Source organism: Streptomyces sp. NPDC004111 (genome assembly GCF_042874215.1).
In the GTDB taxonomy this organism is placed as follows: Bacteria; Actinomycetota; Actinomycetes; order Streptomycetales; family Streptomycetaceae; genus Streptomyces.
This window is the reverse complement of sequence record NZ_JBIAMU010000021.1, coordinates 111307-167063: the sequence shown is the minus strand read 5'-3', so window position 1 is coordinate 167063 and position 55757 is coordinate 111307. Positions and strand designations below refer to the sequence as shown.

At 72.4% G+C, this 55757-nt stretch carries 51 protein-coding genes (2 of these 51 only partly in view); 19 read left to right on the top strand and 32 right to left on the bottom strand.

Going from position 1 to position 55757, the window contains the following annotated elements; all coding sequences use genetic code 11:
- Together ACFYVL_RS34710 and ACFYVL_RS34705 are read left to right on the top strand one after the other, a co-directional pair.
- On the top strand, window positions 1-453 hold the 3' portion of the coding sequence (locus ACFYVL_RS34710) for an HAD family hydrolase (protein ID WP_389252122.1). 306 nt of this gene lie to the left of the window's left edge; only the last 453 of its 759 coding nucleotides appear in the window; the start codon falls outside the window, past its left edge; its stop codon occupies window positions 451-453.
- A gap of 46 nt (window positions 454-499) precedes the next feature.
- On the top strand, window positions 500-3046 hold the full coding sequence (locus ACFYVL_RS34705; RefSeq protein WP_389252120.1) for a glycoside hydrolase family 65 protein: 2547 nt from the start codon (window positions 500-502) through the stop codon (window positions 3044-3046).
- 30 nt (window positions 3047-3076) lie between these two features.
- On the opposite strand, the gene ACFYVL_RS34700 is transcribed toward ACFYVL_RS34705, so the two are convergent.
- On the bottom strand, window positions 3077-3361 hold the full coding sequence (locus ACFYVL_RS34700) for an SHOCT domain-containing protein (protein ID WP_389252118.1): 285 nt from the start codon (window positions 3359-3361) through the stop codon (window positions 3077-3079).
- A 170-nt stretch (window positions 3362-3531) separates the two neighbouring features.
- Between ACFYVL_RS34700 and ACFYVL_RS34695 the strand changes: the two genes are divergently transcribed.
- Window positions 3532-3807 (top strand): hypothetical protein, encoded by a 276-nt coding sequence (locus ACFYVL_RS34695; protein WP_389252116.1) that lies wholly within the window; start codon window positions 3532-3534, stop codon window positions 3805-3807.
- Window positions 3808-3881: 74 nt separating this feature from the next.
- Here ACFYVL_RS34695 and ACFYVL_RS34690 read toward each other — a convergent pair whose 3' ends face one another.
- A complete protein-coding gene (locus ACFYVL_RS34690) occupies window positions 3882-5579 on the bottom strand; it encodes a PAS domain-containing protein (RefSeq protein WP_389252114.1) in 1698 nt (565 codons plus the stop codon).
- 410 nt (window positions 5580-5989) lie between these two features.
- Between ACFYVL_RS34690 and tatA the strand changes: the two genes are divergently transcribed.
- Window positions 5990-6238, top strand: a complete 249-nt coding sequence (tatA, locus tag ACFYVL_RS34685; protein WP_389252112.1) for a Sec-independent protein translocase subunit TatA — start codon at window positions 5990-5992, stop codon at window positions 6236-6238.
- 106 nt (window positions 6239-6344) lie between these two features.
- Here tatA and ACFYVL_RS34680 read toward each other — a convergent pair whose 3' ends face one another.
- From ACFYVL_RS34680 to ACFYVL_RS34670, 3 genes are all read right to left on the bottom strand, one after another.
- The gene (locus ACFYVL_RS34680) at window positions 6345-6806 is read right to left on the bottom strand and encodes a hypothetical protein (RefSeq protein ID WP_389252110.1); all 462 of its coding nucleotides are present in this window, start codon (window positions 6804-6806) and stop codon (window positions 6345-6347) included.
- Between the two features lie 81 nt (window positions 6807-6887).
- Entirely contained in the window at window positions 6888-8714 is a 1827-nt protein-coding gene (locus tag ACFYVL_RS34675) for an alpha/beta hydrolase (protein ID WP_389252108.1), read from the bottom strand.
- Between the two features lie 6 nt (window positions 8715-8720).
- Window positions 8721-9164 carry a hypothetical protein gene (locus ACFYVL_RS34670; RefSeq protein ID WP_389252106.1) on the bottom strand — a complete coding sequence of 148 codons (444 nt, stop codon included), beginning with the start codon at window positions 9162-9164 and terminating at the stop codon, window positions 8721-8723.
- Window positions 9165-9404: 240 nt separating this feature from the next.
- On the opposite strand from ACFYVL_RS34670, the gene ACFYVL_RS34665 reads away from it, so the two are divergent.
- Window positions 9405-10274, top strand: coding sequence for an MBL fold metallo-hydrolase (locus tag ACFYVL_RS34665; protein WP_389252104.1), 870 nt, complete (start codon window positions 9405-9407; stop codon window positions 10272-10274).
- 193 nt (window positions 10275-10467) lie between these two features.
- Here ACFYVL_RS34665 and ACFYVL_RS34660 read toward each other — a convergent pair whose 3' ends face one another.
- Entirely contained in the window at window positions 10468-10815 is a 348-nt protein-coding gene (locus ACFYVL_RS34660; RefSeq protein WP_389252102.1) for a hypothetical protein, read from the bottom strand.
- A 374-nt stretch (window positions 10816-11189) separates the two neighbouring features.
- On the opposite strand from ACFYVL_RS34660, the gene ACFYVL_RS34655 reads away from it, so the two are divergent.
- Window positions 11190-12359: a glycosyltransferase gene (locus ACFYVL_RS34655; protein ID WP_389252100.1), complete on the top strand. Its 1170-nt coding sequence runs from the start codon at window positions 11190-11192 to the stop codon at window positions 12357-12359.
- Window positions 12360-12368: 9 nt separating this feature from the next.
- Here ACFYVL_RS34655 and ACFYVL_RS34650 read toward each other — a convergent pair whose 3' ends face one another.
- Window positions 12369-13214 (bottom strand): heparin lyase I family protein, encoded by an 846-nt coding sequence (locus ACFYVL_RS34650; RefSeq protein ID WP_389252098.1) that lies wholly within the window; start codon window positions 13212-13214, stop codon window positions 12369-12371.
- Between the two features lie 55 nt (window positions 13215-13269).
- Window positions 13270-15279, bottom strand: coding sequence for a PQQ-binding-like beta-propeller repeat protein (locus ACFYVL_RS34645; protein WP_389252096.1), 2010 nt, complete (start codon window positions 15277-15279; stop codon window positions 13270-13272).
- Between the two features lie 334 nt (window positions 15280-15613).
- On the opposite strand from ACFYVL_RS34645, the gene ACFYVL_RS34640 reads away from it, so the two are divergent.
- Entirely contained in the window at window positions 15614-16732 is a 1119-nt protein-coding gene (locus ACFYVL_RS34640) for a substrate-binding domain-containing protein (RefSeq protein WP_389252094.1), read from the top strand.
- 39 nt (window positions 16733-16771) lie between these two features.
- On the opposite strand, the gene ACFYVL_RS34635 is transcribed toward ACFYVL_RS34640, so the two are convergent.
- From ACFYVL_RS34635 to ACFYVL_RS34625, 3 genes are all read right to left on the bottom strand, one after another.
- The gene (locus tag ACFYVL_RS34635) at window positions 16772-17869 is read right to left on the bottom strand and encodes a MerR family DNA-binding transcriptional regulator (protein WP_389252169.1); all 1098 of its coding nucleotides are present in this window, start codon (window positions 17867-17869) and stop codon (window positions 16772-16774) included.
- A gap of 74 nt (window positions 17870-17943) precedes the next feature.
- Window positions 17944-18168: a hypothetical protein gene (locus tag ACFYVL_RS34630; RefSeq protein WP_389252092.1), complete on the bottom strand. Its 225-nt coding sequence runs from the start codon at window positions 18166-18168 to the stop codon at window positions 17944-17946.
- 165 nt (window positions 18169-18333) lie between these two features.
- The gene (locus ACFYVL_RS34625) at window positions 18334-19251 is read right to left on the bottom strand and encodes an LLM class flavin-dependent oxidoreductase (RefSeq protein WP_389252090.1); all 918 of its coding nucleotides are present in this window, start codon (window positions 19249-19251) and stop codon (window positions 18334-18336) included.
- Window positions 19252-19341: 90 nt separating this feature from the next.
- Between ACFYVL_RS34625 and ACFYVL_RS34620 the strand changes: the two genes are divergently transcribed.
- Complete coding sequence (locus tag ACFYVL_RS34620; RefSeq protein WP_389252088.1) at window positions 19342-19755, top strand: MerR family transcriptional regulator; 414 nt, start codon at window positions 19342-19344, stop codon at window positions 19753-19755.
- Window positions 19756-19779: 24 nt separating this feature from the next.
- On the opposite strand, the gene ACFYVL_RS34615 is transcribed toward ACFYVL_RS34620, so the two are convergent.
- The 3 genes from ACFYVL_RS34615 to ACFYVL_RS34605 form a co-directional block, all read right to left on the bottom strand.
- Complete coding sequence (locus ACFYVL_RS34615) at window positions 19780-21552, bottom strand: sensor histidine kinase (protein ID WP_389252086.1); 1773 nt, start codon at window positions 21550-21552, stop codon at window positions 19780-19782.
- Window positions 21553-21718: 166 nt separating this feature from the next.
- On the bottom strand, window positions 21719-22507 hold the full coding sequence (locus ACFYVL_RS34610; protein WP_389252083.1) for an ABC transporter permease: 789 nt from the start codon (window positions 22505-22507) through the stop codon (window positions 21719-21721).
- Entirely contained in the window at window positions 22504-23469 is a 966-nt protein-coding gene (locus tag ACFYVL_RS34605; RefSeq protein WP_389252081.1) for an ATP-binding cassette domain-containing protein, read from the bottom strand. Before ACFYVL_RS34605 ends, ACFYVL_RS34610 begins: the two co-directional genes overlap by 4 nt.
- Before the next feature lie 245 nt (window positions 23470-23714).
- Here ACFYVL_RS34605 and ACFYVL_RS34600 point away from each other — a divergent pair, with 245 nt between their 5' ends.
- Complete coding sequence (locus ACFYVL_RS34600; RefSeq protein WP_389252079.1) at window positions 23715-24395, top strand: response regulator; 681 nt, start codon at window positions 23715-23717, stop codon at window positions 24393-24395.
- A gap of 423 nt (window positions 24396-24818) precedes the next feature.
- On the opposite strand, the gene ACFYVL_RS34595 is transcribed toward ACFYVL_RS34600, so the two are convergent.
- Genes ACFYVL_RS34595 through ACFYVL_RS34585 form a run of 3 tightly spaced genes read right to left on the bottom strand, consistent with a single transcriptional unit; the run spans window position 24819 to window position 27642 of the window.
- Window positions 24819-25016 carry a hypothetical protein gene (locus tag ACFYVL_RS34595; RefSeq protein ID WP_389252077.1) on the bottom strand — a complete coding sequence of 66 codons (198 nt, stop codon included), beginning with the start codon at window positions 25014-25016 and terminating at the stop codon, window positions 24819-24821.
- The gene (locus tag ACFYVL_RS34590) at window positions 25013-26251 is read right to left on the bottom strand and encodes an FAD-dependent monooxygenase (protein ID WP_389252075.1); all 1239 of its coding nucleotides are present in this window, start codon (window positions 26249-26251) and stop codon (window positions 25013-25015) included. The genes ACFYVL_RS34595 and ACFYVL_RS34590 overlap by 4 nt, the downstream gene beginning before the upstream one ends.
- Window positions 26248-27642 (bottom strand): MFS transporter, encoded by a 1395-nt coding sequence (locus ACFYVL_RS34585; RefSeq protein WP_389252073.1) that lies wholly within the window; start codon window positions 27640-27642, stop codon window positions 26248-26250. Before ACFYVL_RS34585 ends, ACFYVL_RS34590 begins: the two co-directional genes overlap by 4 nt.
- Window positions 27643-27759: 117 nt before the next feature.
- Between ACFYVL_RS34585 and ACFYVL_RS34580 the strand changes: the two genes are divergently transcribed.
- Both ACFYVL_RS34580 and ACFYVL_RS34575 read left to right on the top strand, forming a co-directional pair.
- Window positions 27760-28419 (top strand): TetR/AcrR family transcriptional regulator, encoded by a 660-nt coding sequence (locus ACFYVL_RS34580; protein WP_389252071.1) that lies wholly within the window; start codon window positions 27760-27762, stop codon window positions 28417-28419.
- 247 nt (window positions 28420-28666) lie between these two features.
- The gene (locus tag ACFYVL_RS34575; protein WP_389252069.1) at window positions 28667-30685 is read left to right on the top strand and encodes a fructose-specific PTS transporter subunit EIIC; all 2019 of its coding nucleotides are present in this window, start codon (window positions 28667-28669) and stop codon (window positions 30683-30685) included.
- A 115-nt stretch (window positions 30686-30800) separates the two neighbouring features.
- Here ACFYVL_RS34575 and ACFYVL_RS34570 read toward each other — a convergent pair whose 3' ends face one another.
- Complete coding sequence (locus ACFYVL_RS34570; RefSeq protein WP_389252067.1) at window positions 30801-31142, bottom strand: hypothetical protein; 342 nt, start codon at window positions 31140-31142, stop codon at window positions 30801-30803.
- 334 nt (window positions 31143-31476) lie between these two features.
- Here ACFYVL_RS34570 and ACFYVL_RS34565 point away from each other — a divergent pair, with 334 nt between their 5' ends.
- Window positions 31477-32670, top strand: coding sequence for a serine hydrolase domain-containing protein (locus tag ACFYVL_RS34565; protein WP_389252065.1), 1194 nt, complete (start codon window positions 31477-31479; stop codon window positions 32668-32670).
- 44 nt (window positions 32671-32714) lie between these two features.
- On the opposite strand, the gene ACFYVL_RS34560 is transcribed toward ACFYVL_RS34565, so the two are convergent.
- From ACFYVL_RS34560 to ACFYVL_RS34540, 5 genes are read right to left on the bottom strand one after another with little or no spacing between them, the layout of a single operon-like run.
- The gene (locus ACFYVL_RS34560; RefSeq protein WP_389252063.1) at window positions 32715-33713 is read right to left on the bottom strand and encodes an Acg family FMN-binding oxidoreductase; all 999 of its coding nucleotides are present in this window, start codon (window positions 33711-33713) and stop codon (window positions 32715-32717) included.
- Window positions 33713-34510, bottom strand: coding sequence for a respiratory nitrate reductase subunit gamma (gene narI, locus ACFYVL_RS34555; protein ID WP_389252061.1), 798 nt, complete (start codon window positions 34508-34510; stop codon window positions 33713-33715). The genes ACFYVL_RS34560 and narI overlap by 1 nt, the downstream gene beginning before the upstream one ends.
- Window positions 34507-35136 (bottom strand): nitrate reductase molybdenum cofactor assembly chaperone, encoded by a 630-nt coding sequence (gene narJ, locus ACFYVL_RS34550; protein ID WP_389252059.1) that lies wholly within the window; start codon window positions 35134-35136, stop codon window positions 34507-34509. The genes narI and narJ overlap by 4 nt, the downstream gene beginning before the upstream one ends.
- Window positions 35133-36830, bottom strand: coding sequence for a nitrate reductase subunit beta (gene narH, locus ACFYVL_RS34545; protein ID WP_389252057.1), 1698 nt, complete (start codon window positions 36828-36830; stop codon window positions 35133-35135). Before narH ends, narJ begins: the two co-directional genes overlap by 4 nt.
- Before the next feature lies 1 nt (window position 36831).
- Window positions 36832-40479 (bottom strand): nitrate reductase subunit alpha, encoded by a 3648-nt coding sequence (locus ACFYVL_RS34540; RefSeq protein WP_389252167.1) that lies wholly within the window; start codon window positions 40477-40479, stop codon window positions 36832-36834.
- A gap of 369 nt (window positions 40480-40848) precedes the next feature.
- On the opposite strand from ACFYVL_RS34540, the gene ACFYVL_RS34535 reads away from it, so the two are divergent.
- From ACFYVL_RS34535 to ACFYVL_RS34525, 3 genes are all read left to right on the top strand, one after another.
- The gene (locus tag ACFYVL_RS34535; RefSeq protein WP_389252055.1) at window positions 40849-42054 is read left to right on the top strand and encodes a nitrate/nitrite transporter; all 1206 of its coding nucleotides are present in this window, start codon (window positions 40849-40851) and stop codon (window positions 42052-42054) included.
- Between the two features lie 188 nt (window positions 42055-42242).
- Window positions 42243-42740, top strand: a complete 498-nt coding sequence (locus ACFYVL_RS34530) for a peptidase inhibitor family I36 protein (RefSeq protein ID WP_389252053.1) — start codon at window positions 42243-42245, stop codon at window positions 42738-42740.
- 129 nt (window positions 42741-42869) lie between these two features.
- Entirely contained in the window at window positions 42870-43559 is a 690-nt protein-coding gene (locus ACFYVL_RS34525) for a VOC family protein (RefSeq protein ID WP_389252051.1), read from the top strand.
- A 122-nt stretch (window positions 43560-43681) separates the two neighbouring features.
- Here ACFYVL_RS34525 and ACFYVL_RS34520 read toward each other — a convergent pair whose 3' ends face one another.
- On the bottom strand, window positions 43682-44620 hold the full coding sequence (locus tag ACFYVL_RS34520; protein ID WP_389252049.1) for a serine protein kinase RIO: 939 nt from the start codon (window positions 44618-44620) through the stop codon (window positions 43682-43684).
- Window positions 44621-45128: 508 nt separating this feature from the next.
- Here ACFYVL_RS34520 and ACFYVL_RS34515 point away from each other — a divergent pair.
- The 3 genes from ACFYVL_RS34515 (at window position 45129) to ACFYVL_RS34505 (ending at window position 47140) form a co-directional block, all read left to right on the top strand.
- On the top strand, window positions 45129-45713 hold the full coding sequence (locus tag ACFYVL_RS34515) for a hypothetical protein (RefSeq protein WP_389252047.1): 585 nt from the start codon (window positions 45129-45131) through the stop codon (window positions 45711-45713).
- 63 nt (window positions 45714-45776) lie between these two features.
- On the top strand, window positions 45777-46451 hold the full coding sequence (locus ACFYVL_RS34510; RefSeq protein ID WP_389252045.1) for a hypothetical protein: 675 nt from the start codon (window positions 45777-45779) through the stop codon (window positions 46449-46451).
- Window positions 46448-47140 (top strand): Fic family protein, encoded by a 693-nt coding sequence (locus ACFYVL_RS34505; RefSeq protein WP_389252043.1) that lies wholly within the window; start codon window positions 46448-46450, stop codon window positions 47138-47140. The genes ACFYVL_RS34510 and ACFYVL_RS34505 overlap by 4 nt, the downstream gene beginning before the upstream one ends.
- A gap of 8 nt (window positions 47141-47148) precedes the next feature.
- Here ACFYVL_RS34505 and ACFYVL_RS34500 read toward each other — a convergent pair whose 3' ends face one another.
- The 3 genes from ACFYVL_RS34500 to ACFYVL_RS34490 form a co-directional block, all read right to left on the bottom strand.
- Complete coding sequence (locus ACFYVL_RS34500) at window positions 47149-47871, bottom strand: GNAT family N-acetyltransferase (protein WP_389252041.1); 723 nt, start codon at window positions 47869-47871, stop codon at window positions 47149-47151.
- A 40-nt stretch (window positions 47872-47911) separates the two neighbouring features.
- Complete coding sequence (locus ACFYVL_RS34495; protein ID WP_389252039.1) at window positions 47912-48364, bottom strand: hypothetical protein; 453 nt, start codon at window positions 48362-48364, stop codon at window positions 47912-47914.
- Window positions 48365-48494: 130 nt separating this feature from the next.
- Window positions 48495-49505, bottom strand: a complete 1011-nt coding sequence (locus ACFYVL_RS34490) for an ArsR/SmtB family transcription factor (protein WP_389252037.1) — start codon at window positions 49503-49505, stop codon at window positions 48495-48497.
- A gap of 519 nt (window positions 49506-50024) precedes the next feature.
- Between ACFYVL_RS34490 and ACFYVL_RS34485 the strand changes: the two genes are divergently transcribed.
- Window positions 50025-50366, top strand: coding sequence for a hypothetical protein (locus tag ACFYVL_RS34485; RefSeq protein ID WP_389252035.1), 342 nt, complete (start codon window positions 50025-50027; stop codon window positions 50364-50366).
- Window positions 50367-50432: 66 nt separating this feature from the next.
- Here the strand turns inward: ACFYVL_RS34485 and ACFYVL_RS34480 are convergent, their stop codons facing one another.
- The 5 genes in view from ACFYVL_RS34480 to ACFYVL_RS34460 are tightly spaced (at most 21 nt apart) and all read right to left on the bottom strand, a layout consistent with a single transcriptional unit that may run on beyond the window.
- Window positions 50433-50990, bottom strand: coding sequence for an EF-hand domain-containing protein (locus tag ACFYVL_RS34480; protein ID WP_389252033.1), 558 nt, complete (start codon window positions 50988-50990; stop codon window positions 50433-50435).
- Window positions 50980-51903, bottom strand: a complete 924-nt coding sequence (locus ACFYVL_RS34475) for a molecular chaperone (protein ID WP_389252031.1) — start codon at window positions 51901-51903, stop codon at window positions 50980-50982. The genes ACFYVL_RS34480 and ACFYVL_RS34475 overlap by 11 nt, the downstream gene beginning before the upstream one ends.
- A gap of 21 nt (window positions 51904-51924) precedes the next feature.
- A complete protein-coding gene (locus ACFYVL_RS34470) occupies window positions 51925-52863 on the bottom strand; it encodes a dimethyl sulfoxide reductase anchor subunit family protein (protein ID WP_389252029.1) in 939 nt (312 codons plus the stop codon).
- Window positions 52864-52866: 3 nt separating this feature from the next.
- Complete coding sequence (locus ACFYVL_RS34465) at window positions 52867-53490, bottom strand: DMSO/selenate family reductase complex B subunit (protein ID WP_389252027.1); 624 nt, start codon at window positions 53488-53490, stop codon at window positions 52867-52869.
- 20 nt (window positions 53491-53510) lie between these two features.
- Window positions 53511-55757, bottom strand: the 3' portion of a protein-coding gene (locus tag ACFYVL_RS34460) for a DMSO/selenate family reductase complex A subunit (RefSeq protein ID WP_389252025.1). The gene runs 279 nt beyond the window's last position; 2247 of the gene's 2526 nt are visible here — the last part of the coding sequence; the start codon falls outside the window, past its right edge; it ends in the stop codon at window positions 53511-53513.

Genomic DNA, 55757 nt, shown 5'->3' with positions numbered 1-55757 from the left:
GCGCTGTTCACCGCCCGGCTGCGCGAGCACGGAGTCGACGCCTACCCCGGCACGGTCCTGCTGCTGCGCACCCTGCGGGCCGCCGGGGTGCCCTTGGCCGCCGTCTCCGCCTCCCGGCACGCGGCGGAGCTGCTGGAACGCGCGGGCCTGCGCGGCCTCTTCGACGTCCTCGTGGACGGCGGTGAGGCCGCCCGGCTGCGGCTGCCCGGCAAGCCCGACCCCGCGCTGTTCCGGGAGACGGTCCGCCGCCTGGGCGTCTGCGCCCACCGGGCGGCGGTCGTCGAGGACGCGCTGGCCGGGGTGGAGGCGGCCCGCCGCGGCGCCTTCGGTCTGGTGATCGGCGTGGACCGGTCGCACTCGCCGGCGACGCGGGTCCGGCTGCTGAGGCACGGCGCGGACCTGGTGGTCGACGACCTGGCGAGGCTCCTGGTCCTGGAGGACCTGGCGGGCTGAACACACGGGAACGGGCAGTACGGAGCCAGCGGCACGGGAGCCGAGGATGCGGGAACGGGAGCACGGTCCGGCCCATGACTGGACCTGGGCGTACGAGGGTTACGACCCGGCCCGGGAGCAGGTGCGCGAAGCGCTGTGCACGCTCGGCAACGGCTGCTTCGCCACCCGCGGCGCGGCGCCCGAGTGCCCGGCGGGCCCCGTGCACTACCCCGGCACGTACGCCGCGGGCTGCTACGACACGCTCGGTTCGACGGTCGCGGGCAGGCAGGTGGAGAACGAGGACCTGGTCAACCTGCCCAACTGGCTGCCCCTGCGCTTCCGTTTCCTGCGTGCCGGGGACCGGGACTTCCTTCGTGCCGGGGACGGGGACACCCGCGCCGGCGCGGCCGACGGCGGGCCGGAGCCGTGGCTGTCGCCCGACTCCCCCGCCCTGGTCGAGCACCGCCAGTGGCTCGACCTGCGGGGCGGGATCCTCGAACGCGAGGCCCGTTTCCGGGGCGCGGACGGCCGGTGTCTCTCCGTACGGCAGACCCGGCTGGTGAGCATGGCGGACCCGCATCTGGCGCTGCTGCGGACCCGGTTCACCGCCGAGGGGTGGGCCGGTGACATGGAGGTCGAAGCGGGCCTGGACGGCACGGTGCGGAACTCCGGGGTCGCCCGTTACCGCCAGCTGGACGGCCGGCACCTGACCCGGGTGCGCGGCGGGGCCGCCGACGGCGGGGACCTGTGGCTCGGCTGCCGCACCCGTACCTCCGGCATCCGGATCGCCCTGGCGTCCCGCGTCGTCGTACGGGAGGACCCGCCGGCCGCCGTTCCGGCGCGGTCCGTCGCCGGAACGCGGGTGCGGCAGGCCGGGCGGTACGTGGCCCGGGTGCTGCGGCTGCGGCTCGCCCCGGGCCGTACGGTCACCGTCGACAAGACCGTGGCCCTGCACACCTCGCGGGACGCCACCGTCGGGGACCCCACGCGGGCGTGCCTCGACCGGCTGGCCAGGACGCCCGGCGCCGACGGCGTCCTCGGGGCGCACCGGGACGCCTGGGAACTGCTGTGGCGCAGGGGCGAGTTGACGGTGCCCGGCGAGGCGGGGCGGGTGCTGCGGCTGCACCTGTTCCACGTGCTGCAGACGCTCTCCCCGCACACCGCCGGCCTGGATGCCGGGGTTCCGGCGCGGGGGCTGCACGGCGAGGCGTACCGGGGGCACGTCTTCTGGGACGAGCTGTTCGTGCTGCCGTACCTGAACCTGCGGTTCCCCGAGGTGTCGCGCGCCCTGCTGGACTACCGCCACCGCAGGCTGGAGGCCGCGTGCGACGCGGCCCGCGCTTCGGGGCTGCGGGGCGCGATGTACCCCTGGCAGAGCGGCGGCGACGGCCGGGAGCAGACCCAGCGCCTGCACCTCAACCCTCGCTCCGGACGGTGGCTTCCGGACCACACGCACCTCCAGCACCACGTGGGTTCCGCCGTCGCGTACAACGTGTGGCAGTACTGCGAGGCGAGCGGCGACACCGCCTATCTGCACACCAGGGGCGCGGAGATGCTGGTGCGGATCGCCCGCTTCTGGGCGTCGCTGGCCTCCTACGACCCGGGGCTCGACCGGTACCGCGTGCGCGGGGTCGTCGGGCCCGACGAGTACCACGACGGCTATCCGGGTGCGTCGTCGCCGGGGCTCGACGACAACGCGTACACGAACGTCACCGCCGCCTGGGTGCTGGCCCGCACCCTCGGTCTGCTGCGGGCGCTGCCCGCCCCGCGCCGTCGCGAACTCCTTTACGCGGAGGGCCTGTTGGACGATTCCGAGCGCTCCGAGCTGGCCCGCTGGGACGAGATCTCGCGGCGCCTTTACGTGCCCTTCCACGAGGGGGTCGTCAGCCAGTTCGCGGGGTACGACGCGCTCGCCGAGCTGGACTGGGAGGACTACCGGAAGCGGTACGGGGACATCCGCAGGCTCGACCGCATCCTGGAGGCCGAGGGCGACACGGTCAACCGGTACCGGGCCTCCAAGCAGGCCGACGTCCTGATGCTGGGCTACCTGTTCTCCGCCCCGGAGCTGCACGGGCTCTTCCGGCGGCTCGGGTACCCGGTCGACGCGGACGTGTGGCGGCGCACCGTCGACTTCTATCTGTGCCGCACCAGCCACGGCTCCACCCTCAGCGGGCTGGTGCACGGCTGGGTGCTCGCCCGGGTCCGCCGGGGCGAGGCGTGGCGGTACTGCCAGGAGGCGCTGGCGGGGGACATCGCCGACGTCCAGGGCGGCACCACCGGCGAAGGCATTCACCTGGGCGCCATGGCGGGCACCCTGGACCTGGTGCAGCGCGGGCTGACCGGGCTGGAGCCGGGGGACGGGGTGCTGCGGCTCGACCCGGTGCCGCTGCCGGAGATCTCGGAGTACGGGTTCCGGATCCGCTACCGCGGTCACTGGGGGGTCGGGCTGAGCCTGCGGGCGGGCGAGCTGCGGATGGCGGTGCCCGCCTCCCGGCTCGGCCCGATCGTGGTCGAACTCCCCGACCGTACGGTCACGGTGGCCCCGGGCGAGACGTGCCGGCTCACCCTCGTGGGCCACGGCCCGCCGTCCGGGCGGGCCGGCCCGGAGGCGTGACCGCGGTGCGCCGACCGGGACCGGTGCTCCTCATCCGGTGTGCGGCGGCGGGTGCCCTCCGGGGTCGCGCAGTACGGACAGGCGCCCGCGGTACTCGTCCTCGTCGACCTCGCCCCGTGCGTACCGCTCGGCGAGCACCTGCTCGGCGGAGGGCGCGGCGTGCGAACCTCCGTTCCGGCGGTCGCGGTTCAGTGCGCGGCAGGCCATGACGCCGAGGAACACCACCAGCGCCCCGAACACGATCGTGCCGAACGACATCGCGGCCCACCCCCAGCCGCTGACGCCGTGGTCCGGCCAGTACATCACCGCGGTCACCTCCTCGCCGCCGCGGTCACCGGCTCCGTCCCGGCTCCCGTACACCGAGCATCCGGCGCCCGCCGCTCCCCGGGCAGGGGACGGACGCCCCTCCCCGGGGTCCGAACGGCCCCACCGGCAGGGTCGGTTTCGGGCACGAGGGGGGCCTGCCGTCGGGGACACTGGTCGGTGTGACCGCACCTCGTCGCGAGCGGCCCGCACTCGGCCGCGGCGTCCACTCGCTCATCCCCGGCGGGCCCACCGCCCCGTCCGCCGACGCCCAGGTGGCCGCCGTCCTCGCCGGGCTCCGCACGGTGCCCGTGCAGGCCGCGGTGCTCCAGGCCGCCGCCGTGCTGCTGTCCCATCTCGCGGACACCACGGCACAAGAGGGTGTCCGCGACGCGGCCACCGCCACCCTCGCCCATCTCACCGCCGCTCTCGACGAGGGTTCCCCGCCCGCCGGCTGAGCCGCACGGCGCGCGCCTGCCCGGCCCGCCGCGCGGCCCCGCGCGGGTGCGTGCGCCGCAGCCGGCACGCGTCCTCAGGCGGGGTGGTTCCTGAGTCTGGCCAGGAGTGTGACGATGCGCTCCGTCTCGACGTCGGCAGCCGGGGCGGCGTCCGGACTCGGCGGGGACGGCAGCGGAACGGAGCGGGCGCGGACCGGAAGGTCGTTCGTCGACCGGGCGTGATGTGCCCGGACGGCCGCGCCGATGATCAGGGAACCGGCGATGGGGGCCGGCGCCGGAAGCGTGGCCGCGACCGGACGCGACAACGGGACCGGGACCCGGACCGGGTGCGCCGCGAAGGCCGGGGACTGAGCGGGGTGCGCCGCGCGGACGGGTGCCGGGGCCGGGTGCGGCGCGCGGACGGGTGCCGGGGCCGGGTGCGGCGCGCGGACGGGTGCCGGGGCCGGGTGCGGCGCGGGAGCCGCTGCGGCTGCCGGGGCGGGCAGCGCGGGGCGGGTCAGGGGCGGCCGGGCTCCGGTGGTGCCGGGCCCCGGAATCGGTACGGCCGTGGTGGGCAGCTCGACGACATGGGTGAGGCCGACTCCGCCGGGGAGGGGCAGGGCGGTGAGGGTGCCGCCGTGCGCGTCGACGATGCCGCGGGCGATCAGCATGTGGGCCGGGTCCTCGACCGCGCGCGGGCCGCGGATCTCGATGCGCAGGACGTCGCCGTACTGGTCCGCCGTGATGACGACCGTGGTGTCCGCCCGGCCGCCGGTCCGGCCCCGCGGGCGGCCGGCTCCCGAGGACGGGTAGCCGCAGGCGTCCGCGATCAGGTGGGCCAGGGCGGTCGTCGCGCGCACGGGGTCGAGTACGACGACGACGGAGGGCGCGTGCACGGCGAACGGGGTGCGGTGCGGGCCGGTGAGCGCCGTGGCCTTGTGGATGCTGTTGGTCACGAGGTCGCCCAGCACCATGGGGTGCCGGGTGACGGTGGCAGTGCCCGCCGCCAGCCGCTGGTGGTCCACGAGTCCCTCGGTGAGCCGGTCGTCCAGTTCGCCGCGGAGGGAACTGGCCAGTACGGCGGCCAGTTCGGCGTGCCGGGCGGCGAGCGCCGTGTACCGCTCCTCCTGCTCCTCCTGTCGCGCCCGCTCCGCGCGTTCGGCCGCCTGCTGTTCGGCCCGGTCGGTGAGTGCGGCCAGTTCGGCGGCGTACTCCTGGACCAGTTTCTCGTAGGGGCCGCGGTCGGTGAAGGTCATGACGGCGCCGACGATCCGGTCGCCGTCGCGGACCGGGGCGGTCGTCAGGTCAGCGGGGACGCGTTCGCCGCTCCTGGACCGGAGCACTTGGCCGCGGACCCGGTGCTTGCGGCCGGAGCGCAGGGTGTCGGCGAGCGGGGACTCCTCGTACGGGAAGGGGGTGCCGTCCGGGCGCCGGGCGAGGACCAGCGGGTGGAGGGCGGCGCCGCGGAGTTCGTCGGCGCCGTGGCCGAGGAGCTGGGCGAAGGAGGGGCTGACGCGGACGATCCGGCCGGCGGTGTCGGTGCAGGCGATGCCTTCGGTGGCGGCGCGCAGGATCGCCTCGGCGAGGGCCGCCGAACGGAACCCGTCGTCTTCGGTACCGGCTCCGACGTCGGCTTGGGGTTCGGCGGGGCTGCCGGGCCTCCCGGACCTGCCTCGGGGAGCGGGGTCGGTGTGACCGGCCGCGCCGTCGCGGCGGCCGGACACATGACTCTCGGGGAGGGCGTCGGAGATGGCTGCGAGGCGGGCGGTGCCTCGGGAGAGGGGCGGGACCACGGCGACGGTTCCTTTCCGGGCCTTTGGGCGGGCGAGGCGACGGACCCGTCCTCGCCGGGGGCGGCGGCGGACGGCGGAGGTGCTCCGGGCGCACGGGGAGCGTGCGTGCTCACCTGCGAGGGACATCTCTGGCCCGCCGTCAGAAACCTAACCCTCCGCCGACGGCGGCACGGGCCCGTGCGGGCACCGGACGGGGTTTCTTAAGCCTTCCTTGAGATCGTGATCAGGCAGGGATCAGGTGACCCTCCGGCCGGGCCCGCTTCCGGGGCGGCAGCGGGCCGTGCACGCGGTGTCCCGGCCGGGGCGCACCCGCGCCCCTTGGGGATTCGGGCTGGTTGTACAGTTGCGCAATATGACTGGTATTGCCGGATCTGCGGCAATGATTCGAGGCGACGAATGGAGTTGGTGAGATGCTTCGCAACGTGATGCAGCCGTGGCACCTGGCGATAGTGGCAGTGGTGTTCATCCTGTTGTTCGGAGCGAAGCGGCTCCCGGACGCGGCCCGCTCGCTCGGCAAGTCGCTGCGCATCCTCAAGAGCGAGGCCAAGGCGCTGAAGGAGGACGGCACGCAGCCGGCCGCCACCTACACCGCGGAGCCGCAGGCCTCCCACGCCGCCCCGCCCCACTCGGCCCCGCAGGCGGAACGCACCGCGCACTGACGCGACGGACCGCACACGCCTCCCGTACGGGGGCAGCCGAGCGCAGCGGGGTCCGCTGCGCTCGGGCACGTCCGTTGGTGCGGGGGGTGTTACGGCGTACGGCCGCTCAGAAGTGTTCGACCGTCTTGCCGTCCGGCACCTTGTAGCAGCCCGACACCAGATCCAGGCTGAGCATCGGCGCGTCGCCCTTCTCCATGTTGGTGACCTTCACACTGACCTTCTTCTCGTCGTGGTCGGCGGTCAGGGTGACGCTCTTGTTCTTGCTGTTGTTCGGTCCGTAACGGACGATCTTCCACCCGTGCTTGGGCAGTTCGCTCTTGAGCCGTTCCATCGCTTTGGCCTGGTCGCTCACCGCGGCGGCTTTGAAGGACCACGGATGGAAGACGCGGAAGTAGGTCTTGGGGTCCTTCCCCTCGCAGCCCGTCACTCCCGCGGAGTTCTCCGAGGCCTTTCCCTTCACGCCCAGCAGGTCGTAGATCTCACTGGAGACCTTTTCCACCGCGTCGGCGGCGTCGCGCGAGGTGCTCGTGCCGGCGAAGGGGACCCCTTCGCTCTTCTCTTCGGTCATGCCACATCCTGCCAGGGCTGTGAGTACAAGGGGGACGGCGAGCACAGAGGCACGCGTTCGGGTCTTCACGTCTGAGCTCTCCTATTTCGCGCGCCGTACTTCTTCGCTCGCCAACGGGTCGGGCGGCGGCTTCAATTCCACTTCATCACCTCTTCCCGCGACGACCAGGGCCTGATTCTGCAGACTCGTGGAACCCTCGTCCCAATAGCCGCTGTGGCCCTCGGTGTCCGTGGTCATCTGGTTGGCGCCGAACTGTTCGTCGCTGGGAATTCTGAAATTGAGACCGTCCCCGCCGTGTCCGTAGCGGCCGACGTCCGGCACGATGTCCCCCTCGGCCTCCTGGTTCCACACATGCCCCTTGGGAACGTCCATCTCGTCGGCATGTCCCACCTTGACACCGGGGCTGCCCGCGAAAACGACGTCGTCGGTGTTGAGGTTCCCCGTCTCCGCCGCAGCGCCGACCAGGGTCGTGCCGTACGAATGGGCGATCACCGTACGGTGCGGAGCCGCGTCGCCGGTGTGTGACGTCTCCAGGCCGTCCAGGAATTTGTTGAACGCCGGTGCGCCGTCGTACGCGTAGTGCTCGAAAGGGGCGTCCTTGACGACGGAATCAGGTGCGTCGTATCCGAGCCAGGTAATGGTGGATACGGATTTTCCGCCCGCTTTGGCGTCCGCCGAGTTCCACACATTGACCGAACGGTTGATGTCGCCCTCGATCGACCCGAGTTCCGCCGTCGTGCCCGGCACGTAGACCGCCTGGTGGTCGGCGGTGTCCGGGTTTCCGTTGGCGATGATCGCGCGGCCGTCGTCCTTGGTGCTGAAACCCAGCAGATACGCCTCGGGCAGTCCTTTCGTACCTGTCTGGTCGAAGCGCTTCTGGATGGCGTCCATTCCGTCGATGGACTTGTGGGCGTTCTTCCGGTCCTCCTCCCACTTCTTCCACGCCACGCTGTCGACCTTGACGCCCCTCATGATGGTGCCGGTCATCGGGTTGATGTAGTCCGTCTGCCGGGTGGGCTCCGGGTTCTTCTTCAGCCACGCGTCGTACTCGACCTGCGCGGTGCCCCGGGCCTCGGCGAGCACCATGCGGTTCGCCTCGTCGCGGACCGTGGACGGCAGCCCGTCCAGGTTGCCCACCGAGTCCGCCCGCATCGACAGCCACGCCGCCTGCTGGTCGACGTCCAGGCCCTTCCACCACTCCGCGTTGGCCTTCGCGTCGCCCTTCTCGGGCGGCTGGGGCAGCGAGTTGAGGTACTCCTTGCCCGCCGTCTCCACGCCCCGGGTGTCCGCCGAGACGTCCGCCCAGTCCCGGTCACTGACGGTCAGGTCGTCGTCCGCCTTCAGCGCGCGCAGCTTCGGCGCCCACTTCGTGTCGGCCTCGGTCGCCTCCTTCAGGGCCGCCGCGATCCGGTCCGCGCAGTCCTGGGCGAGACGGGCCTTGGGGTTGGGGTTGACGTTGGCCGACTGGCGCAGGATGGCGGAGGCCGCGTCGGACTCCAGGGAGCCCGCCTGGCCGCCCTCCGGCAGCTTGCCGTCCTTGTCCTGCTCCCCGGCGGCGGGATAACTGACCGAGCCGTCCGCGTTCACCGTGAGGCCGCCGGCCTTCGCGTCCGCCAGGGCCCCTTCCAGCTTCTTCTTGGCCGCTTCCAGCTCGTAGGAGAACGCGACCAGCGCCGAGGCGACGAGCCCGCACTCGGTCTGCACGTAGTGGAAGTTCTTTCCCAGTTCCGTCAGCTGGCCGATCGCCTCCGTCGCGGCCTCGCCCTTGAGCGACTTCCGCATGGCCACGGCAATCTGATCGGTGACGCGGTCGTGGGCGGCACTCGCCATGTCCGAGGTGCTGCGGTATCCCTTGGCCGCCTCCGTGAACTCGGTGGGTTCCACGGCCTTGAGCGTTGCGAGATCCATGAGGTGCTACCGCCCCTTGCCGTCTCCGCCGACCGCGGGCGTGTCGTCGTAGTCCACCTTCAGCTTGCCTATCTCGGTCCTGACCTCCTGGTCGGTCCGCACCTGGTCGTTGCCGACCTTCGTCAGCAGGCCCGCGAGGCTCTCGCAGCGCTTGTTCACGCTCTTGACGTAGCGCTCCCAGGACGTGTGGACCTCCTTCTGGGCCGCCGCGGTCTCGCAGCCGGCGTCGGCCCCCAGCCCGTTCTGGCCGTCGGAGAGCTTCCCGAGCGCCTGGCCTATGCCCTCGCGCAGCGAGCCGACGTCCTGTCCCGCCTTGGCCCAGGCCGCCTTGTTCGCCACCAGAGTGCCGGTGTTGCCCCCTACGCCGGGGTCCACCTGGTTCAGTTGCATTTGCGTGGTGTGCTGCTCGGCTGTCGCCGCCTTGAGCTGCTCCCACTCCTCCCATGCCATGCGTACCTCCCCGTTCTTCGCGCCGCACCACCGGACCACATGCGTGTGCTAACGCAACGTTGCGATGATCGCCCCGTACGATACGGCGTCCTCCGGTACGGCTCGCAAGGGGCCGGGCCGGGCAGATGGCACGGGGCCCGGAAGTACAAGATCGGCGGGGCCTACCGGTTCCGGCGGTGGACGCGTATCCCTGAAGGGCGGCCCCGATCGGGGCCGTTCCCCCAGCGAGGAGACCCTTCCGTGGACGACTGGTACGTGGACGACCGTTGCTTCAACTGCGATGTCGCGCGACAGCTCGCACCCGGTCTGATCGGCGAATCCGACGGGAAGTCCAGGATCCTGCGCCTGCCGGACGACGAAGCGGAGACGCGGCGCCTGCACGCGGCGGCCTTCGCCTGTCCCACCCGTTCCGTCCGCCCCGGCGCCGGCCGGCTCGACGAGCGGCTCGACCCGTTCCCCATGGCCCTCGACAGCGGCGTACTGCTGTGCGGCCACAACTCGCAGCAGACCGCGGGCGCCAACTCGTACCTGCTGCTGCGGCCCTCCCGCACGGTCATGATGATCGACACACCGCGCTGGAACCGCGGCCTCGCCGAACGCTACGCGGCGCTGGGCCGGGTCACCGACGTACTGCTCACCCATCGCGACCACGCCGCCCACGGCCGCCGCTACGCGGACCACTTCGGCGCCCGGCTGTGGATCCACGAGGGCGACCTCGACGCGGCGCCCGACGCGGACCGGGTGATCCGGGGCGTCGATCCGTGCGAGATCGGCGAGGGGGTCACCGCCCACCCGCTGCCCGGCCACACCCCGGGCAGCGTGCTCTACCTCGCGGACGACCGGTACTGCTTCAGCGGCGACAGCTTCTACTGGTCGCGCGGCACCGGTGACCTGGAGGTCACGCAGAGCGTGGTCTGGTACTCCATCGAGGAGCTGGCAGCCTCACTGGCCAGGACGGCGGGACGGATCCGGTTCGAATGGGTCCTGCCGGGCCACGGCGACCGCCGCAGGCTGCCCGCCGACGAGATGTCCCGGCGGCTGGGCGCGCTGACGGAGCGCGCCCGGCTGATGCGACCGCAGCCGATCGACTTCACCGCGGTGCGGTGGTGAGCGGCGGTCCCTGCCAACTGTGCGCCGCTCAGGGGCTATTCCTGCTCGCTGCACCCCGGTGAGCGGCTTCCTCTGTCAAGCGCGCACTGCTGAGCGGCGATTCCTGCCCGCCGCACCCCGGTGAGCGGCTGCGCCTGCCAACTGTGCCCCGGTGGGCGGCCGTTGCGGCCCGCCCGCCGTGGCGCGCTTCGTCTCAGGCCGTGGCGCGCTGTCCGAGCCGCAGTTCCACCTCGTCCCCCGCGCCGCTGAACTCCCGGATCCGCCAGACGCTCTCGCTCATCCGGTTCCCGGCGCCCGTGGTGTACGCGGGTACGCGCAGCGAAGCGCCGGGCGGGTCGTCGGTGGTCAGTACGGCGTCCGCCACCATCCCGTCGGAGAAGTGCAGGTCCACGGCGATCGGCCACGGCCCGGCGACGAAGGCGAGGGGGTCGGCCAGTCCCTGGAGGCGGCAACGCGCCCCGGGGAACAGGTGCGTGTAGCCGCACACCGCCGGGAAGGTCTCCGCGTCGTTCGGTCCTGCCACTGAATCCGGCTGGGGCATGGGGCTGCTCCTGGGGGTCGGGCGGCTGTCGCGACCAGTGTGACGACCGGTGCCGCCGAACCGCGGTACTGACCCACTGAACCGCGGTACCGACCCACCGAACCTCGGTACCGACCCGGCCGCCAGCCGCGACCGGGCGGTCCCGGGCGGAACACCCGCCGCCGACGGCTCCCGGGCGTTCCACCCCGGCATTCCAGGCCGCACCTGTCTTCGCAGATCAGGGGTGGTGCCCGCATTCCAGCGTCCCGTGCTTCCCGGCGCGCGTGGCGTCCGGGACGGGCTGTTGCGCAGACTCGTCCCGCCCCGGCTGCCGCAGTCCGGACGGCCGTCCTCGTACCGGCCCCTCCCGCACCCTCGAAAGGCCTGGAACACCTGTGGCCCTGCAGATAGCGCTCACCGCCGAACCGATCCCCTCGCACGTCTCCGCACTGGACTACGTCATCCGCCCGGCCCTGGAGCAGGGGCACCGGGTCTCGCTCCACGGCCCCCTCATGTTCCGCCGCGCGGCTCTGCGGCGCGGGGTGGAGTTCCACAGAGCCGGCACGAGCTGGACCTGCGACCCCGTCGTCCAGCGGACCGCGAGCGCGCTGTGGGCGGAGTCCGGCAACGCGTCGTTCAACCGGTACGTCTTCGGCGACCTCCTGCCCGGACGCGCCGGGCAGAAGGCCGCACACCTCCTCGCCAACTGGACACGGCGGCGGCCCGATCTGGTCGTCGCGGAGTGCAGCGACCTCGGCGCGCACCTGGCCGCCCGCGTCCTGGGCCTGCCGCTGGTCGCCGCGGACAACGGCCTCGGTCCGGTGCTCCTGCACCTCTGGGACACCGACGTCGCACCCGCCCTGCTCCCCCTCTACAAGCAGTACGAGCAGGACGGCCTCCCCGTCCTGCCCCCGCTGATCACCCCCGCGCCGGTCCCCTGGTTCTACGGGAGCACCGCGCACCCGCTGCGCGCGGTGCGGCGCACGGTCGCGGAGCACCGTGCGCCTGCCGTCCCGTCGCCCGAGGACCGCTCCCCGTCCGCGCGTCCGCTGGTCTATGTGAGCCTCGGCACCCTGACCACCGCGATGCCCGGCCTGCGCGGCACGGTCAAGGCCCTGTACGGGGACATCCTGGCCGCTCTCCAGGACTTCGACTGCGAGACGGTCGTGTCGGCGGGTGCCCTGGCGGAACGCGTGCGGCGCTCGCACCCCGACGCCCGGGTCGTCGAGCACGTCGGGCAGCCGGCGCTGCTGCGCCGGGCCGGCCTGTTTGTGACGCACGGGGGCCGGGCCTCGCTCCTGGACGCGGTGCAGGGGGCGACCCCGGTCCTGGCGCTGGGCATCCTCGCCGACCAGCCCGACAACGCGGACGCGTTCGCCCGCCTGGGCCTCGGGCGCGCCCTGGACGTCAGGGCGTCGCGCCCCGAGATCGCCGACGCCGTACGGGCCGTGCTCGACGCTCCGCGTCCTCGCGAGGCCATGACCGCGGCCCGGCACGAACTGGCCCGGCTGCCGGCGGTCGATCTCGTGGAGCTGTGGAGTTCGGCACGCTCCCGCACGCCGTGAGGCCCCCGGTCAGCTCCGGGGCACCGGGGCGGTTCGGGAGCCGCGCAGGTCGACGACGCGGATGTTGTCGTGCCGGACCTCCCGTGTGACGGGGTCGCCCGCCGCGGTCGAGGAGGCCGGGCGGTACAGGCCCCACTTGAGGTAGCCGAAGGTGGTGGGGTTCTCGGGGTGGAAGGTGTTCACGCCGGTGTACGTCTTCTTCAGCGTGAAGTCCCCCTCCCCCGGCAGCTGTACGGAGATCCTGTAGTAGCCGGTCTTCTGCTCGGCCCAGCGGACGTCGATGCGGAACCGTATCCACTTGTTGACCAAGTCGCGGAAGTCCTCGACCACCGGTGCCTGGAGGTTCAGGAGCGGGGAGCGGAACGCGATCTCGTTGCGCTTCGCCATCAGGTAGAAGGACGGCTTGTTCCCGCCCGCGTGCTTGCCCTGGAAGATGATGTCCCCGGCGCTTCCCCTGCCGGTCTCCCAGTCCTTGAGCATGACGCTGAACTCGTAGCGGTGCTCGTCGCCCACGTGGATGAGCGAGGGTCGCAGCGCGTTGTTCGCGCTCTCGCTGCGCGGTGCGCCGTCGGAGACGTAGTCCGGGTCGTTCAGGGTCACCTTGTGCGAGACCGCGTGGGAGCTGCCGTCGCCGCCGTTCTCGACCCGGGAGGCGTCGGGGGCCTTGGCGTGGGTGGTGGTCAGCCCGGGGATGCCGGAGTCGAGGGTGCCGGACTCGTAGGTGACGTCGAGCAGCCCGGCGGCTCCCCCGCGCTGCGCGGCGTCCGGTGTCGCGGAGGCGGTCGCGGCGTATCCGCTGCCCGCGACCGCGGCCAGGCAGACGGCGATGCAGAGCCTCTTGTGTGCCTTCTTCATGTGAACTCCCTGATGTGTGGGGGGGTGGGGAGAGGGAGGGGTGGGGGTGCCCGGTTCAGTAGCGGGGGCGGTCGGTGATCCGGACGAGGTTGCGGCCGCGCAGCGTGTAGAGGTGGCCGTGTTCGTCGTTGGCGAGGTGCGCGTCGCTGTACCAGCTGCCGTTGACGGCGGGTACGACGACGGAGGGGGCGAAGGTCCGGGGGTGGAAGCGGAAGACGGTGGTGCTGGACGCCCCGTAGACGACGCCTCGGTTGGTGACCAGGGCGGCGAATCCGTTGCTGACCGGGGTGATGTCCGCGCGGTGGATCAGGGTGCGTCGCGGGATGTCGACGACGAACAGGCCGCCCTTGCGGGACAGTCCGTACAGGTGGCGTCCGCGTACGACGAGGGCGGCGGTGCCGGCCGTCTGCCGCGGGTCGATCCGCCACAGTTCCCTGCCCGCCACCGGGTCGAACGCGACGACCGTGGCGCGCGGGCCGGTGGCCGTGGTGTTGTCACCGCCGAGGAAGGCGACGCCGTCCCGGCTCGCGACGCCGCGCACGCACTGGGACGCGTCGATCGGGTCGCGGAAGTGCCGCGACCTGCCGGTCCTCGGGTCGTACGTCCACAGGGCGCCACCGCCCTCGGTGTCGCACTGCACTCCGACGAGCACGAGTCCGTTGTCGTGGTCGCGGGTGACGTCCAGCGGGCGGTTCTGCTCGGCGGGGAAGGAGCACGCCCGGCCGGTGCCGCCGGTGCGGGGGTCGTGCCGCCAGATGCCCTGGGAGTTGTACTGGCCGGTGTACAGGACGCGGTCGACGACGACGCAGTCCTTGGCCTCGCCGGGTGCCCGGAGGTTGACGACCTGGTTCCGGCCGGGCGTGTGGCGGGCGATCGTGGCGTTGCCGCCGACGTAGACGTGGCCGCCGCCGGCCGCGATCCCCATGGCCGTCTGCGCGGCCCTGGGCGCGCCGGCCCTGTGGAGGTCGGTGATGTCCGCGGCTTTTCCGGCCGGGTCGATCCGGGCCACGAAGCCGTGGGCGGAGGTGACGACGAGGGCGCCCGCGTGGCTGTCCACGCCCCAGATCTCGCCGAGTTCGGGGCCGTCGTGCGGGACGGGGGTGATCGTGTTGCCGGACGGGCGGTAGGCGAGCAGACCGGATTCGTTGGCGCAGTAGACGGTGTCGCCGATCTGCGCGAACGACTTGGCGACCTTTCCGATCGAAGTCGCGACCCGGTAGGAGGACGGGGCGTTCAGGTCCAGGAGGGCGATCTTCGCGTCCTCCGTGGAGCCCGCGGAGCTCACCGCGAGCCGGTCGCCGAACACCGCGAGGTCGCGGATGCTCGGATCGTTCAGCATTTCCTTGGGCGTGATGGACGTGAAGGTCCTGGCGGAACGGTCGTAGGCGTAGAGAGCGGCTCTGCTGGTGTCGCCGCCGCCGTTGAAGGTGGTGCCCGCGCCGAAGAAGGCGTGCGTACGGCTGGCCGCGACGGCCCGCGCGAGGGTGACCCGGGGGTCCGGGATGCCCGCGTTGCGGACGACGCCGGTCGCGGGGTCGTACTCCCACAGGGCGGGGGCGGTGCTGCTGCCGCCGCCGACCGCGTAGAGGACACCGTCGGGTGCCACGGACAGGGCGCGTACGTCGCGGTCGGCGATGTGGCCCAGGGGTTCGGCCGGCCTGTCGGGAGCCGTGAGGTCCCAGCGGAAGAGGTTCGGCCGGTCGCCGGACGTCTTCTGGAGGATTCCCGCGTACAGGTACCGGCCGCTGTCGTCGGCGGCGAGTGCCTGGACGGAGTGGCCGTTGGTCAGTTCGGTGCGGGCCACCACCTTCTTGGTCGGCAGATGGACGGCGATGATCTGGACGGGCTCGATGTTGCGGGATCCGATGTACACGGTGTCGCCGACCAGGACCCCGCTCATCAGCGAGAACTGGCTCACGGCCGGGCCGAGGTCGACGACGCGCGGGCCGTCGGTTCCGGGCGCGGGCGCCGCGCCGGCCGGGCCCGCGGACAGGCCGACGGCGGCGAGGCCCGCCAGACCGCCGGCCTTCAGGACGTTCCTTCGGCCGGGATGTTGACTGTTCATGGCACTCCTGTGGGCTGAGTCCCGCATGGGTCCGCAGAACTTCGTGCCCGAAGGCGTTCGGGCACGAAGGCGTCCGCACACTTCAGCCCCTGGCGCGATTTTCGGTCAACCGCAAGGAAGTGAATCGATCAGAATCGATAGGAAAGCAAAGCCGGAACGGAGCCGGGAAGGATCCCGCCCGCACCTCGCCCCCCTGCCTCACGGCCCTTCGTGTCCCGAGCAGTTCGGTCCGGCAGGGGTCTCCCGCACAGTGACCACCTGGGATACAACTGAACGGACACAACAGAAGCAGACCGATATCCATCGATCACAGCGAAGGGAAGGAGACGCCGGAGTGCTGGCATCGGAGCGGCAAGAGTTCATTCTGGCCAGCGTGCGGCAGCGCGGCACCGTACGGCTGGCGGACCTGGTCGAGCGGCTGGGCGTGACCCCCGTGACGGTGCGCCGGGACGTCACGATCCTGGCCGACCGCGGACTGGTACGGCGCGTCCACGGCGGGGTCACTCTCCCCTACCGCGGTTCGGCGGCCGACGAGCGGCCCGCCCGGGGGGCCTTCGCCCACGGCCGGGTGGCCGACCAGGCCTTCGTCGGCATGGTCGTGCCCACCGTCGAGTACTACTGGCCGGCCGTCATCCAGGGCGCCCAGTCGGCGGTCGCCGCCGCGGGCGGGCGGCTGGTGCTGCGCGCCTCCGCCTATGACGCGGCCGAGGACCGGCGACAGGTGACGGGACTTCTCGACCGGGGGGTACGCACGCTGCTCGTCGCCCCCACCAACACCGGTGAGGCGGGCCAGGACCTGTTGCGCTGGCTCGGCACGCTGCCGGTCCCCGTCGTCCTGGTGGAGCGGCTGCCGCCACCGGCCCTGCCCACCCTGCCCCTGGACGCCGCGACCACCGCGCACAGCCTCGGCGCCGGGCTGGCCGTACGCCATCTGGTCACCCTCGGGCACCGCACCGTCGCCTTCGTCACCGCACGGTTCAGCCCCACCACCAAGGCCCTGCGGGAGGGCTGGCAGGAGACCGTCACCTCGCTCGGCCTGCCCTGCCACGAGGGACTCGCCCACGACGTACCGCCGTACGGGTCCTCCGGCTGGGCGGACGCCTACGACGCGACCCTGCGCAGTTGTCGCGAGGCGGGCGCCACGGCCCTGTTCGTGCACTCCGACAGCGAAGCCGTCGGCCTGGTGGAACGGGCCCACGAACACGGCCTCACCGTCCCCGGCGACCTCGCCGTCATCACCTACGACGACGAGGTGGCCGCGGCCGCCGACCCTCCCCTGACCGCGGTCCGCCCGCAGAAGCACCGGCTCGGCGCCCTGGCCGCCGAGATGGCCCTGGCGCGGGCCGCCGATCCGGTCGAACGCCCGGTGCACCGGGTCCAGTTGTGGCCCACGCTGGTCGTGCGCGCGTCCTGCGGGGGCACGGCCCCCGCACCTGATCCGGCAGGCCGCTGACCCGGGGACCGGCTCCGGCCGCGGCACCGACGACCGGGATCACGCCACCAGCAGGCGAAGGCCGAGGTCCGCCGCTTCGAGACCGGCGAGGCCGCCGTTGCGGGCGGCCCAGCGGCCGGAGGCGAGGTCGTCGCCGAGGGCGTGCACCGCGCGCTCCTCGGCCTCGGGCCCCACCCTCGTCCACACCGACATCGCACGGCGTACGTGTTCCGCCAGGTACGCCTGCGGGCGGCGCCAGTACGCCTCGAACAGGCCGTCGGCACAGTCCCAGGGGACGGGCACCGACTCGCTGCGGGCACCGATCGCGTCGGCCATCGCGGCCAGCGAGGGGAAATCCGCGAGGACTGCGGCGAACTCGGGCAGGTAGTCACGGGTGAGCCAGAACCGGTCCTGCCAGTCGGGCTCGTCGGTGTCGAAGGTGAGCACCACGACGCGGCGGGCCACCCGCCGCATCTCGCCCAGGCCCGCGATCGGGTCGTGCCAGTGGTGGACGGTGGAGACGGCCATCGCGACGTCGAAGGACCCGTCCTCGAACGGCAGGCTCTCCGCGGCGGCGGCCACGCACGGCGCGGCGCCGGCCGGCCGCTGCCCCCGCATGACCTCGGACGGCTCCACCGCGGTCACCTCGCGGTCGGCGGGCTCGTAGGAGCCGGTTCCGGCCCCGACGTTGAGTACGGTCCTGGCGTCGCCTAGCGCTCCCCAGATCCGGGCGGCGATCCGTGGATCGGTGCGCCGGGTCGCGGTGTAGGCGCCGCCGATCTCGTCGTACAGCCGCGCTCCGAGCATTTCGAGTTGTTCCTCCGGTGTCACCCGCAGTCCCTTCCCCCGTGCGGTGAGTTCCCTGTCGATGGCCGTCACCATGGCGTCGACGCGGTCGCGCCGCTCCAGCAGCAGGCCGCGCAACCGGTGCAGGTGCGCGACCGTGTCGGTGGTCGGGTCGCCGACCAGTTCCGCGACCTCGCGCAGCCCGAAGCCCAGCCGCCGGTAGACCAGCACCTCCCGCAGCCGCTCCACGTCGGCCGCCGCATAGGCCCGGTAGCCGCCCGCGGTCCGGGCCGACGGCCGGACGAGTCCGATCTGGTCGTAGTGATGCAGCGTGCGGACGCTCACTCCGGCCAGCTTGGCCACGCGCCCCACGGTCCAGTGATCCTCCACGGCTCCCACTGTGCGGCCTGACGCCGCGTGAGGGTCAACAGCCCCCGGGAATCCGCTCAGCCCTTGACCGGAGCCTTGGCCCCCGCTTCCTTCACGAGGCGGTCGCCGGTGTTCAGCGAATTCCACAGGGCTTCGTCGATCCGGAACTTCTGCGCCGTACCGTCCTGGAGTCGTACCTCGACGTAGTGGTACAGGCTGGAGCCGTCGGTCATCCCGCGCGACTTGTCGACAACAACGCCGTCCCAGACGTCCGCTTCACGGACTTTGCGTGATTTGAACATGCCTCCACGGTAACCCCCGGCCGCCACCGGAACGCGAGCGACGGTCGGCGCGTCCACCGTCACGCTCGGCGGCCTGCTCGAACACCTCGCGGACAGGGAGGACAGCCGGTCGCGCCGTGAGTCCGGCGGTGATCGGGTGGGTGGGCGTCGCGCGGCTCCGGACGTTCAGCCGAGCAGGAGTTGGCGGGTGCGCGCGAGGAGTTCGTACTGTCGGCGCAGGTCGTCGCCGGACAGGTTGACGACGAAGGTGCGGGCGCCCGCCCGGACGTACTGGTCGAGCCGCTCGGCCAGCTTCTCGGGCGGTCCGCTGACGACCAGGCGGGCCGTCTGCCGCACGTCCGGTCCATCGTCACCGGTCAGCGCGCGCAGATACCGTACGAGCCGCTGGTGACCCCGGCGGCTCTCCCCGGCATCGGTGCTCAGCGCGGCGAACACCGTGGTGCCGACCTCGGGCGTCCGGGTGCCCGCCTCGGCCGCCGCCGCCTCCAAACCGGCCACCCGCAGCCCAAGTTGTACGGGGTCGAGCAGCGAGGCCAGCCAGCCGGCGCCGTGCTCGACGGCGCGCCGCAGCGCACGGTCCGACATGCCGCCCACCCAGAGAGGCGGTGCGGGGACGGGGCTTTCGAGCGTCATCACCGGCTCGCCCGGGACGGTCAGCAAGCTCGTCGGCCGCCCCGCGAACAGTTCGGGCAACGCCCGCAGTATCGCCTCGGTCCGGCTGCCCCGCCCGGCGAAGGGAACTCCGCCGACCGGCCAGTCCTGCGGGTGCACGCCCGCGCCGACTCCCAGGACGACGCGGTTGCCGGACAGTTGCTGCAGGGACGACAGCTGCCGGGCCGCCCACGCCTGCTGCCGCAGCGCCAGCAGCATGACTCCGAAGCCGATCCGCACGCGCGTGGTGACCGCGGCGGCGGCGCTCAGCGCGACCACGCTGTCCAGGAACGGGGTACGTGCACAGAGGCGGTCGCCCGCCCACACCGCGTCCAGCCCGACCTGTTCGGCGTGCCGGGCCAGCGCCGGGATGTCGCCGAGTTTCTCGTCACCGGGTTCGGCGAAGGTCGGAAGGCAGACACCGAGGTTCACGGGAATGTCGGTCCTTTCCCTTGTGGGCCCCCTGGGAGCGGGGTGAGATCGACCTTGCCCGCTCAACCCGGGTTGAGTTCAACTGGTCCGATGGACGATCTGGTTTCGATCCGGTGCGTCGCCGACCACTTCGAACTGCCCGTCTCGACCCTGCACTACTGGGAACGCCGTGGCCTGCTCACACCGCACCGGCGCTCCGGCCGGCGCTACTACGACGCCGACCAGCTCTACCGGATCGCCCTGATCCGGCTGTGGCGGGTCACCGGACAGCTGTCCCTCGACGAGATCGCCGGCGCGCTCTCCGGGGTGGCGACGCGGACGCCCGCCGACGACTGGCGCGAGACGGTCACCGCACGGATCGCCGTCATCGAGGACCGGCTGGCGCAACTGGACACCGCACGCCGCTACTTGCGCGGCCTGCTCGACTGCCCGCGCGACGGGGCGCTCGATCGCTGCGAGGGGTTCCGCGCCCAGGTCACGCTTCCCGCGGCGGAGCCCCGGTGACGGGTCAAACGCTGCCGGGCGCGCTCAGCGGCGGCCGGCGGGCACGGTCTCCTTCGAACGCAGCGTGCTGCCCGACCAGCAGAGCCGGTAGAGGTCGACCTCCTCGAACAGGTCGCGGCCGGACCGGTAGAACTCGCACGTCGCACCGGGCGGCCGGGGTGCGGAACGGGCGCTCCCGGACGGATAGGGGTACGCGCGGGGCGGCAACAGCGGGGCGAGGTCGGCGCGCTGCCCGCCGAGGGTCAGCTCCTCGAACCGGGCCGGCGGCAGCACGCTCGTCGTCAGCTGCCAGGTCAGGAAGAGGGCGGACGGTACGACGAAGACGGCCGCGACCACCGGGGCCACGAAGGCGAGGGCGGACCGGCGCCGTGCGTCGCTCCGTACGGAGGCGAGCCGCCGGGCGGACTCCGGGACGACGGTGCCCGGGGGCGTGCGCGGATGCGGGCGCGGTTCCGGGGGCGTACCCGAGTGCGGATCCGGGTGGGGCTCGGTCTTCAGCGGCCAGACGGGTCCCCGGGTTTCGTCTGCTCCCGGTCGCGGGGCAGCGGCCGGTCCCGGTGCCCCGGGGCGGCCGGTGGGCTGGTGCGGGAGTACGGCGGTGACCCGGAACCCGCCCTCGTCGTCGGGACCGGTCCGCAGTGAGCCGCCGAGTACCGTGACCCGCTCCCGCAGTCCCGTCAGCCCCCGGCCGCCGGACCCGGGCGCCGGGGCCCCGCCCGGGTCCCCCGGTCGCAGGGCCGTCGGGGCGGCGTTCACGACGCTGACCCGCGTACGGCCGGGCTCGTGGGTGATCCGTACTCCGATCGCGCAGTCCGGTGCGTGCTTCACCGCGTTGGTGAGGGCCTCCTGCACCACTCGGTACGTTCCGCGCTCGACCAAGGAGGACAGTGGGAGTGCCGTGCCGCGCCGCTCCCAGCGGACCGGCACCCCGGAGGCGACCGCGCGTCGCAGCAGGTCCTCGACGGTGTCGTTGACGGGCAGGCCCGCACCCGTGTCCGTGCCGGGCGGCGCGTCGTGCAGGACGGCGATGGTCTCCCGCAGCTGCTCCACCGCGTCCGCGATCGTGCCGCGCAGTTCGGCGACGTCGGCGCGGTCGCGGTCGGTGAGGTCGGGCGAGAGTTCCAGGGCCCCGGCGCGCAGGGCGACCAGGCTCAGGGCGTGCCCGAGGGAGTCGTGCATGTCGGCCGCGATGTCGGCGCGTTCGGTCAGCCGCGCCTGCTCGGCGACCAGGTGCTGACGCTCCTCCAGGGTCCGGGCCAGCCGCCAGCCCTCCCGTACGAGTGCCCGTCGGCCGCGCCAGTGCCTGCCCGCCAGCCAGGGCAGCAGCAGGGCCGCGGGCAGCACGGTCAGCGCGTAGTACCACCACACGGGCTGCACCCGAAGCACCGCGCACATCGCGAGGTCGGACACCGCGCATCCGGCGAGCACCAGGAGCGGGCGCCGTGCCCCGGCGACCCGGGCTCCGAACAGGCAGCTCAGGACGGCCAGCGACAGGACCTGGGCGTTGCCGGGGGTCGCGGCGTCGGCCAGGCCCAGCGCGCACAGCCCGTTGACGAGTACGACGGCCGTCCCCGGCCGGCGGCGGGACAACGGCACGGCCACCGCCAGCACAGCCAGCGGAAGGAGCAGGTCCGCCACCGGGGAGGCCCGGCCCGCGTCCCGGTACCCGAAGCCGGTGGCGGCGGCGAGCACACCCCACAGGGCCAGGTCGGCACCCCGCAGGGTCACGCCCGTACCCGGCAGTGCCGGGTTGCCGCGCACGGACCTGGCTGCCGGGGGTATGCGCGGGTGCGGCATGGTGCGTCGGCCGTCCTTCCGGTGGTTGCGTGCCGGGCGGGCGCTGGATGTGCCCGCCGTGTCCGGTCAATTCTGTGGGAGTGGCCCGGACATCCGGCCGAGGGGGCCGCGCGCCTGGCGAACCTGCCGGGGCGGGCCCCGCCGAGGGGACCGGGCCGGCCCCCGCTCACGCGTCCCGTCGCCGCAGCACCAGCAGGCCCGCCACATGCGCACCCACGGCCCACCCCACCAGGATCAGCAGGCTCACCGCGTCCGGGAAGGGTGCTTCGCCGTCGCCCAGCATGAAATAGCCGCCCACGGTCTGCGGCAGGTACTGGTTGACGGCCAGCAGCACCGGGCCGCCGAGACCGACCAGCATGCTGGGCAGGGCCGAGACCACGAAGAAGACCGCGGCCACGGTGCCCGCCGCCGACCGCAGGGCGAACGACACCCCCACTGTCAGCACGCAGACCAGCGCGCAGTAGACCCCCATGGCGAGGGTCTGGTACACCGCTTTCGACAGGTCGAAGTCGGCGTGCCCCCGGAAGGGGCCCCAGGCCACGGCCATGCCCAGCGCCGCCCAGCCCGCTCCCGCGACGAAGCCCACCAGCGCGCCCAGCAGTGCCTTGGCCAGCTGGATGCGGGACCTGACCGGCACCCACAACAGCGAGGTGCGCACGCTGCTCGTCGCGTACTCGCTCGTCACCGTCGTCATCGCCAGCACCACCAGGACGAACTGGGTGAGGACGACCGACGACACGGAGGCGTTGCCGACCGGCTGGAGTGGCTTGTCGTTGATGCGGGCGATCGACCCGTAGTAGAAGGCGAAGACCGCCGTCACGATCAGGCCTGCCAGCAGGCAGACGTACGGTGTGCGGACGGTCCACAGCTTGGTCCACTCCGCCGCGAACGCGCCGGGGAGTCCGCCACCGGCACCGCCGGATGTGCCGCGTGCGCGGGTCGTCGCGATGCTCATGCCCGTACCCCCTGTGTCTCCCCTGCGCCCGTGCCGTCGAAGGCGGGGGCGCCCGTCCCGTACTCCACGCTTGGTGCGGTCAGTTCCATGTAGGCCTGCTCCAACGACGCCGATACGGCGCTCAGTTCGTGCAGCCGCAGCCCCAACCGGTGCGCCAGGTCGCCCACCTGCTCGACGCTGCGGCCCTTCACGACGGCCTCGTCCGCCGCGGGCGACTCCACCTGCCGGGCACCGTCCTTCCGGAGGTGGTCGATCAGCTTGCGCAGGCCGGCCGTGTCCGGGGTGCGCACCCGCACCGACGACAGCGAGCTGCGGGCGAGCAGATCGGCCATCGGGGTGTCGGCGAGGAGCTTTCCCCGCCCGATGACGACCAACTGGTCTGCGGTCAGCTGCATTTCGCTCATCAGGTGGCTCGACAGGAAGACCGTGCGCCCCTCGGCGGCGAGGGACCGCACCAGTTCGCGTACCCAGCGGACACCGTCGGGGTCCAGGCCGTTGACCGGCTCGTCGAAGACGAGTACCCGCGGGTCGCCGAGCAGCGCGCCCGCCACCCCCAGCCGCTGGTACATGCCGAGCGAGAACGCGCCCGCGGGACGCCGCGCCACCTTGGCCAGGCCGACCGTCTCCAGCACCTCGTCGACCCGGCGCAGCGGAATGCCGTTGCTGCGCGCCTGCGCCACCAGGTGGGAGCGTGCGGAGCGCGCCGGGTGCAGTGCCTTCGCGTCGAGCAGCGCGCCGACCTCGCGGAGCGGGTGGCGCATCGAGGAGTACGGCCTGCCGTCGATGAGTGCCTCGCCCCCGGAAGGGCGGTCCAGGCCGAGGATCATGCGCACCGTGGTCGACTTCCCGGCCCCGTTGGGCCCCAGGAAGCCGGTCACTTGGCCGCCCTTGACGTCCAGTGTCAGCGCGTCGACGGCGACGGTCTCGCCGTAGCGCTTGGTCAGTTCCCTCAGGGTGATCACAGGGCTCCTCGGTGCCGGTCGTGGGAACGCGGAGCGCGGCGGTCGCCGTCGGCGTGCGACGGGGCGACGCATCCGGGCGGCCCCCGCGTTCGCTGTACGGGAGCGACGCTAGGAGTCGGCGGCGGCCGGGCCCATCGGTCGATCGGCAGGGGCGTCCTGACCTTCGTCAGGGGTGGCCCCCTCCTGCGGGCCGGTCCGCGGAGGGCGACGCTCCGACAGCCGTGCGCCGGCCGTAGGCTCGCCGGGTGGACGAGACAACACCGGGCAGCAGGCCGATCCGGGTCCTGGTGGCCGACGACGAGGCGATGGTCAGGGCCGGGGTACGGGCCATCCTCGCCCGGGACCCGGGCATCGAGGTGGTCGCCGAGGCGGGCGACGGGCACGAGGCCGTGGCCCTCACCCGCAGGCACCGGCCGGACGTGGTCCTGCTGGACATCCAGATGCCGGGCCTGGACGGGCTGGCGGCAGCGGCACGGCTGCACCGGGAACCGACGGCAGTCGGCGTGATCATGCTGACGACCTTCGGCCAGGACGAGTACGTCACCCGCGCCCTGGAAGAGGGCGCCGACGGCTTCCTGCTGAAGGCGGACGACCCGCGGGAACTCCTCAACGGGGTGCACGCGGTGGGGGCGGGCGGGGCCTACCTGTCCCCGCGGGTCGCCGCCCGGGTCATCGCCGGGCTGCGCGCGCACCGGGCGGCGCACCCGCACCGCTCGCTGGACAGGCTCACGGAACGCGAGCGCGAGGTGCTGGCCGGGGTCGGGGCCGGGCTGTCCAACGCGGAGATCGGAAGCCGCCTGCACCTCGTCGAGGGCACGGTGAAGGCCCATGTCAGCGCGGTACTGGCGAAGTTGGATGCCCGCAACCGGGTCGAGGCGGCCATCTGCGCGTACGAGGCCGGTCTCGTCCCGCCGTCCGCGCGCTGACCAGCCCCCCTGCGGGGGCCGGCACCACCGTCTCGCGCTCGGGCGCGGCCTTGGTGCGGCGGGACGAGGCGGGGTGTTCAGGGGGTCCGGCCGCCACCGGGTTCGCTGCGGCGGCGGCCGGGGCGCGAGGCCCTCCCCCTGGATTTGCCTCGCGCAAACCCTCGTGAGCGGGCCGGGGCAGCGGGAGGTGCCTCGTGCCCGCAATGAGGGCCACGGCTGAAGCCGCCTTCTCTGTGGGTGCGGCTCCAGCTGGTCATCGCGAGTCTTCAAGGCTCGGGGCTGGGAGCCGGTGTGTGCGGGCGGTGGCCCGACTTCATGGTCCAGCCTAGGAAGCCGCGGACGCCAGCGGAAGCCGTGGCCTGAGCTTTGGCCGGTTCTGATCAGGCATCGCCCGTCGCCACGGCACGCCGGGAGGCCGCAGGCTCATCGTGGTGCGGTCGCCGCGGCCACGAACATCGGCACCGCCAGGAAGAGCCGGTCGGATTCGGCCCGCGCGCGCTGCTCGGCGATCCAGCCGTCCGCCTGCTCCCGTGTGATCGCGCGGGCGGAGCAGGCCGCTTCGGCCAGTCCGGGCCGGTGGGCGCATCGGGTGCGGGTACGCCGTCCGCTCCCCGCCGTCATCTCCCGGGCGCGGAGGCCGGGCCGAAGTCCGGCAGGGTGAGGGCCGAGTGGGCGGGGCGGCCCGCCGGGGCGGGCCCGGCGGCCAGGGCGCGCAGCATGTCGTTGCGCCGTTCCAGGGCCTCGGCGGTGGTCGGGAAGAGTCTGGCGTCGCCCACGCCGATCCGGTCCTGGTTCGCGGTCACGAACGCGCGGGCGTGCTGTTCGTAGGCGGCGAATCCCGTGGCGGTGTCCCGCCCGGCCAGGGATCCGGCGAGCAGGTACGCGCCGACCAGTGCGAGGCTGGTGCCCTGGCCGGTGAGGAACGAGGGCGCGTACGCGGCGTCGCCCACCAGCGCGACCCTGCCGCGGGACCAGCGGGGCATCCGGATCTGGCTCGCCACGTCGCCGAAGAGGTCGTCCGCGTCGTGCAGGGCCGCGATCATGCCGGGGACCTCCCATCCCGCGTCGGCGAAGGCTCGGGCGAACAGGTTCCGCTGGGCGTGCGGATCGCGGAACGCGCGCAGATCCAGGGGCGGTTCGGGCCGGGCGAGGGTCAGGAGGGCGTGCACCTCGTCGCTGTCCTCCACGGCGTAGAGGGCCGCGGCCCGGCCGGGGGTGTTCCACAGCACGACCTCGTGGGAGAGGCCGAGGGTGTTGCGCATCGTGAACACGGCGTAGGAGTAGCCGAGGTACCGGTGGAACTGTTCCTCGGGGCCGAACACGGTTTCCCGGGTGTGCGAGTGCAGACCGTCCGCGCCGATGACCAGGTCGAACGTACGGCTGCCGCCCGACCTGAAGGTGACGTCGACCCCGTGGCCGGACTGGTCGAGGGTGTCGATGGAGTCGTTGAACAGGAACTCCACGTCGTCGCGGACCGCCGCGTGGAGGGTGTCGGTCAGATCTCCGCGCCGTAGCTCGATGTCCTGTCCCGCGACGCTGCCCGCGACGGCTTCCGGGGTGACCGAGGCCAGCGTGCCGCCGTCGGGGTCGAGGAAGGTGAAGCGGCGCGAGTCGATGTGGGCCTGCCGGAGTCGTGGCAGGACGCCCATCCGCCGGACGACCTCCAGCGCGGTGCCGCGTACGTCGACGGGGTATCCGCCGCTGCGTAACGTGGCCGCCTTCTCCACCACCGTGACCGCGTGTCCGTGGCGGTTGAGCCAGAACGCCAGGGCGGGGCCCGTGACGCCGGCCCCCGATATGAGGACCTTGCGCCTCGCTGTGGCGCGGGTGTGCGTCGGCTGTTCGGCATGGGTCATTTTCCGGCTCCTTTGCTGATGGTGCGGACGGCGAGCAGGGAGAGCGCCGTGCAGACTCCGGCGACGGCGAAGCCGGTGACGAAGGCCGATTCGGCCGGGGCTCCCCCTCCCGGGCGGCTTCCGGCGGTGAGGAAGGCGCCGCTGATCTGCGCGCCCGCGGCGAACCCGATGACGCGGGTCACCAGCACCAGTCCGGTGGCGGTGCCGGTGTCCCCCTGGTCGACGGAGGTGGCGGTCCTGACGACCATCGCGGTGACGCAGACGCCGCTGGCCAGGGCGATCAGCGCCTTGCCGGTGACGAGGTGCCAGATCTCGCCGTGCAGGAACGCCAGGGCGGCCAGGGTGGCCGCCATGGTGACGATCGCGGTCGTGACCACGGCGCGCGCCCCGAAGCGACGCGCGGCGGCTCCGCCGAGCGGCCCGCTGACCGCGGCAAGGACGGCACCGGGCAGCAGGTACCGGCCGATGTCGGTGGGGCCGGCCCCGAAGCCGTATCCGTCGGCGGACACGGCGAGCAACTGGGGAATCAGGTACATCGACACCGAAGTGCCCGCGCACACGGCGAAGGTGAGGACGTACGAGCCCCACACCGCGGGCTTCGCCGCCACGCGCAGATCGACCATCGGTGAGGGCGACCGCCGTTCCACCCGGATCCATCCGGCCACCAGGAGGGCCAGCAGCGCGACGAGGGCGCCGAGCAGGAGGGGCCGGGCGGCCAGTTCGGCGGCCTTGGAGAGCACGAGCATGAGCGTCAGCAGCACACCGCTCAGGAGCGCCAGGCCGGGCCGGTCGATCCCGGCGTCGGACCGGGCGGGCGGGTCGTCCGGCATCAGCCCGTGGACGCACAGGGTCGCCCCGACGATCGCGAGCGTCGGTATCACGAACATCCAGTGCCGGGAAAGACCTTCGGCGAGGGGTCCGGCGATGAGCGTGCCGAGCATGCCGCCGCCCACGAACAGGCCGCTGACCGTGCCGATCGCCACCTGGGACTCGCCCGCCGGGAGGTATTTGCGCACCAGGATGAACGAGAGCGGCATCGCGCCCACCATGGCGCCCTGCAGTACTTGGCCGAGCAGCAGCACCGGCAGGTTCGGCGCCAGCGAGGAGACCAGGCCGCCGGCCGAGACCACCGCCATCAGCCGCAGCAGCACCCGCTTGCCGCCGTAGCGGTCGCCGAGGCTGCCCGCCACGGGCGTGACCAGCGCGCCGGTGATGAGCATCGCGACGCTGAGCACCGCCCCTTGCGCGGGGCTCAGGGACAACTCCCGTTGTAACAGCGGAAGTGTCGGTGTCACCACCGACTCCAGGGCCCCGGTGGTCACTGCGAGCATGCCGAGAGCGCCGACGGCGCCCCTTCCAAGACGCACCGGGGAAGCCAGGGTTGTGGTCATGGACGTCCTTTCCGTCGTTGCCGGGCGGGACGCGCCCGGGACGCGGCGGGCGGGTTCGCCGGCCGCTCCACCAGAATTACACTACACGGTGTAGTGCAGTCGCGTTAGGGTGAGCACATGCCGACCACAAGGACGCCGACCACCAAGCCCCTGCGCCAGGGGTCCGCGCAGAAGAGGGCCGCCATCCTCGCCGCGGCCCGGGACCTGTTCCTCTCCGACGGCTTCGACCGGTCCAGCGTCGACGCCGTCGCCGCACGGGCCGAGGTGTCCAAACGGACGGTGTACGACTACTTCGGCGACAAGCAGACGCTGCTCCGGGCGGTCGTCGACGCCGCCGACCAGTCGCTGATCACCACCATCCGGCGCACCCTCGACGACACCGTCACCGGCGTCACCGGGGCCGCGGAACTGGAGGACGCCCTGGTCGCTTTCTCGTTGCGCATCGCGACCGACATGCTCGACTCGGCGGAGTACACGACGCTGCAACGGCTGGTCCGCACCGAGTCCGGCCGGCTGCCGGACCGCAGCGAACGCTCCATGAGCCACACCCCCGAGGAGGATCTCGCCGAGCGGTTCGCCGCGCTCGCCGGGGCCGGACTGCTCGACGTCCCTGACGCGCGGCTCGCGGCCGACCAGTTCCTCGCGCTGACCTTCGGCGTCGCGCTCAACAGGTTCGGCTCCGCGAACGCCGCGGAGGACGCCCGGGTCCGCCCCCTCGTCGTCGAGGGAGTACGGACCTTCCTCCGCGCCTACCGCACCGTCCCGGCAGCGCGGTAGCGGCAGCCCTCCTCCGTCCGGGCCGGGAAGGCACGCCCCCGGCCCCCTTCCTGACGGCGGCTCATCGCCGGGGCCGCCCCTCCGCCGTACACGTCGGGGCCCACTGACGCCCCGTCGGAAGTTCGGGTCTTCCGGCGGAACGGTTCAGGGCCTTTCGGACTGTTGATCTTCCTCGCCGAGTTGGACGATGCGGGTGAATCGGGTCGTGCGCGCGACCCCGCAGCATCCACGGCGTGAGGAGATTCCAGTGACCAGTCCGGCAGTTCCGCCCGGGAACGGGGACACCGGCGGGCGGAGGCCCGCACAGGTGGTCGCCGTCACCGCGTGCCCCGCGGGCATCGCGCACACCTACATGGCCGCCGAGCGGCTCCAGCAGGCGGCCGACCGGCTCGGCGTACGGATGAAGGTGGAGACGCAGGGCTCCATCGGGGCCGAGAACGTACTGTCCGACAACGATGTCGCGGCGGCCGACGGCGTCATCATCGCCGCCGACAAGGAGGTCGACCGCGAACGCTTCGCCGGCAAGCCGGTGCTGTCCTGCGGCGTCGCGGACGGAATCCACCGTCCCGAGGAGCTGATCGCGCGGGTGACGAGCGCTCCGGTGCAAGCGGGGGAAGCCGCCGCGGCTGGCGCCGGCGAAGGGCGGGAGCGCAGCCAGGCGTACAAGGCGCTGATGAACGGCGTCTCGCACATGATCCCGTTCGTGGTGGTGGGCGGTCTGCTGCTCGCCCTCTCCATCGCACTCGGCGGGCACACCACGCCCAAGGGCATCGAGTTCGACCAGGGGTCGTTCTGGTTCTACGTCAACAGCCTCGGCGGTCTCGGCTTCAAGCTGATGCTGCCGGTCTTCTCCGGCTACATCGCCCACGCCCTCGGCGACCGGCCCGCGCTGGTCCCGGGCATGATCGGCGGTTTCCTGGCCGCCGACGGCGTCGGCATCTACGGGGCGGAGGCGAACGCGGGGTTCCTGGGCGCCATCGCCACCGGCTTCCTCGCCGGATACCTGGTCGTGTGGATCAAGAAGGTCAAGGTCCCCGCGTTCGTCCGGCCGGTCATGCCGATCATCGTGATCCCGATCGTCTCCACGCTGGTCCTGGGCCTGGCGTACATCTATGTGCTCGGGCAGCCGATCTCCTGGGTGTTCACGCATCTGACCGACTGGCTGAACGGGATGACCGGCTCCAGCGCGATCGTGCTCGGCGCCCTGATCGGCCTCATGGTCGCCTTCGACATGGGCGGGCCGGTCAACAAGACCGCCTTCCTCGTCGCCGTCGGGCTCATCGGCACCAACAACCACGTGATGGGCATGGCCGCCGCGGCCATCCCCGTCATGCCGCTCGGCCAGGGCCTGGCCACGGTGCTGCGCCGCAAGCTCTACAGCGGGCAGGAGCGGGAGACCGGCATCGCCGCCCTGTTCATGGGCTTCTTCGGCATCTCCGAGGGCGCGATCCCGTTCGCCGCCGCGCGGCCCGCACAGGTCATCCCGGCGAACATGCTCGGCGGCGCCGTGGCCGGTGCGGTCGCCGGGCTCGCCGGGGTGGAGAACTCCGTGCCGCACGGCGGTCCGATCGTGGCGCTCTTCGGTGCCATCGGCAATGTGGCGCTGTTCTTCGTCGCCATGGCGCTCGGCGTACTCGTGACGGCCCTGGCCACCAACGCGCTCATCGAGTTCAGAATCCGCAGGAACGGCACGGCCCCCGTCGCCGCCGGGCCCGCCGTCCCCGAGCCGGTACTCGCGGAAGTGGGAGCCCCGGCAGCCTCCGGCGGCACCGCCGCACGGGCCGTCCCCACGTCGCCGGAGCCGACGGCGAAGGTGCTGTCCGGGTACGTGACCGGGCGGACCGTACGGACCGAACTGGCAGCAAACACCAAGGAGGCGGCGATCCGCGAGCTGGCGCAGCTGCTGGCCGCCGACGGCGGCGTACGGGACGTGGACACGCTCGTACGGGCCGTCCTCGCCAGGGAGGAGCAAGGCACGACGGGGCTCGGCGAGTCGATCGCGATCCCGCACGCCAAGACGGACGCGGTGAGCCGCCCGACCGTGGCCTTCGCCCGGTCCGGCGCGGGCATCGAGTGGGGCGCGCCGGACGCCACCGCGGCCCACCTGATCTTCATGATCGCGGTCCCGCAGGCCGCGGCGGGGGACGAACACCTGCGGATCCTGGCGCTGTTGTCCCGCAGGCTGATGGACGCCGGCTTCCGGGAACGGCTGCGGTCGGCCGACGACGAACCCGCGGTCCTCGCCGTACTGGCCGAAATCCACTGACCGGCCCCAAGCCATTCAGGCCACCGGTGCCGCCTCTCCGACCGGGCCCGGTGCCGCGGTACCGGGCCGCACCGCACCGCTCGCCGTACCCGGGCCGAGCGGTGCGGCCCGCGGCTCAGAGCGTGCAGGTGAGCCAACGGCGCAGTGCGGCCAGCGTGGTGTCGTCCAGGGTGCACAGGGCGTCGATGGCAGCCAGGTCGCCCTGGGCGGGCGCGATGCCCGCGGCGGTCAGGGCGGCGTGCAGGTCCAGCCGCCTGAGGTCCGCGGGCTCCAGCGGTGCGGGGCCGGGCCGGCCGGCGTCCGGCGCGGGCAGGTAGTAGTCCTCGCACGCGAACATGTCGTACAGGGCCGCGGCCGGATGGTCGTTCACGGCGGCGTCGGCTCCGGGGTAGCGGTAGGGGTCCGCGGCCGACCACCCGTTCGCCGACGGGATCGGGGAAAACTGCCACTCGGTCATGAGCATCTCCCAAGCTGTTGCGCGGGTGTTGGCAGGGAGGACCGCACGAGGGCCGCCCCCGGTTTCGCCCTCCCGCACATCTCACCCGGATGCACCCGTGCGATCTCACCACATCAACAGGTGATCGTTTCACGGCGGTTGTCAGCGTCGCGGCGGCACGGGCCGGTCGGCCGGGTGCGCCTGCGGCAGCGAGTCCGCGTGCTATCGCGGGCGTATCCAAAAGCGCATACGCGACCACAACAGTCCCCCGCCTTGCATGGGGGCACGGACCGCGGCGGTCCGTGCCGGGGGCTCGCCGACCCGGCTTCGGAAGGTGAGTGCAAGGGAGTGTGTCGTGCCACTGGGAAACGTTCGTACGCCGTTGAAGAGGGCCGGACTGGCCGCAGGCGTCGCCGTGCTGATGATGGCTCAGGCCGGAGCCGCCCTCGCCGCCCCGGCACGGGTGGGCAGGGAGGTACCGCACAAGGAGGTGCGGAAGCCTGACGTGCAAAAGGCGATGGAGGAGCTGGCCGGGATTCCCGGGGTCGTGGGGGTCGTCGGCGGCGCCTACGTCGACGGGCGGTCCCTCGGGGAGGGCAGCGGGGGCTCCCGGCTGCTGGACGGGAAGGGCGGGAGAATCCCGGCGGACGCCCGCTTCCCCATCTGGTCGCAGACCAAGCAGATGGTCGCCACCGTGGTGCTGCAACTGGTCGACGAGGGCAGGCTGGGCGTGGACGACAAGCTCTCCGACCTGCTGCCGGTGGTGGTGGAGCGGGACCTGGTGGACCGGGCCGACGAGGTGACGGTGCGGCAGTTGATCCAGCACACCTCCGGCGTTCCCGACTGGTACGCCGGCCGGCCGAACCCGGACGGGAGCGAGGGCGACCCCGCGTTCGACGTCTTCGACTTCACGACGCACCACCGTCCGCTGGATCTGGTGAAGTGGAGCCGTGAGCGGCCCCGGACCGGGGAGCCGGGCGCGAAGTGGGCCTACTCCAACACCAACTACACCCTCCTCGGCCTGGTCGTCGAGCGGCTGACCGGCCACGACCTGGGCACCGAGCTGCGCACGCGGCTGTTCGAGCCGCTCGGGATGGACAAGTCCTATCTCAGGGTCAGGCCGCCGGAGGGTGTCAAGGGGCCGCACGGCCACGGCTACTACCCCGACGCCCACGGCCAGGTGCGCGACGTGGACCGGTTCAACGCCAGCCTCGCCGGGGGCGGTGCGGGCGGGGTGGTCTCCACGGCCCACGACGTGAGCGCCTACCAACGGGCCTTCACCCAGGGCAGGCTGCTGCCACCGGAACTCCAGCGCATCCTGACCGACCGGCCGCCGAACGGTCTGCGCGCCGCGGGCAGGAGCGGCGGCGGGTGCGCCGACGACTTCTTCATCGCGGGCGGGCTGGCCCCCGGCTCCGTCGCCATGACCTTCTACTCGGCCGACGGGCGACGCCAGTTCGCGCTGTCGTTCACCCTGAAGGTGAAGCCGAACACCGTGCGACTCGATGTGTCCAGGGCCCTGGAGTCCGTCTTCTGCCCGGCCTCCTGAACGGCGGCCCGCCCGCCCGGTGACAGGTCGGGCACCGGCGCGCGCTACTCCACGATGTCGAGTACGTCGTGCACGGGCCTGCGCGGTGTCGTGGGTCCGGGCGGGCCGAAGCCGAGCCGCAGGATCATATGGACGTGCGCCATGGCGGACTGCGGGTCGCGGACCAGTTTCCGCAGGTCCGGCCATTCCAGGGCGTGGGACGTCAGGGAGGTGGCCAGGCCGCGGCCGGTGGCCAGCAGCAGGACGCGTTCCATGGCCTGCCCGGCGCGCAGCCAGTCCTGCGGCCGGTCGTCCGCGGTGCCCAGCAGCGCGAGGTGGGGCGTGCTCTCGAAGTCGGCGTCGGCGCGGCCGGTGCTCGGGCGGCGCCCGGCGAAGTCGCGCACGGGGGCCCTCCCGGCGTGCCTGCGCGGGCCGAAGGCGTACGCGGGGACGCCGTCGGGGGCGGTGCCGGGCCCGGCCGGATCGGTGTCGGGGCGGGTCCACCGGCGTACGTCGTCGAACCGTTCGGGGTCGAGCGTGTCGCGCCCTTCGGCGTCCTGGACGAGGTCGAGCAGGGTGTCGGTGTGCCAGGCCTCGGGGAAGAGGAGCTGGGCGCCCTCCGTGGCGGCGGCCTCCCGCAGTGCCGTCCGGACGTCGTCGGGGACCTCCCGTTCCTCGAACGGGTGGCGGCTGGTGTGCCGCTGGGCGATGGCCGGGAAGAGCGCGGCCAGGCCCGTGTCCGGGTCGGCCGTGCGCTCGGCCCGCACGACGGCGAGCAGGTCGTCGTCGGTGCCGTCGGGCAGCAGCGTGACGTCCGGCCGGCGGCCCGCGTGTGCCAGGGCCACCCGCAGGTTGAACAGGGCGGCGCCGCAGCCCAGATGCAGCGCGCGGCGGTCGGGGTCGGTGCGCGGCATGGCGCGGTCGGGGGCCGCGCGTACGTCGAAGACGTGGGACGCGCGGTGGTAGCGGAACCGCCAGGGCTGCGCGTTGTGCATCGAGGGGGCGGTCGTGGCCGTGGTGACCAGGTGCATGACGGTGAGGGTTTCGAGCGGTTCGGCAGCCATCATCCGCCTCCATGGGGTTCGCCGGGCTGCGGCGGCCCGGCGCGCGTGCTGGTTCCAGGGTGGTCCCGGGCCCGTGGCCGCCTTGGGCGGGGGCGCGCCCGGCGAGGGGTGTCGGTGCTTCGGCCGCGGTAGACGAGGTAGGGCCGGAACAGGTAGCCGACGGGTGCGGTGAAGGCGTGCACGAGCCGGGTGAAGGGCCACATCGCGAGGAGCAGCATGCCGATCAGCGTGTGCAGGTGGAAGGAGAACGGTGCGGCGGCCATCGCGTCGACGTCCGGCCGCAGCACGAACAGCGAGCGGAACCAGGGCGAGACGGTTTCCCGGTAGTGGTGCTCCGCGCCCACGGCACCGGAGCCGGCGAGTGTGGTGGCCAGTCCGGCGACGAGGGCTGCGACGAGGACCGCGTACATGGCCTTGTCGTTGCGTGTGGTGGCCATGAACACCGGTCCGCTGGTGCGGCGCCGGTGGACGAGGATCGTCACCCCGGCCAGGGTGCAGACGCCGGCGACGCCGCCGAGGGCGAGTGCCTGTACGTGGTAGGCGCTCTCGGACAGGCCCAGTGCGGAGGTCCAGCGGGCGGGAACGAGGAGTCCGATCGCGTGGCCGATGAGCACCACGAGGATGCCGAAGTGGAACAGGGGGCTGCCGATGCGCAGCAGGCGGGACTCGTACAGCTGGGAGGAGCGGGTGGTCCAGCCGAACTGGTCGTACCGGTAGCGCCAGACGGTGCCGCCGACGAGGACGGCGAGGGTGACGTAGGGCAGCGCGCCCCACAGCAGGACGTCGGTGGCGCTCATCGCGGGCCGCCTCCCGTCCGGGCCGTCGGGTAGGGGGTCAGGCCGACGCTCTCGGTGGGCGGTCCGGTGCGGGCCAGCCGCCGGGCCGCCGCCCGGTCCTTGGGCGAGGGGCCGGGCAGCAGGGAGCACACGGCTTGAGCGGCGCCCGCGTACGGCGAGCGGGCCTCGCACAGGGCCAGGCGGAGCAGTTCGATTCCGGCCCGGTGCTCCTGGAGGAGGGCCAGTCCGTCGGCGAGGTCGCCGGTGGCCGCGTACTCCAGGACGACGGGCAGGTGGTCGGGCAGCTCGCGGCCGTCGAGTTCGAGGCCCGCGCGGCGGTACCGGTCCTTGAGTGCGGCCAGGGCCTGCCCCCGGCGGCGTGTCTCGCCGTCGGCCCACCAGGTCAGGTACAGGCAGCAGCGGCGGCGCCGGTCGAGGAGGGCGACGTAGTGCTCGGCGAGTTCGCGGGGTTTGGTGGCGGCGATGTGGTCGAGGAGGGCGGTCAGGCCGGTGCGTGCCGGGCCGGGCGGCAGGGTCCGTACGGCCGCCGCGACCAGCGGGAGGCGCTGGTGCAGGGCGTCGTCGGGGTACTGCAGCAGGATCGCGGCGGCCTGGCAGACGACGGCCGCGTCGCGCGGCCGGGTCACGGTGCCTCCTCCCCCGCTGTGCCGGGGGGACCTGGCCGCGGGCCGCTCGGGGGGAAGAGTCCCTCGGGGCGCCCTTTGCCGTCCCAGTTCAGCAGGTTGACGCGGGCTGCGCGCTGCTCGGGGTCGGTCAGGGCGCCGGTGGTCTGGCGTTGCCGGAGTGCGTGGAAGGTCTCCACGGAGACGGGCAGGGGGCGGCCGGACGCCTCGCCGAAGGGGCCGCTGCCGTACATGCCGGGCCCGCCGTCGAAGTCGAGGCTGCAGGCGGTCTCCTCCAGGTGGGGGCCGGCCGCCTCGTGCGCGGCGGGGATCACGTAGCGGTCCTCGTACTTGGCGATGCTCAGCAGCCGGTAGAGCGCGGTGACGTCGGCGCCGGTCAGGCCGACCGCCGCCGCGGCCGAACCGTCGGGCGGGTCGCCGAGGTTGACGGCGCGCATGTAGGAGCGCATCGCGGACAGTTTCCGCAGCACCTGGCGGACCGGCCCGGGGTCGCCCGCGGTGAACAGTTCGGCGAGGTACTCCACCGGGATGCGCAGGGTGTCGACGGCGCCGAAGAGGTTGTCCGCGTCCTCGCCGTCGTGCCCGGTGGCGGTCAGGGCGTCGACGACCGGTGACAGCGGCGGGATGTACCAGACCATCGGCAGGGTGCGGAACTCCGGGTGCAGCGGCAGGGCCACCCGGTACCGCTTGGCCAGGGCGTACACCGGCGAGCGGCGGGCGGCGGCCAGCCAGTCCTCCGGGATGCCCTCCCGCCGGGCCGCCGCGGTCACCTGGGGGTCGAACGGGTCGAGGAGCAGGCCGAGCTGGGCCTCGTACAGGTCCTTCTCGTCGGCGACCGACGCGGCGGCGCCGACCCGGTCGGCGTCGTACAGGAGAAGTCCGAGGTAGCGCAGCCGGCCCACGCAGGTCTCCGAGCAGACGGTCGGCAGGCCGACCTCGACGCGCGGGTAGCACAGGGTGCACTTCTCGGCCTTGCCGGTGCGGTGGTTGAAGTAGACCTTCTTGTACGGGCAGCCGGTCACGCACATCCGCCAGCCGCGGCAGCGGTCCTGGTCGACGAGCACGATGCCGTCCTCGGTGCGCTTGTACATCGCCCCGGAGGGGCAGGAGGCCACGCAGGACGGGTTGAGGCAGTGCTCGCAGATGCGCGGCAGGTAGAACATGTACGCCTGCTCGAAGGCGAACCGCACCTTCTCCCCGGCCTCCTGCCGCAGCCGTTCCACGACGGGGTCGCACGCGGCGGCCCCGGGTCCGCCGCCGAGGTCGTCGTCCCAGTTGGCGCTCCACTCGACGGCCATGTCCCGCCCGGTGATCAGCGACTTGGGCCGGGCGACGGGGAAGTCGTCGCCGAGCGGGGCCCGGGTGAGGTTCTCGTAGTCGTAGGTCCACGGCTCGTAGTAGTCGCGCAGCTGCGGTACGGCCGGGCCGGCGAAGATGCCCAGCAGCCTGCGCAGCCGTCCGCCCGCGCGGAGTTCGAGCCGGCCGCGGCGGGTGCGCACCCAGCCGCCGCGCCACTTCTCCTGGTCCTGGTAGCGGCGCGGGTAGCCCTGCCCGGGGCGGGTCTCGACGTTGTTGAACCACATGTACTCGGCGCCGCTGCGGTTGGTCCACGCCTGCTTGCAGGTGACCGAACAGGTGTGACAGCCGATGCACTTGTCCAGGTTCATCACCATGGCGAGCTGTCCCATGACGCGCATGTCAGTACCTCACGTCCTGGCTGCGGCGGCGGACGACGGTGGTCTCGTCGCGCTGGTTGCCGGTGGGCCCCAGGTAGTTGAAGGCGAAGCAGAGCTGGGCGTACCCGCCGATGAGGTGGGTGGGTTTGACGAGGACGCGGGTGAGGGAGTTGTGGATGCCGCCGCGCTTCCCGCCGGCCTCGGTGAGGGGCACGTTGACCACCCGTTCCTGTGCGTGGTGCACGTACACCGTGCCGGCCGGCATCCGGTGCGAGACGACCGCGCGCAGGACGACGACGCCGTTGCGGTTGTGCGCCTCGACCCAGTCGTTGTCGGCCACGTCGATCGCTGCGGCGTCCTCGGGGCTGATCCACATGGTCGGTCCGCCGCGCGAGAGGGTGAGCATCAGCAGGTTGTCCTGGTACTCGGAGTGGATGGACCACTTGGAGTGGGGCGTCAGGTAGCGGACGGTCAGCTGTTTCGCACCGTGCGGGCCCGGTTCGGGTTCGCCGAAGAGCCGGTGCATGTCCAGGGGCGGCCGGTAGACGGGCAGGGTCTCGCCGAACTCGTACATCCAGTCGTGGTCGAGGAGGAAGTGCATCCGCCCGGTCAGGGTGTGCCAGGGCTTGAGTTCCTCGACGTTCGTGGTGAACGCGGCGTACCGCCGGCCGCCGCTCTCGCTGCCCGACCACTCCGGCGAGGTGAGCACGGGGACCGGGCGGGCCTGGGTGTCGGCGAAGGTGATGCGCCGCTCCGCGCTGCCCTCGGCGAGCCGGGCCAGTGGCCTGCCCACCCGTTCCTCCAGGGTGCGGAAGCCCTGTACCGCGAGGCGTCCGTTGGTGGTGCCGGACAGGGCGAGGATCGCCTCGGCCATCTTCGCGTCGGTGTCCAGGGCGGGTCGGCCCGCTCCGGCGCCGCGCGGCATCAGTCCGCCGCTGCGGCCGAGCTGCGCGACCTCCTCGTCGGGGTGCAGCACCAGGCCCTTGACGGGGAGTCCGAGCTGTTCGGTGAGCGGGCCGAGCGTGGCGAGCTTGTCGGCGACGGCCCCGTAGTCGCGTACGACGACGGTCAGCTGCGGCATGGTCCGCCCCGGTACCGGATGCCGCCCGCCGGGCCGCCGGTCGGGGACGGTGCCCCACGGCTGCGCGGTCTCGCCCGGGGTGTCGTGCTGCAGGGCGGTGGCCACCAGGTCGTGGCGCACTCCCAGGCGGTCGCGGGCCAGTTCGCTGAAGCGGCGGGCGACGGCGGTGAACGCGTCGAAGTCGGAACGGGCCTCCCACGGCGGGGCGATGGCGGGGGTGAAGGCGTGCACGAAGGGGTGCATGTCCGTGGACGACAGGTCGTGCTTCTCGTACCAGGTCGCGGCGGGCAGCACGATGTCGGCCAGCAGGGTGGAGCTGGTCGTCCGGAAGTCGAGGGCCACCAGCAGGTCGAGCTTGCCCTCCGGGGCCTCGGCGGGTTCGCGCACGTCCCGCGGCCGGTGCCCGGGGGGAGGCCGGTCGGCCGGCAGGTTGTGGTGGGTGCCCAGGAGGTGCTTGAGGAAGTACTCGTTGCCCTTGGCGGAGGAGCCCAGCAGGTTGGCCCGCCACAGCGTCAGCACCCGCGGCCAGTTCCGCGGCGCGTCCGGGTCCTGGCAGGCCCACCCCAGCTCGCCGGAGGCCAGCTTCCCGGTGATGTACCCGGCCGTGTCGCCCCCGGCGGCGGCCACCTCGTCGGCCAGGTCCAGCGGATTGCGGTCGAAGGTGGGGTACGAGGGCATCCAGCCCATCCGTGCCGAGAACGCCAGCAGGTCGGCGGTGTGCAGGCCGGACAGGTCGCCCCGGGCCAAGGGGGAGGCGAGCGCGTCGGCACGGTGGCCGTCGTACCGCCACTGGTCGGTGTGGGTGTACCAGTACGCGGTGCCGGTCATCTGGCGCGGCGGGCGCTGCCAGTCCGTGGCCATCGCCAGCGTGGACCAGCCGGTGACCGGGCGGCACTTCTCCTGGCCCACGTAGTGGGCCCAGCCGCCGCCGTTGCGCCCCATCGCACCGGTCAGCATCAGCAGCGCGAGGATCGCCCGGTACGTGGTGTCGCCGTGGAACCACTGGCAGATCCCGGCCCCCATGATGATCATGGTGCGGCCCCGGGACCGCTCCGCGCTGCGGGCCATCTCCCGCGCGATGCGCACGGCCTGCGCCGCCGGTACCGAGGTGTGCTGCTCCTGCCAGGCGGGGGTGCAGGGCTCAGCCGCGTCGTCGTAGCCCGTGGGCCAGCGGCCGGGCAGCCCCGCGCGCCCCACCCCGTACTGGGCCAGCATCAGGTCGAAGACCGTGGTGACCAGCCGTCCCGCGACGCGGCGGGCGGGGACCCCGCGGCGCAGCACCCCCGGGCGGCCGGCGGGTTCGTCGAACCGGGGCAGCAGCACCTCGACGGGCACGGCCTCCGCTCCCCGGAGGGTCAGCGCCGGAGCGAGGTCACCGAGGTCCAGGTTCCAGCGGCCGGCACCGGAGCCGGTCCACCGCTCGCCCAGCGTCCCGTGCGGCACGGCGGGCCGCCCGGTGCGGCCGTCCCACAGCACCGTCCGCCACTCGGCGCCCTCGCCGGTGTCGCCGAGGTCGGCGGCGCGCAGGAACTTGTCCGGCACGAAGGCCCCCTCGTGCTCCCGGAGCGTGACGAGGAACGGCAGGTCCGTGTACCGGCGTACGTAGTCGACGAAGAACGGCACCCGGCGCTCGACGAAGCACTCGCGCAGGATCACCTGGCCCATGGCCATCGCCAGCGCCCCGTCGGTGCCCGGCTGCGCGGCCAGCCACTCGTCGGCGAACTTGGTGTTGTCGGCGTAGTCCGGCGAGACCACGACGACCTTCTGCCCCCGGTAGCGGGCCTCCGCCATCCAGTGCGCGTCGGGGGTGCGGGTCACCGGCACGTTGGAGCCCCACATCAGCAGGTAGGCCGCGTTCCACCAGTCGGCCGACTCGGGCACGTCGGTCTGGTCTCCGAACACCTGCGGGGAGGCGACCGGCAGGTCCGCGTACCAGTCGTAGAAGGAGGTCATGCAGCCGCCGACCAGTTCGACGAACCGCGACCCGACGGCGTGCGACACCATCGACATCGCCGGGATCGGCGAGAACCCGGCGATCCGGTCGGGGCCCCACTCCCGGATCGTGTGCACGTGCGCGGCGGCGATCATCTCCACCGCCTCGTCCCACCGCACCCGGACGTGCCCGCCCTTGCCGCGCGCCCGCTGGTAGCGCCGTCGCCGCACCGGGTCGCCCACCACCTCGGCCCAGGCCCGCACCGGGTCCCCGAGCCGCTGCCTGGCCTCCCGGTACATCTCCACCAGCACGCCGCGCGCGTAGGGGAAGCGGACGCGCGTCGGCGAGTAGGTGTACCAGGAGAACGCCGCCCCCCGGGGGCAGCCGCGCGGCTCGTACTCGGGCGTGTCGGGGCCGACCGAGGGGTAGTCGGTCTCCTGGCTCTCCCAGGTGATGATGCCGTCCTTGACGTACACCTTCCAGGAGCAGGAGCCGGTGCAGTTCACCCCGTGCGTGGACCGCACCACCTTGTCGTGGCTCCACCGGTCGCGGTAGAAGACGTCCCCTTCCCGGCCGCCGCGCAGGAACCGCGCCCGCCCGTCGGGCGAGGTCTCCCGCCGGGTGAAGAAGGTGCCTGCCCTCAGCAGGGCGTCCACCGCCGCGTCGACCGTACCGCCCGGCGCTCGTTTCCCCGGGGTCCTGCGCGCACTCGTACGGTCTGCCACCGGTGACACCTCGCTGCCGCGTGAGCCGGACGGGCATGAGGCTGTCCAAGCTACTGACCGCGTGCGCGGGTTTGAACCGCGTGGACTGCCGGACGGCGCGGCTCCCGGCCGGACTGGCCCACCCGGCCCTGGGGCAGGGTCCGAAGGTCCCCCGCGATGTGCCCGCTCGTCCCCTTTCCACGCCGCGCCGTGTCCGCAAGCGTTGCCGTGGCCGCGGCGGGAGGGTCGTCGTGGCCACCGCGGTGCCGAGTCCCTGGTCGTGTTCGCCGTGGTCGCGTAAGGAGCGGAAGGAGCGGTCGGATGTCGCGAAGTCCGAGCCCGGCGCGGATGCTCGTCCTCGCGACGGCCGGGTTCGCGATCTGCTTCTGGGCCTGGGCGCTGCTGTCGCCGCTGGGCCCGACGCTGCGGACGGAGCTGTCCCTCACCTCGTTCCAGCAGTCGCTGTGCGTGGCGTTGCCGGTCGTCGTCGGCTCGCTCGGGCGCATCCCGGTGGGCGCGCTGACCGACAGGTTCGGTGCCCGTCACATGTTCCCGGCCGTCGCGGCCCTGACGATCGTGCCGGTGCTCTACCTCGGCCATGCGGCCGACTCGCTGCCCGAGGTCCTTCTCGGCGGGTTCTTCCTGGGGCTGGGCGGCACCACGTTCGCCATCGGCGTGCCCTGCGTCAACGCCTGGTACCCGCCCGCGCGGCGCGGCCTGGCCCTGGGCGTGTTCGGCACCGGGATGGGCGGTACCGCCCTCTCCTCCTTCAGCACCGTGCAGTTGACGGAGCACGTGTCCCGCAGCTTCCCCTTCGACCTGGTGGCAGTGGTGCTGGCGGTGTACGCGGTGCTGGCCCGGCTCCTGCTGCGGGACGCCCCGGGCCGGGTCCGGGCGACCGGCTCCCTGTACGCCCGCACCCTCGCGACGCTGCGTCTGCCCGCCACCGGCCGGCTCGCGCTCCTGTACGCGGTGGCCTTCGGCGGTTTCGTCGCCTTCAGCGTGTACCTGCCGACCTACCTCACCACCGCGCACGGCCTGACCCGGTCCGACGCGGCGCTGCGCACCGCGGGCTTCGTCGTGCTCGCGGTCGCCATGCGCCCGGTGGGCGGCTGGCTCAGCGACCGGACCCACCCGGTGCCGGTGCTGACCGGCGCCTTCGCCGCCGTCACCGCGCTGGCGCTGCTCGCCGCCGCCGAGCCCGGACTCCGCCCCTTCGGCACGCTCGCGTTCCTCGGCCTGGCCGCCGCACTCGGTACCGCCACCGGCGCGGTCTTCGCCCTGGTGGCCCGCCTCGTCCCGGCCGACCGGGTCGGCGCGGTCACCGGGCTCGTGGGCGCGGCCGGCGGTCTGGGCGGCTTCTTCCCTCCGCTGGTCATGGGCACCATCCGGAGCGCCGCCCACTCCTACACCTGGGGATACGTACTGCTGGCCGCCACCGCCGCCGCGGCAGGCGTCTTCACGGCCACGACCGTACGGGGAGCGGACTCCGGAGGACCCGCGGGAAGGGACTCGCAGGATCCGTGAGGAGGACGCGTAAACCCGTGCTGTAGGCCAAGGGTGCAGGGCCCGTAGGCCCGGGGTGCAGGGTGCCGGCCGCTGCCGCGGAGGGTGCAGTGAAAGGTCAACCGGCGGGCTGACGCGCACCAAAGGCGCCGCTTGTAACTTCGTCCGCGTCCGCAACCCCTCTGACACGAACGGAGAGCGGCACACCCATGAAGACTCCGAAGAAGACCGGTATCGCCCTGGGAGCAGGCGCCCTGCTCCTCACCGGACTCACCACCGCCCCGGCCCTGGCGGCACCCGCCCCCTCGGCGGCCTCGGCCAAGGTGGACGCGTACATGGCAGCGGTGCCGAACGGCACGAAGGTGAGCGACAACGAGATCACCTGGGAGAACGGCGAGGTGCGCGTGGTCATGTCGGCCACCAGCAAGTCCTGCGCAGTGGGCTACTACTGCGTGTGGGAGCACAGCAACTTCCGGGGCGCCATGGCGGCGTGGACCGGGTCCAAGGAGCGGTGCAAGAAGTTCAAGTTCACGAACTACTGGAAGAACAAGGTCTCCTCGTTCCGGGCGCGGGGCAACTGCGAGCAGCGGAACTACTTCCTCAAGGCCGCCAAGGACTGGCAGCCCGACTGGTTCGAGCCCTTCGAGGGCGGCAAGGCGTACGTGCGCTACAACGACGACTACGACTACGCCGCCAAGGGGCTCTGAGCGCCCGACGGGCCCCGCGCTCGGGTCGGACTCGCAGGCGCGGGCCCCTGACCAATCGGCGTGCCCGGTCCTCGTCCCCGCGGTGTACCGGTGGGCGGGGCCGGTGGTGCGGCTGCGAGGATGCCGGTCATGGAGCAGATACTGAGCCGGCGGGAAGCGTCGGACGCGGTCCAGGACTACGGCTGGCGCTACCTGTTGGGCACCCTGCAGACGTCGTTCGCGGTGGGGACACTGGCCGCGGCGGTCGGTCTGGCGGCGGACGCCGTCGCGGTGTGCGGCGACGATGCCGACCGCCATCTGCGGGTCGACGTCCGTCCCGGCCGGACACTCCTGACCCTGCAGACGTGGGACCGGGCAGCGGTCACCGCCCGGGACGTGGAACTCGCCCGACTGATCTCCGCCGCCGCCGAACGGTCCGGGTTCCTGCCGGATCCCGGCACCGGATCCGAGGCGCCGCGACCGGTCCAGCTCGTGGAGATCGCTGTCGACGCACTGGACATCGCCGGGGTCAGGCCGTTCTGGAAGGCGGTGCTCGGCTACACCGCCGAGGCGGGCGCCGACGGGCCCGAGTCCCCGCTCGTCGACCCGCTCGGGCAGGGCCCGGCCGTCTGGTTCCAGCAAATGGACCGGGCGCGCCCGCAGCGCAACCGCCTCCACCTCGACGTCTGCGTTCCCCACGACGAGGCCCCTCGGCGGCTCGAATCCGCGCTGGCCGCCGGAGGCCGGCTCGTGTCCGCGGCCCGTGCCCCCGCGTTCTGGGTACTCGCCGACCCGGAGGGCAACGAGGTCTGCGTCACCACGTGGCAGGGCCGGGACTGAACCGGCGTACCGACCGGTACACCGGCCCACGGCCGCGCGGGGCCGGCGAGCGGGTGCTGGGCGCCTTCACCACGCCCCAGCACCCGCCCGGGTTCTTCCTTCGGGTTGCTCGGGCGGGTCGCTCAGAACGCGTGCGCCATCAACTCCGCGAACAGTTCCTGCTCGTCGACGTCGAGGCCCCGCGCACGGAACCAGCCGCAGATGTTGGCGCAGTCGCGCTGGAGGAAGTTCATCCCGTTGAGGTTGCCGACGAGGTCGACGATCTGCGGCAGGTCGATGATGACCAGCCGCTCCCCCGCCGCCAGGATGTTGTACGCCGAGAGGTCACCGTGCACGACGCCGTTCTGCACCATCGTCGCGAGCGCGTCGGTGAGCTGCTCGAAGTACGACGCCAGCAGCTCGGGTGAGGGCCGGACCTGGGCGAGCCGGGGTGCGGTCGCCAGGGTGCCGTCCTCGTCGGCGACCGTGATCCACTCCATCAGGATCTCGGTGCCGTCGATCTGGACCGGGTAGGGAACCGGCAGCCCGAGGTTCCAGAACCGCACCAGCGCGCCCCACTCGGACACCGCCCACTCGCCGGCCGCGACCTGTCGGCCGAAGGTGCTCTTCCGCTTGACCGCACGCTCGTCGCGCGAGCGTTTCATCGAGCGGCCCTCGGTGTAGGACGCGGCGCGGTGGAAGGACCGGTGTTCGGCGGAGCGGTACCGCTTGGCCGCCATGACCACGCCCGCGGCGGGGTCGAGCGGGTCGGCGCGCTCGACGAGGTGGACGTCGGCTTCCTTGCCGGTCTTGAGGACGCCGAGCTCGGTGTCGACCGCGCCCTGCGAGGTCACCACCCAGTCCGGCCGGGGCTCGGGGCCGCGGCTGAGGGGTTCGACGCCGAGCCAGGTCGACCAGCGCTGGCCGTCCTCAAGGTCGTCGTAGGTACGGAAGTCGAAGATGAACCGATCGTCGACGTCGCCCAGGTCGTCCGTGGGCGGGACGTAGCGGTGGGGGTCGGCGCCGAGGGCGTCAGAAAGTTCGTGGTGCTGCGGGTACTGCGGGAAGTCGTCGTACGACATCGCTGGGGGTGCTCCATGAGGTGAGAGGGGGCCGGTCTGCGGGCAGGCCGAGAACAGTCGTGGTCACGGTCGTGCCTCCTCTCGTGAAGCACCGGGCAGCTCCCGATGTCCCGCCCATGGTGAAGGGCGGACCCGTGGGGCGGCAACCGATTTATTCGGCGCACGTCGACGGACACCGGGGCTGCGGCACAGCGGACCGGTGCGGGAACCGCACGCGGTTCCCGCACACCGACACAGGTCGGTACGCAGGTCAGGGCCCCGCAAGCCCCGCACGGACAGGCTCGCGCACAGGCCTCCGGCAAGGGCTGGTGCGGCTCTCCCGGCGCGGACTTCACGACGTGATCACCGCTTTGTCACGAACATGTCTTGAGCGCGATCATGAAGCAACTCCGGCGGCCCCACCTCCCGTCTGGGAGGACAGCAAGGAACACGGGCGAGCCGCTGACCGGCTCGCCCGCCCGCCCCATACGCTCCCCGGAGCGACAGCCCCCACGCAGAGGACCTCACCATGCGCACTCGGAAGATCTCGGCACTGACCCTCACCGCGGTTGCCCTCGGCCTGTCGCTGACGGCCTGCAACAACGACGGTGCCGGCACCTCGTCCTCGTCCTCCTCCTCCGCGAGCAGTTCCTCGTCCGCGACGAACACCCCCGGCGCCCCGAAGTCCGACGCGGCCAAGGACAAGTCGGCGGACACCTCCGCCAAGTCCGACAAGAAGTGCACGGACCAGATCGACTACGCGAACGACTCCCGCTCCAACGCGGAAATCAACTCCATCGGCGCGAGCACCGGCACCTGCCCCAAGCCCCAAAAGGCCGACAAGCAGCCCGGCACCCCCAAGGACCCCGCCAAGAAGTGCACCGACCAGATCAACTACGCGAACGACCCCCGCTCCAACGCGGAAATCAACTCCATCGGCGCGAGCACCGGCACCTGCCCCAAGCCCCAAAAGGCCGACAAGCAGCCCGGCACCCCCAAGGACCCCGCCAAGAAGTGCACCGACCAGATCAACTACGCGGGCGACCCCCGCTCCAACGCCGAGATCAACTCCATCGGCGAGAAGACCAGCTTCTGCCCGCCGGTCCAGAAGTAGCGGCGCTCCGACCACCCCGTAATGGGGTGGAGTCCGTGCGGTCACGCACGGCAGAGTGGCCCGGTGAGCGAACTGTGGGCACGCGACTTGACCTGGTCCGACGTGGATCCGTCCCGGCATCCGTGCCGACTGGACGAGAATGCCGCCACGGCGCTCGCCGACCTCGTCGCACCCTTGCTGCCCAGCGCCGGGGCCGCCCGAGAGCTGCGTCGGCACTCGTTGGCCCCGGTCACGGAGTTCCTCGTGGAGCGGTACGGCCGGTGGGCCTGTGGTTGGAACTGGTCGGCCGGTGAGGGCGACACCGACGGCGGGGCCGTCCACGTGTGGTGCTGTACCGCCCACTCCGTGACCACGGCGGCCACAACGGCCCCGTTGGTCGTGGAGGCACTGGTCGAATGGCGCGACTGGATCGAGGAACTTGCCGCGCGCTTCGCCTCGCTGGCGCCGCCGCACCCGGCGTCCCCCTCCGCTCCCGTGGATCCTTGGCACTGGGAACGGGCGTGCACCCGGCTGGTGACGGTGGTGGCGGACCGTACGGGAGCCGAGAGCGGCTGGTACGAACACTGCGAGCAGGTCCTCGGCTGGTTCCTCGCGTACAACGGCATCGGCGAGGAGCGGGCCCGGGAGATCGTGGGCGGTGCGGTCGGCGGCCGGTTCGACAGCTGGGTCGCCCCGGACGTCGTCGCGGTCGGCGCGGTGAGTACGCGGTTCGCCCGGACCGTGGACGGTGTCCGTTGACGTCGGCCACCACGCACCGGCGGGACGACGCCCTGACCGACTGGCTGCGGATTCGTACGCGGATCCCCTGGCCCTCGTGGAACGGCCCCCGCCCCGTCACACGCCCACCGGCCCGCGACGCGTTCCGGGACTTCTTCACCACCACACGCGGCAGTCGCGACGCCGAGGGAACCCGGCGGGTCCTCACCGCCCTCGATCTGGCCCTCGCCCACGCGGCACAGGGCAGACCGCTGACCTTCGCCCTCATGTCCGCCTGGCAGCGGACGGTCCTGCACCGGACTTCTGCGGACTTCCGTACGGCGCCTGCCTACGCGAAGGGCGGCCGGGAGCGTTACGGCCTGGCGGCCGACACCCGGGCACGGTTCGAACACTGCCTCTCGGAAAGCACTCAACCGGACCTGTCGCTCCCCGCACGCGCCGCCCGCGCCCATCTCGACGTGCTGTTCTTCCACCCGTTCGAGGACGGCAACGCCCGCGCGGCGATGCTGACGCTGGCCTTCGTACTGGCTCGCGAGGGCGTCCCGCTCGCCCAGGTGCATCCCCTGCAGACCACTCGCTGGGCCGACGACACGGAGGGTGCGGCCGAGTTGGCGGTGCTGCTGGGGATCCTGATGGACGCGAAGCCGCCCGCCGGTCCACCCCGGGCGTGCCCCGCGGCGCACGTCCGGGGTGGACCGGCCCGGTCGTAAGCACCGTCCTACGCGAGGTCGATGCTGAGCTGGGCGCCGAGTTCGCGGAAGCCCAGCGCGTCGGCGACCCGTCGGGAGGCGGGAATCCGGGCCCGCCACTGGGGCAGCAGCCCGGCCGTCAACGCGTGTGCCGTGGCCGCCGAGCCGACCGCCCGTGCCAGCCCGCGGCCTCGCTGCGCGGGTGCGGTCAGCACACCGATGTGGGCGGTACGTCCCGGCCAGAGCCGGTACCCGGCGGCTGCGACCACCTGACCGGCCGTACGGACCACGAACGCGGGCGAGGTGTTCTCGAACAGCCCGGCCTCCCCGGCGTCCGTCTCCCCCGCGGTCTCCTCCAGGCGACGCACGTCCGGGTGCGTACCCGGCAGTTGTTGCACCACCGGCGCGCCGCGCCCCACCGGCCGGAACCCGCCCACGGACACATACGCCAAGGCGGCAGGCCCGAGCACTCCGGCCAACGGCAGCACCGCGCCGACCGCAGCCACGTCGGTGACGGCGGTGACCGGCAGACCGGTCAGGGCGTCGCGAACGACCGCGGCCGTGTCCGCGTCGGGCGCGGTCGCGAGCGCCGATTCCCCCAGGGCCACCACGCCGACCCAGCCGGCCGGACAGAGCCGGGACTCGGGTGAGACGACCACCCGCACACCTCCGTCCGACGCGAAGGACACCGGCACCGAGGCCAGGTTCTCCCACAGCTCACGGGCTCTGATCATCAGAGGATCTTCCGGCATGAGCCGATCCTGCATGCTTCGCTGCCCCCGGGCCGTCCGCTCAGGCGAATTCGAGCGGCTTCTCCCCGGACCCGCACTCCGGGCCCCAGGTCAGGGACTTCACGATGAATCCGTAGCTGTTGGTGCCGGGGAGGGCGACCTTGTACTGGCCGCCCGATCCGTCCGCGGTGGCGTAGTGCAGGCAGCCCTTGTACTTGATCGGCCTGCCCTCGGCCGCCGAGTACTTCTGGGCGGTGAAGCGAATGTGGTCCCGGTTGGTGTCCACCGTGCCGTTGTTGACGATCTGCACGCTGAACTCGCTGCCGGTCCAGTTCCCGTCCTTGGAGAAGTGGGGCTTGGACGTGTCGTTCTCGTACAGACACACGTTGCCGGGCTTGCACCCGTAGGTGGACGGATAGACGGCCGCCGAGGCGGTGCCGGCGGTGCTGACGGTGGCGAACAGCGCGAGCGTGGCGCTGCCGGCCAGCAGGCTTGCGGTGCGACTGGTACGCATGGGTGTGGGTGGACCTTCCTCGTCGGGGTGATCCGGTCGGTGGTTCGTGCAGGCACAGTCTGGGCCGGTAAGGGGGCGGAGCGCGTGAGGTTTTGGCTCCGGCCAAAACGACGGCCGGGCGCCCGTGGCGTCAGCAGCCTTCGAGCAGTCGGCGGCCCAGCGGGGTCGCGGTGTGCAGGACACGTTTGCCGTCGCGTCGGCTCACGACGAGGCCGCCGTCCCTGAGGACCCCCAGTTGCTGGCTGACGCTCGGCAGGGACACCCCCGTCACGGCGGCGAGTTCGGAGGTGGTGGCGCAGGCGAGCGCGGCGGCCTCGGAGAGGAGCGCGGCCCGGGTGGGGCCGAGCAGACGGGTCAGCGCGGACGGGGCAGCGGCCGTCGAGGGGCCGGTGCCCGGGGCGGGCGTCGCGCCGAGGGTCTTGTCGACCGGGTAGATGAGCACCGGCCGCAGTTGGTCGTCGGCCAGGGATATCGGGCGCCGCCAGCAGAAGTACGAAGGGACCAGCAGCAGGCCCCGGCCGCGCAGGTGGAGGTCGTGCTCGACGGGGTAGTCGACCTTCAGCACGGGCGGCTCCCACACGGCCATCGGCCGCAGGCTGTTCAGCAGCGCCCGTGTCCCGCCGTCCACCAGGGCACGGGTCCGCAGGGCCAGGTCCGCCGCGGTGGCCGCGCCGATGCGGTGCCACATGGGTGCGATGAACTCCTGGTGGTACGTGCGGAGGTTGCCGCCCAGCGCGGTCAGTGCCGTGACGTCGCCGCGCGCCAGCTCCGCGCCCGCCCACGGGCGTCCGCCGCTCGCCGAGAGCAGGGCCAGTTCGTGGCGCAGCCGGCGGCGCGGCGTCGCGAGCACCCGGTCGATGCCGGACCGCAGGTCGTCGGGGCCGTCCTCGACGGGCGGGGTGAGGAAGTCGGGGAAGTAGGCGGCGCGCGGTACCAGACTGCGCAGCGCCTGCGCCGCTCCCCGGGCCGCCCCGCCCTGCCGGACCAGTCCGCCGGCCGAACGGCGCCACGGATCGAAGGCGAGGGCTCCTTCGCGGGTCTGCAGGCGGCACAGGCTGCACACGATCTCCCACAGGGGATCGGGGCGGCGTGCGACGCGCACGTTGTCGAGGTCTCTGCCGGTGAAGTGGATGCGCAGCATGGTTTTCCCCCCGTTGACCAGCGATGTTCAACGGAGATCCTGGTGACGCCCGATCCCTCGGACAAGAGGGGGAACCGGCCACGGCCGCCGGTCGCGGCGGCGGGTCGCTCCGTCCGGCCCTCCGGGCACGGCAAGTCCGCCGGAGCGAAGCGCGCCGCCGTTCCGTCGGGTGCGGTGCGCAACGGGAGCCACTGAAAGTCAGCCACACCCAGGTGATGTTCCCGGGCCGCACAGGGCTGGTTCCCGTTGCCTGTCTGCCGCCGTGACCAGCAGTTTCTTGATCAACTGTGTATCCGTCAAATTGCTTGTGGATCAACGGAATTGAGCCACGTATGGTCGCGGACTCCACGAACTTGATCATTGCTGCATACAGTAGAAGCAGCTGTTCCGGCGGGCCCCCCGTCCCGCCGGAACAGCCTGTACCTCCCGTTTCCCCGCCCCGGGAGTGAGCAGCCGTACTCAGGAGGGCTGAGTACCCGGCCGGTTCACCGGGCCCGGACCGTGCGCTGGGATGGGGACATGAACACCACCACCCAGCCGTCCGCCGCCCCGCAGCCCGTCTCCTCCCGTGCCGTGACCGGGTGGTCCGTGGCAGGGCTCGTCCTGCTGGTGCCGACGGTCGCCGTCGCCTGGATCGCCGTGCTCGCCACCTCTCGCGGCAGCCGCTGCCTGACGTACGGCGAACAGTGCTCGACGGTTCCCGGCGGCGCCCTCTCCGGGTTGTTCGCCCTCTCCCTCGTGGCGGGCCTCGTGGCGCTCTGCTGGCCCCGGAGCCGGGGAACGGGCGCCAGGGTGGGCGTCGTACTCCTCCAGTGGGGCGCTCAGCTCGTGCTCGGAGTGCTGATCCTCAGCGGCGCGTGACGTCCCAAGCCCGGTTACGCGTACGCCCGTTCGCCGGGACCGCTCAGCGAAAGCGCGGCCGAGGGGTCAGCCGCCGAACCCCACCAGGGGGCTGCCCGCTCCCCGGGCCTCCTCGCCGCCCTCCTCCAGGAAGCAGCCGCTCCATCCCGTCACGTACTCCTCGCGGGTGATGTGGCCGTCGCCGTTCCGGTCGAGCCGCTCCGCGACCGTGCGCGCCATGTCGCTCTCCAGGCCCCAGGCGAGCAGGAACTCCGCCATCTGCTCAACGGTCGCGACACCGTCGTCGTCCGTGTCGATCACCGCGAACTCGGCCTCGAACCCGGCACGCAGGTTGCGCTCCAGGACCGCCGGGTCGCCCTGTGCTCCGGACATCGCCTGCCGGAACTCCTCGCGGCTGATCAGTCCGTCGCCGTTCGCGTCGGCGTGCTCCAGCAGGAGGACCCAGCAGCGCCGCCACTCCCCCGCCAGGGTCGTCGCCTTGGCCGAACTGTCCGCGATGCCCGCGGCCCGCGCGATCGACTTGCCGAGGGTGACGAAGTCCTGCTCCTCCAGCACTCCGTTGGCGTTGGCGTCGAGCGTGTCGAAGGCGAGGTCGTACTCGCGTCCGCGCACGTCACTGGTCATGGGTCCTCCCAGGGGAAACGAACTGACCACCGGACCCTGGTCGTTCGGCAGCCCGGTCAAACCCTCTGCCACCCATCGCCCCTGATATGACACTCGTTGGCGGTACGGGGGTGCTGTCGCCTTGACCGCCGTCCCCGCGCTCCTCCGGCCGCGCGAGGCCGCACCATTGCGCCGCGTGGGCCAGCACGCCCGAACCCAGGGTGCCCACTCCCTGGTAGAAGCGCGTTCGGGCGTGGGCTTCGACCATTTCCATGAAGTCCGGTGCCCAGGCGAGCAGATGGCCGGTGAGGAACTCCCGCAGTGCGGCGACGAAATCGACGGTGCGGGTGGTTCCGGTGCGGTCGAGGGCCTCGGCCGCCCGGATGCACAGCGTGGCCACCAGGTCGAGTTCGAGCCCGATGTGGTCGTCGGGTTCCCGGCCGAGGCGGGGTGCGGTCAGTCCGAACCTGGCGTAGAACGCCCGGACCTGGAAGGTCTCCGCCTCGAACACCAGCTGGTCCTCGGAGCGGTGCACGGATTCGTAGGGCGGGGCCAGCAGCCGCTCGGGGCCCACGAAGAGGCGGTTGTAGTCCCGGGTGACGGCGGTCGCGTCCTCGTTCTCGTCCGCCGAGCGGGCCAGGCACACCAGGCCGCGGTCGGTGGCCTCGCAGGGCGGCAGCGGCCAGTCGGCGAGCAGGCCCGGATCGCGCAGCCGGTCCAGGACCTGCTGGTCGGGGGCGGTCAGCAGGAGCCGGGAGAGTACGGTGCAGGCGGCGGCGAGCCCGTAGAGCGCGGTGCCGGGGTCGGGAGCGGCGGGGGTGGTGGCGGCCGGGCCGGTGTCCGGGTGGCCCGAGCCGCAGTGGTCGGTGTGGGCCGGGTGGCCCGAGCCGCGGTTGTCGGTGCGGCCCGTCGCTCCGGGGTCGGTGTGCAGCACAGTGGTGGTCGTCCGTTTCCGTCACATGCCGATGCGGATCATCGACTCGTAGAACTGCGAGCGCCCGATGAACTCGCCGACGAGCACGAGGGCGAACGCTGTCGAGGCCAGGGCTGCCAGCCGGGTCGGCCGGATGCGCGCCGGGCCGGTGAAGCGGTGCAGCAGGGCCGCCAGCAGTCCGGCGCCGAGGAACACCAGCACCAGCCGCGCCACGAACCACGCCCCCGAGTAGACCGAGGCGCTCTCGGCCGCCACCCCGCCCTCGGACGACAGCGCCGACACGTGCAGCGGTACGGTCACGAACTCGACGCCGAGCAGCACGATCGCCGTGAGGGCGAGGCCGTTGAGCAGGGCGGTGAGCGGCCGGCGCGGCGGCTCCGGTTCCGGCTCCGGTTCCGCCGCGGGATCGCTCTGCGGGCGGAACCTGGCCGTGAGGGCGAGTGCGGTGGCCACGACGAGGGTGCCGAGCAGCAGTGCGGTCGTGTGGAAGGCCACGGGCGTACGCCAGTTGTGCCAGGCGGGCACGGTGACCAGCGAGTAGTAGATCATGCTCATGGCGTGGACGAGGACGAGGCCGGCCAGCGCGGCGAGCGCCGTAAGTGCCCGGCGCAGTCCCGCGCCGCCCCAGCGGAACCACTGGGCGGCGACGCAGCAGAGTCCCAGGCCCGCGAAGACCATGCCGAGGACGATCTCGCGGCTGAGCCAGGACGAGCCGACGTGCCGGAAGACGTTCAGCACGTGGAAGACGTCGTTCATGTGGAACATCGAGGCCAGCAGTCCGGCGCAGAGCGCGATCCAGGCCGCGTACAGGGCGGGGTTGGTGAGTTCCTCGACCCGCTCGCCGGTTTCACGGCCCCGGGCCGCCGCGACGATGCGCAGCACGGCGACGACCGTGAACACGCCGACGGCGAGCTGGGCGAGGACCGTGAAGAGGATCATCGGCAGTTCGTGCAGGCTCATGGGTCAGATCTCCCGCTCGTTCACGACGGTGCCGGTGCCCGAGCCGGGCCGCTGGGCGTCCCGGTGCGGGGTGATGACGAGGTTGGGGCGGGTGACGGAGGCGTCGGGGAGCGGTTCGACACCGGCCGTCCTGCCGTGACGGGCGCGCAGTGCGCCGATCGGCCCCCAGTCCAGTGCGCGGGAGGGGCAGGCCGCGACGCAGGCCGGGTCCTCGCCCCGGTCGCGGTGGTCGGCACACATGTCGCACTTGGACATGTGTCCCGTCTCCTCGTTGAACTGCGGTGCCGAGTACGGGCAGGCCCACTCGCAGTAGCGGCAGCCGACGCACTTGCTCTCGTCCACGGCGACGATGCCGTCCGGGCCCTTGGACATGGCCGTGGTGGGGCAGACGGTGACGCACACCGGGTTGTCGCAGTGGTTGCAGGACACGGAGACGTACGAGGTGAAGATGTGCGGGGTGAACGTGTCCCCGGTCTCCTGCCAGGTGCCGCCCGCGTACTCCGCGACACGGCGCCAGTTGACGCCCAGGGGCAGGTCGTGTTTGTCCTTGCAGGCGATCTGGCAGGCCTTGCAGCCGGTGCACAGGGACTGGTCGAAGTAGAAGCCGAGCTGCTCGGGCTTGGACATGATCTTTCCTCTTCCGCGCGTCAGACGCGTTCGATCTGGACGAGCGTCGTGTGCTGCGCGTTGCCCTTGGCCACGGGTGTCGGTCGCCAGCTCGTCAGGGTGTTGACCGAACCCCCCTTGTCCACGCCCTTCTTGTCCGGCGAGAACCAGGCGCCCTGCGGCACGGAGACCACGCCGGGGGCGATGCGGGGTGTCACCCGCGCGGGGAGCCGGATGCGGCCGCGGCCGTTGAAGACGTGCACCATGTCGTCGTTGGCGACGCCGCGGCGCTTGGCGTCCAGCGGGTTGATCCACACGAGCTGGGGGTGCGCCTCCTGCAACCACGGCGAGTTGCCGTAGGTGGAGTGCGTGCGCTGCTTGTAGTGGTGGCCGATGCACTGGAGCGGGTAGCGCTTGTGCGCGCGGGCCTCCTCGGCGCCCTCCCAGGTGGGGGTGTACTCGGGGATGGCCGTGATGCGGTCGCCCTTGGGCAGTTCCCAGGTCTTCGACATCTCCCACAGCTGGGTGGAGAAGATCTCGATCTTCCCCGACGGCGTCGTCAGGGGGTTCTCCTCGGGGTCCTCGCGGAATTCCCTGAGGGGGATCAGCCCGCTGTCGGTCGGCGCCTTCGTCTTCCAGACGCCCATCTCGCGGAGTTCGTCGAAGGCGGGCATCCCGGGGATGTTCCTGCGGGACTCCTCGACGGTCAGGCGTACCCATTCCTCCTGGGTGCGGCCCTCGGTGAACTCCTTCTCCACACCGAGCTTCCTGGCGATGCCGGTGCAGATCTCGTAGATGGGTTTGCAGTCGTAGAGCGGTTCGATGACCTGGTCGGCGAGGATCGTGTAGCCCATGTTGCCGGCGCTGCCCTGCTGGGCGAGGTCCAGTTGCTCGGCGTTGGAGACGTCGGGCAGGAGGATGTCGGCGTAGCGCGCGGAGACCGTCATCTGGTTCTCGATGACGACGATCAGCTCGCACTTGCTGTCGTCCTCAAGGAGTTTGACGGTCCGGTTGATGTCGGCGTGCTGGTTGACCATGGCGTTGCCCGCGTACTGCCAGATCATCTTGATCGGCGCGGACAGTCTGTCCTTGCCCTGGATGCCGTCCTTGAGCGCGGTCATCTCCTCGCCGTGGTCGACGGCGTCGGTCCACAGGAAGAACGGGATGGCCGTCTTGACCGGGTTCTCCTTGAGGAAGGGGAGTTCCAGCGGGAGTCCGTAGAAGCCCTCGCGTGCGCCGGTGCCGCCGCCGGGGATGCCGATGCAGCCGGTCATGGCGGCCAGGGTGAAGATGGCGCGGGAGGTGTTCTCGCCGTTGGCGTGGCGCTGCGGGCCCCAGCCCTGGTTGACGCTGACGGGGCGGGCGGTGCCGATCTCGCGGGCGAGGCGGGTGATGGTGGGGGCGGGCACTCCGGTGATCCGGGCGGCCCACTTGGGGGTCTTCGCGATGCCGTCGGGGCCCTCGCCCAGGATGTACGACTTGTAGGAGTGTCCCCGGGGGATGCCCTCGGGCATGTGGTCCTCGTCGAAGCCCTGGCAGTACGTGTCCAGGAACTTCTGGTCGTACAGGCCCTCGGAGATCATGACGTGGGCGAGGCCGGCCACCAGGGCGGCGTCGGTGCCGGGGCGCAGCGGGATCCACTCGTCGCCGATGGCGTGGGCGGTCTCGGAGTAGCGGGGGTCGATGACGACGGTGCGTACGTGGTGCTGTTTGCGGGTCTGCTGGGTGACGAAGGTTTCGCCGCCGCCGGACATCCGGGTCTCCAGCGGGTTGTTGCCGAAGAGGATCTGGAGTTTGGCGTTCTTGGCGTCGTCGAGGCTGTTGGAGGAGATCGACTCGCCGTAGTGGCACTTGCCGCCGGCCGTGATGGCGGCGGTGCTGTAGTCGCCGTAGTGGTTGAGGAAGCCGCCGACGCAGCTCATCAGGCGGGAGATCAGCGACTTCTCGGGCGAGCTGCGGCTGAAGGTCGCGCCGGTCAGGCCGGTGCCGTACTGGAGGTAGACGGACTCGTTGCCGTAGTCCTTGATCAGCCGCTGGAGGGTGGTGGCGATCTCGGTGTACGCCTCGTCCCAGCTGATCTCCTTCCATTCGCCGCCGCCGCGCTTGCCGACGCGCTTCATGGGCTTCTTGAGCCGGTCGGGGCTGTAGATGCGCTGGCGGATGGATCGCCCGCGCACACAGGCGCGGATCTGCTGGGTGCCGAGCCTGTCGTCGCCGGTGTTGTCGGGCAGTACGCGCACGATGCGGCCGTCCTCGACCTGCATGCGCAGCGGGCAGCGGGAGCCGCA

What these genes read in the sequence shown, in the direction of transcription:
- ACFYVL_RS34670 (WP_389252106.1), bottom strand. Translation starts at nt 9,164, where the DNA reads ATGGCATGGGAGGAGTGGGAGCAGCTCAAGGCGGCGACAGCCGAGCAG.
- ACFYVL_RS34590 (WP_389252075.1), bottom strand. Translation starts at nt 26,251, where the DNA reads ATGACCCATGCCGAACAGCCGACGCACACCCGCGCCACAGCGAGGCGC.
- ACFYVL_RS34595 (WP_389252077.1), bottom strand. Translation starts at nt 25,016, where the DNA reads ATGACGGCGGGGAGCGGACGGCGTACCCGCACCCGATGCGCCCACCGG.
- ACFYVL_RS34480 (WP_389252033.1), bottom strand. Translation starts at nt 50,990, where the DNA reads ATGACCAGTGACGTGCGCGGACGCGAGTACGACCTCGCCTTCGACACG.
- ACFYVL_RS34620 (WP_389252088.1), top strand. Translation starts at nt 19,342, where the DNA reads ATGGACGATCTGGTTTCGATCCGGTGCGTCGCCGACCACTTCGAACTG.
- ACFYVL_RS34490 (WP_389252037.1), bottom strand. Translation starts at nt 49,505, where the DNA reads ATGCTGCGCATCCACTTCACCGGCAGAGACCTCGACAACGTGCGCGTC.
- ACFYVL_RS34660 (WP_389252102.1), bottom strand. Translation starts at nt 10,815, where the DNA reads ATGCCCCAGCCGGATTCAGTGGCAGGACCGAACGACGCGGAGACCTTC.
- narI (WP_389252061.1), bottom strand. Translation starts at nt 34,510, where the DNA reads ATGAGCGCCACCGACGTCCTGCTGTGGGGCGCGCTGCCCTACGTCACC.
- ACFYVL_RS34675 (WP_389252108.1), bottom strand. Translation starts at nt 8,714, where the DNA reads ATGGATCTCGCAACGCTCAAGGCCGTGGAACCCACCGAGTTCACGGAG.
- tatA (WP_389252112.1), top strand. Translation starts at nt 5,990, where the DNA reads ATGCTTCGCAACGTGATGCAGCCGTGGCACCTGGCGATAGTGGCAGTG.
- ACFYVL_RS34465 (WP_389252027.1), bottom strand. Translation starts at nt 53,490, where the DNA reads ATGTCCAAGCCCGAGCAGCTCGGCTTCTACTTCGACCAGTCCCTGTGC.
- ACFYVL_RS34630 (WP_389252092.1), bottom strand. Translation starts at nt 18,168, where the DNA reads ATGTTCAAATCACGCAAAGTCCGTGAAGCGGACGTCTGGGACGGCGTT.
- ACFYVL_RS34520 (WP_389252049.1), bottom strand. Translation starts at nt 44,620, where the DNA reads ATGTCGTACGACGACTTCCCGCAGTACCCGCAGCACCACGAACTTTCT.
- ACFYVL_RS34645 (WP_389252096.1), bottom strand. Translation starts at nt 15,279, where the DNA reads ATGAACAGTCAACATCCCGGCCGAAGGAACGTCCTGAAGGCCGGCGGT.
- ACFYVL_RS34680 (WP_389252110.1), bottom strand. Translation starts at nt 6,806, where the DNA reads ATGACCGAAGAGAAGAGCGAAGGGGTCCCCTTCGCCGGCACGAGCACC.
- ACFYVL_RS34570 (WP_389252067.1), bottom strand. Translation starts at nt 31,142, where the DNA reads ATGACCGAGTGGCAGTTTTCCCCGATCCCGTCGGCGAACGGGTGGTCG.
- ACFYVL_RS34560 (WP_389252063.1), bottom strand. Translation starts at nt 33,713, where the DNA reads ATGGCTGCCGAACCGCTCGAAACCCTCACCGTCATGCACCTGGTCACC.
- ACFYVL_RS34705 (WP_389252120.1), top strand. Translation starts at nt 500, where the DNA reads ATGCGGGAACGGGAGCACGGTCCGGCCCATGACTGGACCTGGGCGTAC.
- ACFYVL_RS34515 (WP_389252047.1), top strand. Translation starts at nt 45,129, where the DNA reads ATGCGCACTCGGAAGATCTCGGCACTGACCCTCACCGCGGTTGCCCTC.
- ACFYVL_RS34610 (WP_389252083.1), bottom strand. Translation starts at nt 22,507, where the DNA reads ATGAGCATCGCGACGACCCGCGCACGCGGCACATCCGGCGGTGCCGGT.
- ACFYVL_RS34530 (WP_389252053.1), top strand. Translation starts at nt 42,243, where the DNA reads ATGAAGACTCCGAAGAAGACCGGTATCGCCCTGGGAGCAGGCGCCCTG.
- ACFYVL_RS34495 (WP_389252039.1), bottom strand. Translation starts at nt 48,364, where the DNA reads ATGCGTACCAGTCGCACCGCAAGCCTGCTGGCCGGCAGCGCCACGCTC.
- ACFYVL_RS34585 (WP_389252073.1), bottom strand. Translation starts at nt 27,642, where the DNA reads ATGACCACAACCCTGGCTTCCCCGGTGCGTCTTGGAAGGGGCGCCGTC.
- ACFYVL_RS34615 (WP_389252086.1), bottom strand. Translation starts at nt 21,552, where the DNA reads ATGCCGCACCCGCGCATACCCCCGGCAGCCAGGTCCGTGCGCGGCAAC.
- ACFYVL_RS34485 (WP_389252035.1), top strand. Translation starts at nt 50,025, where the DNA reads ATGAACACCACCACCCAGCCGTCCGCCGCCCCGCAGCCCGTCTCCTCC.
- ACFYVL_RS34525 (WP_389252051.1), top strand. Translation starts at nt 42,870, where the DNA reads ATGGAGCAGATACTGAGCCGGCGGGAAGCGTCGGACGCGGTCCAGGAC.
- ACFYVL_RS34580 (WP_389252071.1), top strand. Translation starts at nt 27,760, where the DNA reads ATGCCGACCACAAGGACGCCGACCACCAAGCCCCTGCGCCAGGGGTCC.
- narH (WP_389252057.1), bottom strand. Translation starts at nt 36,830, where the DNA reads ATGCGCGTCATGGGACAGCTCGCCATGGTGATGAACCTGGACAAGTGC.
- ACFYVL_RS34500 (WP_389252041.1), bottom strand. Translation starts at nt 47,871, where the DNA reads ATGCCGGAAGATCCTCTGATGATCAGAGCCCGTGAGCTGTGGGAGAAC.
- ACFYVL_RS34535 (WP_389252055.1), top strand. Translation starts at nt 40,849, where the DNA reads ATGTCGCGAAGTCCGAGCCCGGCGCGGATGCTCGTCCTCGCGACGGCC.
- ACFYVL_RS34650 (WP_389252098.1), bottom strand. Translation starts at nt 13,214, where the DNA reads ATGAAGAAGGCACACAAGAGGCTCTGCATCGCCGTCTGCCTGGCCGCG.
- ACFYVL_RS34470 (WP_389252029.1), bottom strand. Translation starts at nt 52,863, where the DNA reads ATGAGCCTGCACGAACTGCCGATGATCCTCTTCACGGTCCTCGCCCAG.